Source organism: Stenotrophomonas sp. S41 (assembly GCF_016624625.1).
In the GTDB taxonomy this organism is placed as follows: domain Bacteria; phylum Pseudomonadota; class Gammaproteobacteria; order Xanthomonadales; family Xanthomonadaceae; genus Stenotrophomonas.
The window spans coordinates 1-43,507 of record NZ_JACVTV010000025.1 but is presented as its reverse complement, the minus strand read 5'-3'; the positions used below and the strand labels follow the sequence as shown (position 1 = coordinate 43,507).

Here is a 43,507-nt window from a genome sequence, read left to right as displayed (position 1 = left end):
GCGCATCGCCGCCCACCACGGCCACCCCGTCCAGCACCACGCCCAGCGCCATCACCACCACCACCGCCACCGCCACCGGCTCCAGGTTGCCCAGCGGTGCTGCCGTCATTCGATGAGTCCTGTGCGCGCTGGCCGCAGGGCTTTTCAACGTGAATCATGGCGCGCCCGGTCATCATCATGATCCTGGTGGTGTAACTCACATTTCCTTTGAAGTAGTTGTTACGCCAAACGGCGGCACCAACAACCTTCTCCGCGGCTTCATCCAGCATCTTATTGAAGGCCGAGGCAAAAGGATCGCTGGCGCCTGCGGCGCGCTCTTTTGAGACGTTTTCAACTCTTGCTCCTTGCGTATGAAACGAACAACTACTCAGACGGTAGCGGTCGAGGATCGGGGATGAACTCGTTTCCGGTTTTTTCCCGATACATGGAATCCAGCGTTCTGCTGAGCTTCAGCGCTTCCGCTTCACCACGCATTCGCTGTTCAACTGTCAATGGAGTTCTGAACATCATTTCCCTGGCCAGTGCCAGTGATGTATCTCCTCTCATCTCGGCGACTCGCGCGATTGCGTAGCCGGTGGCTACATCACCTTGTGTGCTTCCAGCAAAGAACGACGCAGCAGACTGCAGCGCATAGAGGTTGCCCTCAGCGCCTTTGATCAACAGTCGATCCAAGGCTTCGCGCTCTGGCAACGCCCGCGTGTCCAACATGACTTGGGCAACGATGTCCCCAGCATTGGCCGCACTCCAAAGGATGCCGTCGGAGGCGCCGGTGAACGTCTCATGCTGTTCCTTGTTCGGGTATCCATGCCGATCCAGCCAGTGCTGCTCCTCCACGGTCGTGGCTCCCCATGGGTCATCGTCGAAGCCCATGCCTTGCCGTGTTGCGCGTGGCAAGGAAACACCTCCAGCTGCGGCAGGCTGATTCTTTTCGCCCTTCTGCCTATGTACTTCGTCAACCGGAATCATGGTGGTGCTTTTGTTGTCTTGGACGGCCCCCACGCTTGATCCATCTACTGCGCAGCCCGCCAAAAAGGCCGTAAGCACGCAGGTCAGCACCAGCAGGTGGCCGCTGCTGCCTGAACGTGTGAAACGATGGGTTTTATTAACTACCTGTTCCCGAAGTCCTATTAACCGCTCGTGGCGACGGAAACTGATGCATGACCCGGTCAGCGTCAAGCTCGTTGTGTAGTAGGGAATATCTGACGCAGGCTGACCCGCATTTCACCTAAGCTGAACTGCGATTCTGTGCGTCGATCAGTGGGAGCTACAGATTTCTGGGCGTTTGGACTTTGGTGGAATGCGTCAACGGCAGACGTTGGCATGTCTGGATGCCGGCGCCAGGAAGAACTCGAGCCATGGCGTAGTCACCAGCCGTGCAGGATGCTGCACGGCTGGCAGGCAGTTATCGAGTCGACTCATGCAGTTGCGCTACCGCGGCCGCACCCGTTCTGCCGCGTGCGTACCCAGTTCCAGGCAGGCCATCATCAGACCTTCCATCACGCGCGGGCCGACATCATGTTCCGGGCCGCCATGCTGGCGGCTGCGCTCTGCGGCCAGCATCACTTCATGCACGATGCGTAGCCCGGCAAGGGCGCAATCGGCATCGGCCAACTGGATGCGTCGGCCAATCGGCAGTTTTGGTTCGGGCCAGGGGTGGCCATCACTGCTGGCACCCGCGCCGATACGCTGCAGGTTGGCGATGAAACCGTGGGAATCAGGGACAGCGTCTTCGGTGTTGGCCGGGTCGTTGTGGCCGCTACCAGGGAAGGGGACGTGCTTTGCGTTCATGGCGTGTGCTCCGTACAGAGAGGACGGCAGCGCCACCGGAATAGGTGGCGGACGGTACGTGGCGGCAAAGACCGGAGTCAGCGATACCGGCGGGTGCAAGCACCCCCACGCACCGCCCGCCATGGAACGCGGACGGATTGCCAACCGGCGCCGCTCAAAACGACGCCGGTTGGCAAGCGTAAATCGCTGTCACTCGGGCTTTGCCGACCCGGCCACCCTTTTTCGGTAGCAATCCATCTAGTGCACATGCCTGCGCGCAGCACCAAGGGCATCCGCGACAGCCATCAAAACGCGGCGCAGTATTGCATACGCCGCAGACCGTGAAATCCGCTGTTTCTCCCGAATTTTTCTGGCGTTGAACTTCGCAGGCGCGAAGTCGCTGGTGCATCACGCCGCGCATCGAGCGGCGGTTCAATGGCGACAAGCCGAGCACCGAGGCAATCGTCTGCAGTCGTGAGCGCGGGGCGGCACATGCGCCTGTCACCAATACGCGGTAGACATGACGGCTGCCCATGTCCACCCGCAGGGAAGTCGATCATGCAGAGCAAGCTCCAGGTCACGCTGTACGGAACCCTTGGCGACAGCCCGGCACTGCAGTTGCCCGGGCTGGAAGGGCCGTCGGTCGCCATCCTGGAATCTACCCTGCGGCAGCTCGTCTCCGATCTCTACACCGCCCGCTCCCTACTCAACCCCGAGCAGCTGGACGAGGCACAGAAGGAACTGGACCGCGTGGTGGAGCGCTGGGTGGACATCCATGAAGGCCTGCTGCTGGATGTGGAAGTACACGGCAAGCGCTGAGGCGATCCCCGCCTGAACCGCATCCCCAGTTGCGGATGAAACATTTTGCACTGCGCAAAAGCTGTGCTATCAATACACCCCATGAACGCAGTCCACGCCAACTTTTATTGGTATTACTTTCCGAAGCCCACGGCGGAGGAAGGACTGCGCTCACCCTGAAGAAACCTTCAGACGCATTCCCGAAAGCCGCCAGCGAACCTGGCGGCTTTTTTCATGTCGCCACGCTGGGGACCCCCAACGTTCCGGAGAACCCCCGCAATGCCCCCGCACACCGACGACCTTCGCATCCGCACCATCGAACCGCTGACACCGCCCGCCCAGCTGCTGGCGATGCTGCCCTGTGACGATGAAGCCTCCGACACCGTCAGCGCCTCGCGCGCGGCCCTGCACGAGATCCTGCATGGCCGTGACGACCGCCTGGCCGTGGTGGTGGGCCCGTGCTCGATCCACGACCCGCACGCCGCCATCGAATACGCCCAGCGCCTGAAGCCCCTGCGCGATGCGCTGGCCGGCGAACTGGAAATCGTCATGCGCGTGTACTTCGAAAAGCCGCGCACCACGGTGGGCTGGAAGGGCCTGATCAACGATCCGGACCTGGATGGCAGCTTCAAGATCGACAAGGGCCTGCGCATTGCCCGCGGCCTGCTGCGCGACATCAACAAGCTGGGCCTGCCGGCCGGCGTCGAGTTCCTCGATGTGATCTCGCCGCAGTACATCGCCGATCTGGTTGCCTGGGGCGCCATTGGCGCGCGCACCACCGAAAGCCAGGTGCACCGCGAACTGGCCTCGGGCCTTTCCTGCCCGGTCGGCTTCAAGAACGGCACCGACGGCAACGTCAAGATCGCGGCCGATGCAGTGGGCGCAGCGTCCAACCCGCATCATTTCCTGTCGGTCACCAAGCAGGGTGGCACCGCCATCGTGTCGACCACCGGCAACCCGGATTGCCATGTGATCCTGCGCGGCGGCAAGCAGCCGAACTACGACGCGGCCAGCGTTGGCGAGGCCTGCCAGGCACTGGCCAAGGCCAAGCTGCCGACGCGCCTGATGATCGATGCCAGCCATGCCAACAGCCTCAAGAACCCTGATAACCAGCCGAAAGTGATCGAGGACATCGCCACCCAGCTGGAAGACGGCGAACAGCGCATCGTCGGCGTGATGGTGGAAAGCCATCTGGTCGGCGGCCGCCAGGAACTGGTGGAAGGCCAGCCGCTGGTCTACGGCCAGAGCATCACCGATGGCTGCATTGATTGGGACACCACCGTGGACGTGCTGGAGCGTCTGGCCGCTGCCGTGCGCGCCCGTCGTGAAGTAAAGGTGTCCGAAGCCGCTTGATCGCGGCACGTGTGTGGATGGCGGCCAGCGCCTGCGGGGGTGCGGCCGCGATCAGGGTCGGTCGGAGTTGGAGGCCGACCCGTCCGCACCGGCGATGCGCCTGGCGCTGCGTAAGTGCGACAGCGCCAGGTACATCGCCGGGGTGGTGTGAGACGTAGATCCACGCCATGCGTGGATGATTACCCGCCTGCCAATGACGGCTACGACCCGTCGGCGGCCCCATCAGCGCCGACAGCGCGCTCCCGGCTATCGATGATCCTGCGTCTGACAGGTCTCCATCGAAACCGTACTTCACTGATTCAACTGAACAATCTGCAGGCTGCAGGCGGGCCTCGCCCGTGCCCGGCGCTCTCTGCCGCAAACGGCCATTCCCCTTGTCCCGCCTACGCCTCACGGTTGTCCATCCGGAAGCCGCCGACCCAAGGCGGCGGGAGCGGAAGAGCGGTCATGGACTTGACGAAACTTATCACGGTGATAAATTGAAGCCGGTGCTGTGGAGGGTTGATCCAACACAGTTGCAGCGGCTCCACGATTCCGGGACGTCGCGCCGGGCGATCAGTGTCCGCGGGTCACCCTTGATTGATCTGTTGGTCTTGCAGCAATGCGTCCGCACAGGCGCGTTGCGGCCTGACGACGTGTGGGTAGCTACCCACAAAGCACAACGGGATCTCGAAAACCTGCGCTGGACATTGGGTGATCTTCTGGACTGTCTGTTGTGCCTGCAGGCGGAGGACTACAAGGGATCAGAGTGGTGCAAGGATCAGCTGGGCACCTGGCATCCGTGTGACGCCTACGCCGTCCGCTACGACGATGTGCGGAAGCGTCGGCTCCACCATTCGGACATCAACTACTACCTCAAATTTTCCATTGGCAAGGATGGAAGCCTGCGAGTCGTTCTTCTCAGTTGCCACCTGTAGCGCGCCATACGTCTGACCGGAGCACGCCATGAACAAAGCCAACCCTCGGATGTGTCCCGCCTGCCAGCAGGCGCACTTGGTCGCATCCACGCGCGAGCGTCACTTCACTCCGCGTGGAAATCCTGTTGTCGTCGAGCTGCTGGCGATGGAGTGTCCCGCATGCGGCGCAACGGTAACCAGTGCCGCACAGCAGATCGAGAACCTCAGGCGGCTTGCTGCCCGACGTGAGCATTACGGCGGCCTGTTGCTCGGCGAAGACGTCCTGGCATTCCGCCGCCGCTATGGATTGACCCAGCGCGCAGCGGCAACGCTGTTCGGAAAAGGCGCGATCGCATTCTCCCGCTACGAGAACGAGACGACCTATCCGGACGATGCCACCACGATGCTGCTGTCATTGGCCATCGAGAAGCCTGACGTCGTGCGCTGGCTGGCCGAGCGCACCGGCACGGCGGTCCCGCTGCTGGACAGGCCACAGGACGCTGCAGCCGCGTCCACCCGACGTGTGGCGCGCAGCCGTCGCGCCATGCCCGGCACGCCAGGTAGTCCAATCCGGTCAGCCCGCTGACCTGCCGTTCTGTAGTCGAGCCATGCTCGACTGACGCAGAAAGCAGCCGAGCATGGCTCGGCTCTACAGTAGATCCACGCCATGCGTGGATGAACCGCCCGCAATCACCGCCCCGCCCGAATCCTCGCCAACGCCAGATACATCGCCGGCGTCGTGTACAGCGTCAGCCATTGGCTGACCAGCAACCCGCCCACAATCGCGATGCCCAGCGGCTGCCGCAGCTCCCACCCTTCACCATTGGCCAGCATCAGCGGCAGCGTGCCCAGCAGCGCCGCCAGCGAGGTCATCAGGATCGGCCGCAGGCGAAGCCGTGCTGCGTCCATCACCGCGTCGTGTGCGCTCAAGCCACGCCGCTCGCCGGCCAGGGCGAAATCCACCAGCAGGATGGTGTTCTTCATCACCACGCCCACCAGCAGGAACAAGCCAAGCAGCGCGATCAGGTTCAGTTCGTTGCCGAACACCCACAGCGCCAGCAGCGCGCCGATGCCGGCCGAGGGCAGGGTGGACAGGATCACCAGCGGCTGCAGGAAGCTCTCGTAGAGGATGCCCAGCACCAGGTAGACCGCCAGCGTCGCGCCCAGCACCAGCCACAGCTGCCGCGCGCGCAGGCTGTCCAGGCCACCGGCTTCACCGGACAGCTTGGCCTGCACGGTGCGTGGCAGCATCAGCTTCGCCATCGCGGCGTTGATCGCCTGCGTGGCCTGTTCCAGGCCGACACCCGGCGCCAGTGCGAATTCGATCCAGATCGAGGCGAACTGTTCGCTGTGGTAGATGCGGTCCGGTGCCATGCCATAGCGCCAGCGGGCGATGGTCGACAGCGGAATGCGCTGGCCGCTGCCATCGATCACCTGCAGGCGCGCCAGCGTGCCCGGGTCCTGGGTGTGCTTCGGGTCCAGCTCCATCACCACGCGGTACTGGTTGAGGCTGTCGTACAGGGTGGCGACCTGGCGCTGGCTGAAGGAGTTGTTGAGCATGTTGGCCACGGTCTTCAGGTCCACGCCATGGCGCGCGGCGGCCTCGCGGTCGATGTCCAGCACCACCTGGCGCATGCCGGCCTCGCCCTGTGCTTCCACGTCCACCAGCTCGGGCAGGGCGCGCAGCGCGGCGCCGACCTTCGGTGCCCACTCGCGCAGCGGCGCCATGTCCGCCGACAGCAGCTGGAACTCGTACTGGCCGCTGCTGCCGCCGCCTTCCAGGCGGATGTCCTGGTCGACCCACAGGTACAGGTTGCCGCCGGGCAGCTTGGGCAGGCGCGCGCGCAGGCGATCGATCACCTCCTGGCTGGACACCTTGCGCTCGGCCAGCGGCTTCATCTTGATCATGATGAAGGCGTTGTTGACCCCGTTGCTGCCGCCGATATAGCCGATGATGTCCTCGATGGCCGGGTCGGACAGCAGCAGCTTGCGGTAGGCATTGATCTTCGGCTGCATGGCCTGGAACGAGAGACCATCGTCGCCACGGGCGAAGCCGCGCAGCTGTGCGGTGTCCTGCTTGGGCACCACGCCCTTGGGCACCTGCTGGAACAGCCAGGCGTTGAGCGCGATGACCGCCACGAACGCCAACAGTGGCCAGCGCAGGCGGCGCAGGCTGGCCTGCAGCGTGCGCAGGTAGGCCGCACGCACGCGCTCGAACAGCGCGTTGCTGCCACGCTGCCAGCGCGAGACGTGCTGCGCGTCATCGACGAACAGGCGCGCGCACAACATCGGCACCAGGCTCAGTGCAACGACCACCGACACGCTCATCGCCGCCACCAGGGTCAGCGAGAATTCGCGGAACAGGCGCTCGACGAAGTCATCCAGGAACAGGATGGAGACGAACACCACGGCCAGCGCTACGTTCATCGACAGCAGGGTGGCGCCCACTTCGGCTGCGCCGCGCACGGCGGCCTGCCAGCGGTCGGCGCCCAGTTCGCGATGGCGCGCGATGTTTTCCAGCACCACGATGGCATCGTCCACCACCAGCACCGCGGCCACGATCAGCGCCATCAGCGAAAGCGTGTTGAGCGAGAAGCCCATCAACGCAACCAGCGCCAGCGTGCCGAACAGCACCACCGGGATGGCCACGCTGGGCACCAGCGCCGCGCGCCAGTGGCCAAGGAAGCCGAGCACCACCAGCACCACCAGGGCGATGGCCAGCACCAGGGTCAGTTCGGCTTCGTGCAGGGTCGCGCGGATGACCGGCGAGCGATCCATCACCAGGCGCATGTCGACGCTGGGTGGCAGCAGCGCATGCAGCTGCGGCAGCTGCGCCTGGATGGCATCGACGGTGGCGATGATGTTCGCGCCGGGCTGGCGGCTGACGATCAGCAGCACCGCCGGGCGTTCGTTGTGGAAGCCGCTGGCATAGCGGTCTTCCACGCCATCGGCCACCACCGCCACATCGCCCAGGCGCAGCGTGCGGTCGTCGCTCACCTTCAGCGCCAGCTCGCGGTACTGCGCGGCCTGCCGCAGCTGCAGCGGCGCTTCCAGCTGCCACTGCTGGCGCTCATCCCCCACCGCACCCAACGGGCGCACCGCGTTGGCGCGGCTGATGACCTGGGCCACGTCTTCCAGTGCCAGGCCGGCGTGGTTCAGCGCATTCGGGTCCAGCGATACGCGCACGGCCGGCAGCGCACTGCCGCCCACCTGCACTTCGCCCACGCCCGGTACCTGCGACAGCTTCTGCGCCAGCACGGTGGAGGCCAGGTCGTACAGCTGGCCCGGCGGCAGCGTGTCCGAGGTCAGTGCCAGCGCCAGGATCGGCGCCTGCGAGGGGTTCACCTTGCGGTACTGCGGCATGCCCGGCATGCCGCTGGGCAGCTGCCCGCGTGCGAGATTGATCGCCGCCTGCACCTCGCGCGCGGCCTCGTCGATATCGCGGCCGAGTACGAACTTCAGCTCCACCGAGGTCTGGCCCTGGGTGCTGGCCGAATCGATGCGCGAGATGCCGGGCAGGCTGCCGAGCGCGCGCTCCAGTGGCGTGGCCACGGTGGCGGCCATCGACTCGGGCGAGGCACCGGGCAGACTGGCGCTCACTTCGATGGCCGGGTAGTCCACCTGTGGCAGCGGTGCCACCGGCAGCAGCCGCAGCGCCAGCAGGCCGGCCAGCACCAGCGCCACCGCCAGCAGGATCGTCGCTACCGGTCGCTGCACGCAGGCCTGGGCCAGGCGTGCGATGGGGCTCATGCGCGCGCCTCTTCAGACGTGGCGAGGGTGGCCGAGCGCCGGCGCTGCAGGCGGTCGAAGGCCAGGTAGATCACCGGCGTGGTGAACAGGGTCAGCACCTGGCTGACCAGCAGGCCACCGACCATCACCCAGCCCAGCGGCTGCCGCAGTTCCGCGCCCGAACCACTGGCCAGCATCAGCGGCACCGCGCCGAACAACGCGGCCAGCGTGGTCATCAGGATCGGACGGAAGCGCAGCAGCGCCGCCTGGTGGATCGCCTCGCGCGGGGTCATGCCTCGCGTGCGCTGCGCGTCCAGCGCGAAGTCGATCATCATGATCGCGTTCTTCTTCACCAGGCCGATCAGCAGCACGATGCCGATCACCGCGATCAGGTCGAGGCTGCGCCCGCTCACCCACAGCGCGGCCAGCGCGCCCACGGTGGCCGAGGGCAGGGTGGAGAGGATGGTGATCGGGTGCACGAAGCTCTCGTAGAGCACGCCCAGCACGATGTACATCACCACCACTGCGGCCAGGATCAGCCACAGCGTGGACGACAGCGAACTGCTGAACGCCGCCGCCGCACCCTGCAGGCGCAGTTCGATGCTCTCGGGCAGTGCGATCTGCGTGCGCGCCGCTTCCACGGCGGCGGTGGCTTCGCCCAGCGATGCCCCCGGTGTCAGGTTGAACGACAGCGTGGCCGCCGGGAACTGGCCGACATGGTTGCGCAGCAGCGCGGCCGGCCCCAGGTCCACCCGCGCCACGGCGCCCAGCGGCACGGTCTGCCCGTCGCTGTTGCGCACGCGCAGGCCGCTGATGGCATCAGGCCCGGGCTGGCGCGACGGATCGGCTTCCAGCACCACGCGGTACTGGCTGGCCTGGGTGAAGATGGTGGAGATCTGCCGCTGCCCGTAGGCGTCGTAGAGCGCATCGGCCACGGCTTCAACGCTGACATTCAGGCGTGCGGCGGCATCGCGGTCGATGTTCACCCGCGCCTGCCGGCCCTGCATCTGCAGGTCGCTGGCCGCATCACGCAGGGCCGGCTGCTGGCGCAGCGCCTGCAGCAGCTTCGGTGTCCAGGTTTCCAGCGTCTGCTGTTCCGGCGTGGTCAGGGTGAACTGGTACTGGTTGCGGCTGATGCGGTCTTCGATGCCCAGCTCCTGCACTGGCTGCAGGTACAGGGTGATGCCGGGAATCTTCGACACACGCTGCTGCAGCCGTTCCATCACCACGGCGGCGCCGTCGCGGTCGCCATGCGGCTTCAGTTCGATCAGCAGGCGGCCGGTGTTGAGCGTGGCGTTGTTGCCGTCCACGCCGATATAGGACGACACGCTGGCCACCGCCTCGTCGGCTTCGATGGCCGCCGCCAGCGCCTGCTGGCGCTCGCGCATGGCCTGGAACGAGATCGCCTGCGGGGCCTCGCTGATGCCCTGCACCAGGCCGGCATCCTGCACCGGGAAGAAGCCCTTGGGCACGGCGAAGTACAGCGCCACGGTCAGCGCCAGCGTGGCGACGGTGGCCAGCAGCATCAGCGGCTGGCGCTGCAGCACCCACTGCAGCTGGCGGTCGTAGACGGCGATGATGCGGTCGAAGACATCTTGTTTCGGGGTCAGATCCCCTTGGGGCTCTGACCCCTTCGCATGCGGCTTGAGGAAGCGCGCACACAGCATCGGCGTCAGGGTAAGCGACACCAGCAGCGAGATACCGATGGCTACCGCCAATGTCACCGCGAACTCATGGAACAGCGCGCCCACCAGGTCGGCCATGAACAGCAGCGGGATCAGCACCGCGATCAGCGAAACAGTGAGCGAGACCAGGGTGAAGCCGATCTCGGCCGCGCCCTTCAGCGCCGCCTCGCGTGGGCTTTCGCCTTCTTCCAGGTGGCGGGCGATGTTCTCCAGCATCACGATGGCATCGTCCACCACGAAGCCGGTGGCGATGGTCAGCGCCATCAGCGTGAGGTTGTTGAGCGAGTAGCCGGCCAGCAGCATCACCGCGAAGGTACCGATCAGCGACAGCGGCACCGCCACGCTGGGAATGAGCGTGGCCGGCAGGTTGCGCAGGAACACCCAGGTGACCAGCACCACCAGGCCGATGGCCAGCACCAGTTCCTTCTGCACGCCGCGCACGGAGGCGCGGATCGATTCGGTGCGATCGCTCAGCACGTTCATCTGCACGCCGGCCGGCAGCGTGGCCTGCAGCTGCGGCAGCAGCGTGCGCACCTGCTCGACCACGGCGATCACGTTCGCGCCGGGCTGGCGCTGGATGTTCACCAGCACCGCTGGCGTGGTGCCGCTCCAGGCGGCCAGCTGGCGGTTCTCGGCGCCATCGGTGATGGTCGCCACGTCGCCCAGGCGCAGCGGCGCGCCCTCGCGCCAGGCCAGCACCAGCGCGCGGTACTCATCGACGCTGCGCATCTGGTCGTTGGCATCGAGCATCACCGCGCGGATCGGGCCATCGAAACTGCCCTTGGGCAGGTTGACGTTGGCTGCGGCAATCGCGGTACGGATGTGGTCCATGCCCAGGTTGTTGGCGGCCAGCGCCGCCGGGTTCACCTGGATGCGCACGGCGGGCCGCTGGCCACCGGCCAGGCTGACCAGGCCGACGCCGGGCAGCTGTGCCAGGCGCTGGGCGATGCGCGTATCCACCAGGTCGTGCACCTGCGGCAGCGCCAGCGCCTGCGAGGTCACCGCCAGGGTGAGGATGGGCGTATCGGCCGGGTTGACCTTGCGGTACACCGGCGGCACCGGCAGATCGCCGGGCAGGAAGCTGCCAGCGGCGTTGATCGCCGCCTGCACGTCCTGCTCGGCCACGCCCAGCGACACGTCCAGGCCGAACTGCAGGGTGATGACCGAGGCACCGCCGGAACTGGTGGACGACAGCTGCTTCAGGCCGGGAATCTGCCCGAGCTGGCGTTCCAGCGGCGCGGTGATGGTGCGCGTGGTCAGTTCCGGGCTGGCGCCCGGGTACAGCGTGGTGATCTGGATGATCGGGTAATCGACCTGCGGCAGCGCCGCCACCGGCAGCAGGCGGTAGGCCAGCACGCCCGACAGCAGCAGCGCCACCATCAGCAGAGTGGTGGCGACCGGGCGCAGGATGAACGGGCGCGACAGGTTCATGCGCCGGCCTTGGCCGCCTTCGCTGCAGCAGCGGGCTGTTCGGCCACGATCTCCACGGCGGTGCCATCTTCCAGGCCGTCGATGCCCTCGATCACCACCTGGTCGCCGGCCTGCAGGCCGGAGCGCACGGCCACGCGGCCATCATCGGCCGGCCCCAGCACCACGGTGCGGCGCTGTGCCTTGTTGTCCTTGTCGACGATGTGCACGTAGTTGCCCTGGCTGCCGAACTGCACGGCGGCATCGGGAATCAGCAGCGCCGGGTGTTCGCCCAGCTGCAGGCGTACGTTGACGAACTGGTTCGGGAACAGGGCCAGGCCGGCGTTGTCGAACTGCGCGCGCAGTTTCAGCGTGCCGGTGGCGGTGTCGATGCGGTTGTCGACGCTGGACAGCGTGCCCTGCGCCAGCGCCTTGCTTTCACTGCGGTCCCAGGCTTCCACCGGCAGGCCGGCTTGGGCCTGCACGGCATCCAGCAGGGCAGGCAGTTCAGGTTCGGGCACGGTGAACAGCACGCTGATCGGCGCGGTCTGCGCCAACGTCACCAGGCCTTCGGTATCGCTGGCGTGCACCAGGTTGCCGACATCGAGGCGGCGCAGGCCGACGCGGCCGCTGACCGGCGCGGTGATGCGGGTGTACTGCAGCTGCAGGCGCGCTTCGTCCACCGAGGCCTGGTCGCTGATGCGGCGGCCCTGCAGCTGCCGCACCTTGCTCTGCTGGTCGCTCAGCTCCTGCCCGGACACGTAGTTCTGCTTCTGCAGTTCGCGGTAGCGCTGCAGCTGGCGCTCGGCATTCTCGAGTTCCGCCAGGTTCTGCTGCTGGGTGCCCTGCGCCTGCGCCAGCTTCACTTCATAGGGGCGCGGGTCGATCTGCGCGAGCAGGTCGCCGGCCTTCACCTGCTGGCCTTCCTGGAAGTGCAGGCGCAGCAGCTCGCCATCGACGCGGCTGCGCACCACCACGCTGTGCAGCGGGGTGACGGTGCCGACGGCCTTCAGGCGCAGCTGCAGGGGTTCTGCACTGGCACGGGCCACGCGCACCGGCACGGTCTTGCCCGGGCCGGCGGCCGCGGTTGCTTCGGCGCGCGGCCATGCCCACCAGGCCACCAGGCCGGCCACGATGATGACGACGAAAATCGCCCACCAGCGGCGGGAACGGGGCGGGGTGCTACGGGACGGCTCAACAGCGGACATGGGGCATCCTGCGCCCTGCGCACGCGCAGGGACATGTACGCCCGGTCGCGCATCACGCGCAGCGGGCAACGGGGGAGGGGAGTGTCTGGCGGGACCGCGACGCGGTGTGGCTGGATGCCGTCGCGCGGGCGACGGGGCGTCAATGGTAGCCAATCAGCCCGGCGATTGCCGCATGACCAAGGTCATGCCTGACCGCTCTTGTAGGGTCGAGCCATGCTCGACTGCTTCTGCCAGGAACAGTCGAGCATGGCTCGACTCTACAAAGAGCGATCAATGCACTTCGTCGTGGTACACGAACTTGGGCATTTCCCAGCGGTAATGGATCGCCAGCAGGCGCAGCGCGAAGCCACCGCCCAGGCAGCACAGGATCGCCGTGGCATCGGCCACACCCCAGCGCAGCAGCAACAGATATACCGCGCCGGTCAGCAGCGAGATGATCGCGTACAGCTCCTTCTGGAAGATCAGCGGCACCTCGTTGCAGAGGATGTCGCGCAGCACGCCGCCGAAGGCACCGGTGAGCATGCCGGCGATCAGCACGATGGGCATGGCATGGCCGGCCTCGCGTGCGATCGAGCAGCCGATCAGGGTGAAGGCGATCAGGCCCAGGCCATCGAGCACCAGGAAGGTGCGGCGGAAATGGTGCATCCAGCGCGCCACCCAGGTGGCGATCAGCGCCGCGCACACGGTGAAGCCCAGGTACTCGGGGTGCTTCACCCAGCCCAGCGGGTAATGGCCGAGCAGGATGTCGCGCAGCGAACCGCCGCCGAGGGCGGTGACGCAGGCGATCATGACCACGCCGAACAGGTCCATGCGGCGGCGGCCGGCGGACAGCGCACCGGTCATGGCTTCGGCGGAAATGGCAACGAGATAGATGATGGACAGCAGCATGGGACAGGCTCCGGGCGCGGTGGGGCCGGCCATGCGCGTATACCGCCACTGCCTGCGCAATGACGGGATGACGATGACCGGTGCCGCTCCCGCTGTCCTTTTGCCTGAGAGTTCAGCGGGATGAACCGCGTGCCCCTTCGGCGGATCGTGCCGGGCGTGCCCGGTGACCTCTCTCCAGCTCGGCGAGTCGAATGCATGGTTGGTGGGATTCCAGCCCACCGGCCTGAGCGATCATGGGAGCCTGCGCCTTCGGCGGGCGCCAGCGCGGCGCCTCTCTCCTGCATTCGGGCGGCAGTATATCCGCTGCAGTGCAGCACGCCATAATCCCCCCATGGCCCGTCCCTCCGCCCCGTGGTTCCTGTACCTGCTCGAATGCCGGGACGGCAGCTATTACGCCGGCATCAGCACCGACGTAGCCGCCCGTTTCGCCGCCCATCTGGCCGGCAAGGGCGCCCGCTACACCCGGGCCCGGCCGCCGCTGCGCATCCTCGCCGTGCGCGAGTACCCGGACCGCTCGTCTGCTTCCCGCGCCGAATGGCAGCTCAAGCAGCAGCCGCGCGAACGCAAGCTGGCCTGGCTGCAGGCCCCGGCCGAGGCCGTCCTGTAGATCCACGCCACGCGTGGATGGGGGACGCCGCCCATGCCATGATCGCCGCGCGCCCAGAGCTGGAGACCCGGATGTCCACGCTTGCCCTGTTGTTTGCTGTTGCCGGTGCGACGAGCCCGGCCGCCGACCCGGCCACCCTCGCGGCCATCGAGGCCACCTGCCATGACTACGTCGATGGCCAGCTGGAAGCCGACCCGCAGCGCGTCGCGCGGTCCCTGCATCCGGACCTGGCCAAACGCGCGGTGCTGGGCGATACGCCTGACGAGCGTCTGGGCCTGCGCCGGATGTCGAAGGACGAACTGGTGGCACTGACGAAGCAGGGGGCATTGAAGATGCCGAAGGCGCAATGGGACCGCCGCTGCACGGTGCTGGACGTGACCGGCAATGCCGCCTCGGTGCGGCTGGAAACGCCGTGGTTCGTCGACTACTTCCACATGGGCCGTTTCGACCAGCGCTGGGTCATCGTCAATGCGCTGTGGTACCCGAAACCGAAGGCGCCGTAGAGCGATGCGTGCTGCCGGCAAAGCATGGATCTCCGTCGTCGTATTGGTCGCCGCCATCGCGCTGCTGCCCGGCCTGCTCTACCTGCTCGGGCTGGCCTGGCTGGATGGTTGGCCGCAGCCGGCAGACCGTGCGCCCAGCGGCGTGGCGGCATGCAGCGGTGAACCGCGCGCGGGCTACCAGCAGATGAACCCCTGGGGCTTCGTCGTGCAGCTCTTCGACGAGGATGCGAGGAAAGCGAACGTGCCCGTGGTCGAGCAGGAGGCCTACTGGGTTGCCCGCCGCCACCTGATGCGGCAGCCGCGCCACGGCATGCTGCGCTGGCAGTTGAGCAGCACGGCGCTCACGATCTGGATCATCCGGCATTGGAGTGCCGGGCAGATTGCCGACACCGCGAGGAAAGAAGACTTCTGCCACGTGTGGCCGCGCCCGCCGGGCCCCGGCGGCCCGGTGAACCGGTAGATCCACGCCATGCGAGGAGGATGTTGGGAGGCGGGGTCAGAGCCCTTCATGCCCGGGGTCAGATCCCTTTCCGCAGGAAAGGGCTCTGACCCCAGCGTAGTGCAGGCCATTACCTCGGCCGGCGATCTTCCTGGTCATCACCAAAAATGATGCGCGCGCTGCGCTGGTAGCTCCAGTACGCCACCGCCCAGTTCAGCAGCACCACCACGCGGTTGCGGAAACCGATCAGGAAGAACACGTGCGCGGCCAGCCAGAACCACCAGGCCAGCACGCCGGACAGCTGCAGCCTGCCCAGGTGCACGATGGCAGCCATGCGGCCGATGGTGGCCAGGTTGCCGTAGTCGGCGTACTTGAACGGCCCCGGTGTCGGCTTGCCATGCAGGCGCGCGCGGATGACATCGGCCACGTACTTGCCCATCTGCTTGGCGGCGGGTGCCACGCCGGGCACCGGCTTGCCGTTGGCCTGGTTCACTGCAGCCAGGTCACCAGCGACGAACAGTTCGGGGTGCCCGGGCAGGGTCAGGTCGGGCTGCACCTGCACGCGGCCGGCGCGGTCCAGTGGTACGTCCAGCGTGCGCGCCAGCGGCGAGGCGGCCACGCCGGCGGCCCAGACCACGGTGCGTGCGGGCACGAACTGTTCGCCCAGCTTGAAGCCGAGGCTGTCGATGTCGCTCACCGGGGTGCCGGTCAGCACTTCCACGCCCAGCTTCTCCAGCTGCCGGCGTGCCTTCAGCGACAGCACCTCGGGGAACGAAGACAGCACGCGCGGGCCGGCCTCGACCAGGCGCACCTTGGCGCTGGCCGGATCGATGTGGCGGAACTCGTTATGCAGGGTGTGGCGGGCGATCTCGGCCAGGGTGCCAGCCAGTTCGACGCCGGTGGGGCCGCCGCCGACCACCGCGAAGCTGAGCCATGCGGCCTTCTTCGCCGGGTCCGGTTCGGCCTCGGCGCGCTCGAATGCCAGCAGCAGTTTGCGGCGCAGGGCGATGGCATCGTCCAGCGTTTTCAGGCCCGGCGCATCGCCGGCCCACTGGTCGTTGCCGAAGTAGGCGTGGGTGGCGCCGGTGGCCAGCAGCAGGCTGTCGTAGCCCAGGGTGCTGCCGTCGGCCAGCTGCACCTGGCGGGTGGCCTTGTCGATGGCGACGACCTCGCCCAGGCGTACTTCCACGTTGCGCTGGTGGCCAAGGATGTGGCGCAGCGGCGCGGCGATATCGGGGGCGGACAGGCCGGCGGTGGCGACCTGGTACAGCAGGGGTTGGAACAGGTGGTGGTTGCGGCGGTCGAGCAGGGTGATCCTGATCTTTTCGCGGGCCAGGGCCCGGGTGGCCCAGAGGCCCGCAAAACCGCCGCCGATGATGACCAGGTGGGGGACTGGTTCGCGGCTCATCGACGTACTCCAGAGGGGGATGGATGTCGCCCTGCATCATCGCACGTCACATGGCTGCCAGTGGCCATGGGTGATACTCCGCTCAGCCTGCAGCCCACCGAGGAAACCATGTCCGAACCGGAAAAGCGCATCGCCCTGCTGATCGACGCCGACAATGCGCCGGCCTCGAAGATCGACGAAGTCCTGGCCGAGGTCGCCCGCTACGGCGTGGCCAACGTGCGCCGTGCCTACGGCAACTGGAAAAGCCCGCGCCTGAAGGGCTGGGAATCGGTGCTGCACGAGTACGCCATCCGCCCGATCCAGCAGTTCGCCTACAGCAAGGGCAAGAACGCCTCGGACATGGCCATGGTCATCGATGCGATGGACCTGCTGTACGCGCGCAACCTCGATGGTTTCGCCATCGTCTCCAGCGATGCCGACTTCACCCCGATGGTGATGCGCCTGCTGACCGATGGGGTGAAGGTGTATGGCTTCGGCGAGAAGAAGACGCCCGAGCCCTTCGTCAACGCCTGCTCCAAGTTCACCTACCTGGAAGCCCTGGGCCAGACCCACGCCAGCGTGCCCGACGTCGAGGCCGAGGCCGGGCAGGCGCCCAGCGGGCAGGTGGCCAGTGATGAAGTGCGCCCGCGCAAGAACAGCGCGGAACTGCGCAATGACACGCGCCTGGTGAAGATGCTGCGGCGTGCGGTATCGGCCGCCGAGGGCGAAGATGGCTGGTCACACCTGGGCCCGGTCGGCAGCCAGATCGGCAACCAGGCCTCGTTCGACCCGCGCAACTATGGCTACGGCAAGCTCAGCGACCTGCTGGCGGCCATCGGCCTGTTCGAGCTGAAGAAGGACGGCAAATCGTCCTACGTGCGCGCGCTGCCGAAGAAGAACCGTTGATGCCACGCGCATCGCGTTTGATGGGCGTATCGTAGCGTTTCCGCGCCACCGTGGCGCACCGCTGCAGGCAGGGAAATCCGCAATGTTGAAGATCTGGGGCCGCCGCAATTCCAGCAATGTCCGCAAGGTGCTGTGGTGCGCCGAAGAAATCGGGCTGCCGTACGAATCCATCGAAGTGGGCGGCAGCCATGGCGGCACGCAGTCGGCCGAATACGTGGCGATGAATCCCAACAGCCTGGTGCCGGTGATCGAAGACCACGGCCTGCCGCTGTGGGAATCGAACACCATCGTGCGCTACCTGAGCGCGCGCTATTCGCTGGGCACGCTGTACGCCGAAGATGCGATGGAACGTGCGCAGGCCGAGAAGTGGATGGACTGGAGCACCTCGCGGATGGCTGCGCTGTACTCCGAACTGATCTGGGGCATCATGCGCACCGCGCCGGCCGACCGCGACGAAGCACGCATCAACGCCGCCATCGTGCGCGCCGGTGATTACCTGAAGATGGCCGATGAGACGCTGGCCAGGCAGCCGTGGCTGTCGGGCGAGAAGTTCGCCATGGGCGACATTCCGCTGGGTTCGTTGATCTATGCCTGGTTCGAACTGCCGATCCAGCGTCCCGATCTGCCGAACGTGGCCGACTGGTATGCCCGCCTGCGCGAGCGCCCGGCGTACCAGCGCGGCGTGATGTCGCCGCTGACGTAAGTGATGGCGACCGGGGTCAGAGCCCACCCTTGGGGTGGGATCCGACCCCGATAGCCAAGGGGTCGGATCCCTCTCGCAGAGAGGGCTCTGACCCAGGGCAGGCCTCAATACAGATCCGTCGGATCCACATCCAGCGACCAGCGCACCTTGCGTGCCTCCGGCAGCGCGTACAGCTGCGGCACCAGCTGGGCCAGCACGCCATGCAGCGGCGGCCGCTGCAGCGCGGACAGCAGCAGCTGCGTGCGCTGGTAACCGGCGCGACGCGGCATCGGCGCCGGCATCGGCCCATAGGCCTCCACCACGTTCTGCTCGCCCAGCAGCTGCCGCGCGGCCAGCAGGAACGCGTTGGCATGTTCCAGCTGCTGCGCTTCGGCACGCATCAGCGCCAGGTGCGCGAACGGCGGGAAGCCGGCGGCCTGGCGCTGGTTCAATTCGGCCTGCGCGAACGGGTGGTAGCCGCCGCTGACCAGGGTTTCCAGCAACGGGTGCCCCGGGTGGTGGGTCTGCAGCCAGACCTCGCCAGGATCGCGCGCGCGACCGGCGCGGCCGGCCACCTGGATCAGCTGCTGGGCCAGCTTCTCGCTGGCGCGGAAGTCGGCCGAGAACAGGCCTTCGTCGATGCCGACCACCACCACCAGGGTCAGCTTGGGCAGGTCGTGGCCCTTGGCCAGGATCTGCGTGCCGACCAGGATGCCGGGCTGGTCGCCCAGCTTCGCCAGCTGCTGTTCCAGCGCATCGCGGCGCGAGGTGGTGCCGCGGTCGATGCGCACCACCGGGTAATCGGCGAAGGCGCTGACCAGGTGCTCTTCCAGGCGCTCGGTGCCGATGCCCTGCGGCTGCAACGCGAGGCTGCCGCAGGCCGGGCAGGCCAGGGGCGCCGGCTGCCGCGCACCGCAGTGGTGGCACTGCAGGCGACGGCCACCGCCATGCACGGTCATCGGCGCATCGCAGCGCTGGCATGGCGCGGTCCAGCCGCAATCGTGGCAGAGCAGTACCGGCGCGTAGCCACGGCGGTTCTTGAACACCAGCACCTGCTGGCCACGCTGCAGGTGTTCGCCGATACCGGCCAGCACATCGGCGGACAGGCCATCGTGCAGCGGCCGCTTGCGCACATCGAGGATGCGCACGCGGGGCGGCCGCGCATCACCGGCGCGCTGCTTCAGGCGCAGGTGGGTGTAGCGGCCGGCATAGGCGTTGTGCAGGGTTTCCAGCGACGGCGTGGCGCTGCCCAGCAGCACCGGGATGCCCAGTGCCTTGGCCCGCACCAGGGCGAAATCGCGGGCGTGGTAACGGATGCCGTCCTGCTGCTTGTAGCTGCCGTCGTGTTCCTCGTCGACGATCAGCAGGCCGGCCTGCGGCAGCGGGGTGAACACCGCCGACCGGGTGCCGACGATCACCCGCGCTTCGCCGCGCGAGGCCGCGGCCCAGACGCGCGCGCGTTCGTTGTCGTTCAAGCCCGAATGCAGCGCATGCACCGCGATGCCGAGGCGGCCACGGAAGCGCGCCAGGGTCTGCGGGGTCAGGCCGATTTCAGGCACCAGCACCAGCGCCTGTTTCCCCTGCGCCAGGCAGTGGATGATCGCCTGCAGGTAGACCTCGGTCTTGCCGCTGCCGGTCACCCCGTCCAGCAGGAAGGCATGGAAACCGTCGGCTGCGGTGATCGCGGCCACGGCCTCGGCCTGTTCCGGGTTGAGGGTGGGGCCGGGCAGGGGCTGCGCATGTTGCGGTGCCACGCTCAGGGCCACGCGCTCGGCCAGCTCGCGCTTGGCCAGGCTGCGTGCGGCGGTGCGCCAGTCCTCCATGCGCGCGCCCAGCACGTCTTCGTCGACCACGGCCTCGCCCAGCAGTTCGGCCAGTTGCCGCGGGCGGGTGCCGGCGCGCAGCTTTTCGCGCTGGGCCTGGCCGGCGGCGGTCAGCTGCCAGCCCCAGTGATGGGTGTCGGGCAGGGCCTCGCCGTGCCGCAGCGGGCCGGGCAGGGCGGTGTTCACCACTTCGCCCAACGGTGAATGGGTGTAGCGGGCCAGCCACTGCAGGCTCTGCCACAGCTCGCCCTGCAGCAGCGGCTGCGGATCGCACCAGGCCAGCGCCTGGCGCAGGCCCTGGCCGTCGTCCACCTGGCCGTGGCCGGCCACCATCCCCACCAGCTCGCGGTTGCCGAACGGCACCTTCAGGCGGCAGCCGACCGGCACGGCCGGGCCCGGACCTTCCGGGGGCAGGTAGTCGAACAGGCGCGGCAGCGGGACGGGCAGGGCGACCTGCAGGGTCGGGATGGGGTCGAGCATCGGGGCAGTGTAACGGGCGGGGCGGGGGCCGATGGCAGAGGCGATCACGTCGCCCGCGCCTGCCGCGCAATCATAAATGTCACCTAAATATCGGTGGCTATTAGAGATTCAGTCTTATCCACATCTTCTGTGGATAACGTTGTGCGTTACCGGTCGACGGGGGCGTGTGAGGCCGATGGCGACGGCTTTACACTCGGGTTGGTCAAAAAATAGCCATACTTAAAAAACCAATAAAATCAATTGCTTGATTGTGAAACATTGCTGAAACAAGGTGAATCCGCGGCTTCACAACGATTCGGCCGGGGACCGCATTGATGCTGTGCACAACCTGCAGCACGAAGTGCCCGTGGGCGCAAGTCCTGCCGGCCGTCGATGGGCTGCCGCTATCATGCCCGCAGACCTTTGGAGTAACCGATGACGGCTGTGCCCGCCCCTGTTTCCTCGACCGCGGCCGGCGCGCTGTCGGCGTTCCTGCGTGGCGTCGAACGCCGCGCGCTGGTGGTTGCCGAGCTGCAGTGCGGTGACCCCGCCCGCGCCGAGCAGACCCTGGTCGCGGTGATGCGCGCTTTCTCCGCCGTGGCCAGCGACCTGCCGATGGCGCAGTGGCCGACCCGTTTCTGGACCCTGCTGGGCCAGCGCCAGGCGCTGCGCGAGCCGGCCGCCGGGCAGTGGCCGCCGCCGCTGGCCGCCCTGGGTGACATGCCGCCGCTGCCGCGCTTGGCCCTGCTGCTGCGGGTCGGTGGCAGCCTGGATGAAGGCATCGCCACCCGTGTGCTGGATATCGATGAAGACGGCTACCAGCAGCTGCTGGCCGCCGCCTGCCCGCGCGACGCCCACGGCCAGCCCGACGCCGCGGCGTGGCGCGGCCTGGCCGAGCAGGTGCAGCTGCGCATCCGCGATCTGCCGGCCAAGCGCCTGCAGCAGCTGCAGCAGCCTTCGGCACCGGCCGCGAACAACCAGCCTCCTACTGCCAGCTGGCGCACGCCGGAGCGCGACGAGCGCAGCGCGCCCAAGCGCCGCCGCCCCAGCAGCGGCGCGCCCCGCTGGCGTGGTCCGGTCATCCTGCTGGTGACGGTGGCGGTACTGCTGGCGGCCGCCCTGGGCTGGCGCTACTGGCAGCACCACGCGACCGCCAGCGATGCGCCGCTGCCGGAGGGCGTGGTCGCCGAGTCCGGCCCGGTCACCGTTGAATCCCTGCCGGCCAGCGAGGTGCAGCCGACCGCTGCCGCCGATGGCCACGCGGCCGAGGACGCCGCCATGCTGGCCGACCGCGACTATCCGCTGGCCGCCGACGCCGACCTGTATGCGTGGAGCGCCGCGGGCGGCCCGCTGCCGGTGGATGAATCCGAACCCAAACCGACCCGCCCCGAGCCGGTCGGTGCCGCGCTGGAAACCGCTGCTGCCGATGAATAAATTCCTGCTTGCCAGCGTGCTGCTGGCCCTGCCGTTGTCGCTGGCCGCCGCGCCGCCCTCGCTGGAAGTACCGCTGCCGCCGGCAGCGCCCGGTGCAACGCCGGCGCCGGTGGCCGATACGGGTTCGCCCGTTGCCTTTGCCCAGCTCAGCCCGGAGCAGCAGCGCCAGCGTCGTGCCGACTATGCGTCGTTGAAGGCGCTGCCGGAGGGCGAGCGCGAGCGCATCCGCCAGGCGGCCGCCCGCTTTGCCGCGCTGCCGGCCGAGCAGCAGCAGCGCCTGCGCGAGCAGTTCCAGGCCCAGGACCAGTCCTTCCGCGACGGCTGGCGGCTGGGCCCGCAGCTGGGCATGCAGTTCCCCAAGCTGCACGGCCTGTTCGGTCTGGTGCCGCCGGAGCAGCGCGAGGCCGCACTGGCCGCGCTGCGCCAGCTCAGCCCCGCGCAGTTGACGCAATTGACGCTGGTGGCCCAGCGCACCCCGCCACAGGAACGCGATGCCGTGCGCAGCGCCTTCCTCGCCGTGCCGGCCGCCGAACGCGACGCCTGGCTCAAGCGCCAGGCCGGCCAGTAGAGTCGACCGTTGGTCGACTTCCGCGCACAGCGCGGTGAATTCCCGAGGGTGTACGCGAAGAGCAGTCGACCAACGGTCGACGCTACCCAGCGGGCGGTACCGTTTGGCCGTAAAATAGCCGGCCGCAACCCGGTGCCTGTGCCCTTCGCGCGCAACCGTAGTTGGCGTCCTGTACTTCCATGTCTACCGCAACCTCCACGCCGCGCTTCCGCAAGGAAGTGGGCGCGACCGGTCTGCTCGCCCTGCCGTTGGTGCTGGGCCATGTATCCACCGGTCTGATCTCCTTCGTCGATAACGTCATTGCCGGCCACCACGCCACTGCCACGCTGGCTGCGGTGACCATCGGTACGGCCCTGCTGTGGCTGCCGATGCTGATCCCGATCGGCACCCTGATCTCGCTCACCGCCTCGGTGTCGCAGCTGCACGGCGCCGGCCGCGAGCGCGAGATCGGCCCGCTGTTCCGCCAGGCGCTGTGGCTGGCGCTGGGCCTGGGCCTGATCATGTTCACCTTCCTCACCGTGGTGCCGCCGCTGCTGCCGGCCTTCGGCATCGCCCCGGACATCGTGCCGGGGGCCACCGCTTTCCTGCATGCGGTGCGCTGGGGTGGCCCGGCGTTGACCCTGTACTTCTGCATGCGCTACCTCAGCGAGGGCATGCACTGGACGCTGCCGACCATGCTGCTCGGCTTCGGTGGCCTGCTGGTGCTGGCGCCGATGGGCTACGTGCTGGCCAACGGCAAGCTCGGCTTCCCGGAAATGGGCGCCGAAGGCCTGGGCATCGCCTCGGCGGTGATGATGTGGCTGCAGGCCATCGCCTTCGCCACCTACCTGTGGTTCACCAAGCGCTTCGCCCACCTGCAGCTGTTCTCGCACTTCGAGGGCCCGCGCCCGGCGGCGATCTGGGACCTGCTGCGCACCGGCCTGCCGATCGGCATCACCGTGCTGATGGAGGGCGGCCTGTTCATTGTCACCGCGCTGCTGATCGGCCGCCTCGGTGCCAACGAAGCAGCTGCGCACCAGATCGCGATCAACGTGGCGCAGCTGTGCTTCATGATCCCGATGGGCGTGGCCGAGGCCACCACCGTGCGCGTGGGCCATGCGGTCGGCCGCGGCGATGGCTTCGGCGTGCGCCGCGCGGCGTGGGCCGGCTACGCGATCATCATGGGCACGCAGACGCTGTCGGCGGCGGTGCTGCTGTTCGGCCACGACGCCATCGTCGGCGTCTACACCAACGACCTGGCCGTGGCCGGCCTTGCCTCGACCCTGCTGCTGTACGCGGCCACGTTCCAGTTCCCCGATGGCATCCAGGTGCTGTCAGCCGGCGCGCTGCGCGGGCTGAAGGACACGCGCGTGCCGATGTTCATCGCCATGTTCGCGTACTGGGGCCTGGGCATGCCGCTCGGTGCCGGGCTCGGCCTGGGCCTGGGCATGGGCCCGCAGGGCATGTGGATCGGCCTGATCGTCGGCCTGACCGCCGCCGCCATCCTGATGGGCTGGCGCCTGCGTCGCAGCAGCCTGCGCATCGGTCAATCGGCCCTGGAATGACCGTCGTGCCCGTCACGCCAGACCGTGACGGGCGAACCCCTGACTTGTGTCCGATGCCGCCTTACACGGCACCGGCTATGCTGTTACCACGGCAAGAAGCCATCCGGAGCGCTCCATGAACCAACCCGTGCCCCCGCTGCCCCCGGCGCATCGCAATCCCATCGCCGGTTTCTTCATCGGGCTGTGGGACGTGATGAATTTCACCCGCAGGCTGATCCTCAACCTGGTGTTCTTCGGCCTGCTGCTGTTCGTGGTGGTGATGTTCATCGTCGCTGCGGGCATGAGTGCCGGCGCCAGCAAATCCCTGCAGGACCGCACCACGCTGGTCATCGCGCCGGAAGGCCGTCTGGTCGAGCAGTACAGCGCTGATCCGGTCAGCCGCGCGCTGGCCAAGGCGGTCGGCGACAACGGTGCCGAGGAAGTGCAGCTGCGCGACCTGCTGCGCGTGATCGAATCGGCCAAGGCCGACAAGAAGATCGAACGCGTGGTGCTGGAGCTGGACAAGCTGCAGCCGTCCGGCTTCGCCTCGCTGCGTGAAGTGGCCGGTGCGCTGCAGGACCTGCGCGCCTCGGGCAAGCAGATCGTGGCCTTCAGCCAGAGCATGGGCCAGTCGCAGTACCTGCTGGCCGCGCAGGCCGACGAGGTCTACCTGGACCCGATGGGGTCGGTGGTGCTCGAGGGCCTGGGCCGTTACCGCCAGTACTTCCGCACCGGCCTGCAGGACAAGCTGGGCGTGGACGTGCACCTGTTCAAGGTGGGCGAGTACAAGTCCGCCGCCGAACCGTACGTGCTGGATGCGGCCTCGCCGGCGTCCAAGGAAGCCGACCTGTTCTGGATGAACGACGTGTGGCAGCGCTACCTGGGTGACATCGCCAAGGCGCGCCGCCTCGATCCGGCACAGCTGGCTGCGGGCATCGATACGCTGCCCGAAGGCGTGGCCGCGGCCGGCGGTGACCTGGCCAAGTTCGCCCTGCAGCAGAAGCTGGTGACCGCGCTGAAGACCCGCGAGGAATTCGAGGATCTGATGATCGAGCGCGGCGTGGCCGACGAAGACGCTGATGGCGGCTTCCGCAACATCGATTTCGCCTCGTACATGGGTCAGCTCGACGCGCGCCGCAACCCGGTGGACAACCGTCCGCAGGTGGCCGTGGTGGTGGCCTCCGGCGAGATCAGCGGCGGCGACCTGCCGGCCGGTCGCATCGGTGGCGAGTCGACTTCGGCCCTGCTGCGCGCCGCGCGCGACGACGACCAGGTCAAGGCCGTGGTCCTGCGCGTGGATTCGCCGGGCGGTGAAGTGTTCGCCTCCGAGCAGATCCGCCGCGAAGTGGTGGCCCTGCAGGCCGCCGGCAAGCCGGTGGTGGTGTCGATGGGCGACCTGGCCGCCTCCGGTGGTTACTGGATCAGCATGAACGCCGATCGCATCTATGCCGATCCGTCGACCATCACCGGTTCGATCGGCATCTTCGGCATGATCCCCAACTTCAGCCGCGCGCTGGACAAGTTCGGCGTGCACACCGATGGCGTGGGCACGACCCGCTTCGCCGGTGCCTTCGACGTCACCCGCCCGATGGACCCGGCCGTGGGCCAGGTCATCCAGTCGGTGATCAACAAGGGCTATGCCGACTTCACCGGTCGCGTCGCCGAGGCCCGCAGGAAGCCGGTCGAAGCCATCGACGAAGTGGCCCGTGGCCGCGTCTGGAGCGGTGCGCAGGCCAAGGAACGCGGCCTGGTCGACGCCTTCGGCGGCATGAAGGACGCCGTGGCCGACGCCGCCAGCCGTGCCAAGCTGGGCAATGACGAGAAGTACCGCGTGCGCTACATCGAGAAGCCCGCCACTCCGTTCGCGCAGTTCATCAGTGGGTTCGCCGGCAGCCATGCCGGTGCCTGGATGCTGGCCGATTCGGGTGTCGCGCGGATGATGCTGGCGCGCACGATGCCGGAAGTGGACACCCAGCTGCGCTTCGTCGAGAACGCCGCGCGCGAGAAGGGCAACGGTGCACCGGTGAAGGCACTGGCGTACTGCTTCTGCGGTTTCTGACCGGCACTTGCTGGTAATGAAAACGCCCGGCTCCGGCCGGGCGTTTTTTTATTGGTAGCGCCGGGCCATGCCCGGCGGATTCTGGAGGCCGCGCTCCGCGCTCGCCGGGCATGGCCCGGCGCTACCTCTCATCCGCTATTGCGTTGCTTCAGCCTCGGCCTTGCGCTCGCGCTCGGCACCGGCGTCCACGGTCTTCTGCACGTCCTTGGCGCGGTCCAGCGGCTGGTTGATGGCCTTGGCCAGCGCCTGCGGCTCCGGCGGCTTCTCGGGGTTGGGCGGGGCCGGCTTCTGGCAACCGGCCAGCAGTGCGACCGACAGGCAGACGGGAATCAGCAGACGCATCGTGGTGCTCCGGGGCGGGTGATGCGGCAGTGTCGCACTGTCGGCAACGCCCTGCTGTGACGCGTATCCTTGCGGCATCGAAATACAGCGGGCGCGGCCCCGGAGAACTCATGACCCAGCAACGGTGGCGCCTTGACGGGCAGACGGCCCTGATCACCGGTGCCAGCGCCGGCATCGGCCTGGCGATCGCACACGAACTGGCCGGTTTCGGCGCCGACCTGATGATCGTCGGCCGCGATATCGACATGCTGGAAACCGCGCGCGACGAACTGCTGGACGTGCATCCGCAGATGCAGGTTCATGCGCTGGCCGCCGATGTCTCCGATGACGAAGACCGCCGCCAGATCCTGGACTGGGTGGAGGACCACAGCGATGGCCTGCACATCCTGGTCAACAACGCCGGCGGCAACGTCACCAAGGCGGCGACCGAGTATTCCGAGGACGAGTGGCGCCAGATCTTCGAGACCAACCTGTTCTCGGCCTTCGAGCTGTCGCGCTACGCGCATCCGCTGCTGGCCCGGCACGCCTCCTCGTCCATCGTCAACGTCGGCAGCGTTTCGGGCCTGACCCATGTGCGCAGCGGCGTGGTGTACGGCATGACCAAGGCGGCGATGCACCAGATGACCCGCAACCTGGCAGTGGAATGGGCCGAGGACGGCATCCGGGTGAACGCGGTGGCGCCGTGGTACATCCGCACCCGGCGCACGTCCGGCCCGTTGTCCGATGCCGACTACTACGAAGAAGTGATCGCACGTACGCCGATGCGCCGCATCGGCGAGCCTGAAGAAGTGGCCGCAGCGGTGGGCTTCCTGTGCCTGCCGGCGTCGAGCTACGTTACCGGTGAGTGCATCGCGGTCGACGGCGGCTTCCTGCGCTACGGGTTCTGACCCTGACCCGGGGTCGGATCCCTTTCCGCAGGAAAGGGCTCTGACCCCATCAACGCCGGGTGGCAGCGCCTACTCCGGCACCCGGCAATCACTCTCAGTCAGCACCGCCTGCAGGCGCTCGCGCTCGGCACGGGCGGCATTGCGGTTTTCCTCCGAGGCAAAGCGCTCGCGACCGCGGGCATTGCGGAAGCGCTGTTGCCAGCTGCCACAGCGCTGCGCCTCGGCCACTTCGCTGCAACGGTCGCCGACCACTTCGCAGCTGGCCGCATTGACCGGCGTGGCACCGCCCAGGCCGCTGACGTTCATCAGCTCGCAGCGGCCCGGCGCGGCTTCGTACTCGTGCAGGTACTGGCCGCCCTGCGAGTCCTGGCACTGGAAGATCGGCGGCAGCGGCGGCTTGGGCGGTGCGTTCTCGTCGACCGCGGCATCACCGGGGCGGGGCAGCAGGGCGCTGTCGAGGATGGCATCGCCGCCCTCGCGCTCGACCATGTAGGCCTCGCTGATGATGCGCTCCTGGCCCGCGCGCGGCGGTGTGGGAGCGACGGGCGCTTCCGTGGCGGGCGCTGCAGGCGCGGGGTCGGCGGCGACCGCCGCTGGCGTGGGAGCGGCCGCGGGGGCTGCAGCCGGCGTCGACGGCGCGGAGCCGGGCAGCTTCACGATCTCCTGCTTCATGCCGGCCGAACAGGGCATGCGCTGCACGGTGGGAACATCGCTGCTGCCGGTGCAGCGGTAGATCACCATCTCCTCGGCCGCGGCAGCGCCGGGCAGCAGGCACAGCGCCAGCCAGATCAGTTTCTTCATGCCAGCAGCCTACAGCAGCGGCCGCCGCCTGGTAGATGCCAACCTTGGTTGACGCACGCGATGGCCGGTGCCCCGGTAGATGCCAACCTTGGTTGGCGCTGGCAGACAGCGGTGCCCACCAAGGTGGGCATCTACCAGGGCAGGAGCAGAGCGCCCACCAAGGTGGGCATCCACCAAAGCGCAGCGCTCAGCCGCCGCTGCAGTCCTGCGACAGGCGCGCGTCGATGCCGCGCTGCTCGTTGCTGATCGCGGTGCGTTCGCTCTGCAGCGCGCTGTTGTAGCGGCGGTCCAGCTCCCAGCGGCGGTCGCGCAGGCGCGAGCAGACTTCGCGCGGCGGCAGCAGGCTGCAGGCGTCGCGCACCAGCACGTTGCCGCCGGGCACGTTGACCCCGTAGCCGAGCGGCGGCCGGTGCACCGGGATGCCGCCGGCCCCCGGCGGAGGCCCGATGCCGATGGCGCCGCCTCCCGGTCCCGGCGGACGCGGGCGCGGTCCGCCATGGGGGCCCGGTCCGTACCAGACCGTGGTCCATACCGGCACCCAGCGCGGATTACCCTCGTTGTTGTCGCTGGTATAGCGGCTGCCGTCGTCGCGCACGCACTCGTACATCGGCTGCGGCGGCTGGATGTAGACGTGGCGGACCTCGCGCACGCCCATGTCCGGCGTCGCTGCGGGTGTCGGCGGCGGGGTATCGGTACTGACCGCACGCGGCGGCGGGTCGCGCGGGCGCTGCAGGTCGCGCACTTCCTGGCGGCCGCTGCTGCAGGGCTTGTCCTGCAGCGCAACGGCGCCGTTGCTGCCAACGCAGCGGTAGACCCGCACGTCATCGGCAGCGAAAGCCACCACGGGCATCGACAGAGCCAGGCAGAGGGCAGGGCGCAGCAGGTTCATGGCTGCAGCCTGCGCGAATTGCCGCGGCACTGCAATCGGCGCATCAGGAGCGCAGGATGCTGCCGCTGAGCGCGTCGCGGATGGGCGTCGGCTGGGCCAGGCCGCCGGTCTGGCCATCGAGGATGCCGTCGAGCAGTCGCAGCAGACGCGGGTCCAGTTCTTCGCGACTGCGCGCCGGCGGTTCACCGGCCAGGTTGGCACTGGTGGACACCAGCGGGCCGCCCCAGGCGCGGCACAGCGCCGCCACCAGCGGGTGGGCGCTGATGCGCACGGCGATGCCGCTGTGTTCACCGGTCACCCACGGGCGCGCACGGGGGCCGGCCGGCAGGATCCAGGTGTTGGCGCCGGGCCAGCTGGCCAGCACCGCGCGCTGGCGGGCGTCGGGCAGCGCGTCCAGGCGCACCCAGCCTTCCAGCTGCGGCAGGTCGGCGGCGACCAGGATCATGCCCTTCTCGACCGGGCGCTGCTTCAGGCGCAGGACCATGTGCACCGCCGCCTCATGGGCAGGGTCGCAGCCCAGGCCCCAGACAGCTTCGGTCGGGTAGGCGATCACGCCCCCCGCGCGCAGCGTGGCAACAGCAGTATCGAGGGTGAGTTCTTTCATGGGGAAGGCCGGCCCGACGTGGGGCTTCATTATCCCCCCGCGGCGTGCAGAACGGGTGGTGGGCCCCGACGGTGGGCGCGGACGGTACGGTGGGTGGGGGCCCGGGGGGGGCCCCCCCCCCCCCCAAAAACCGGGGGGCGGGGGCCCGCCCCCGCGGGGGGGGGGGGGGGGGGGGGGGGGGGGGGCCCGGGGGCCCCCCCCCACCCCGGCAGATCATCCACGCATGGCGTGGATCTACTTGGCGGCCTTCTTGACGGCCTTTTTCACTGCTTTCTTCGCCGCCTTCTTGGCCGGCGCCTTCTTCGCAGCAGCCTTCTTCGCAGCAGCCTTCTTCGGCGCGGCTTCCTTCTTCACCGCCGCCTTCTTGGCCGGGGCCTTCTTCGCGGCGGCCTTCTTGGCGCCAAAGCCCTTGCGCACCGGCTTGCCGGTTTCTTCCATCAGCTGCTGCACTTCAGCCAGGGTCAGCGATGCCGGCTCGCGATCCTTGGGGATCTTGCCGTTCATCTTGCCGTCGCTGATGTACGGGCCGAAGCGGCCGTTCAGCACCTGGATGTCGCTGCCCTCGAACTCCTTGATGATCCGGTTGCGCGCGATCTCTTCCTTCTCTTCGATCAGGAAGACGGCGCGGGCCAGGTCGATGGTGTACGGGTCGTCTTCCTTCTTCAGCGAGGCGTAGGTGCTGCCGCGCTTGGCGAACGGGCCGAAACGACCGATGCCGACGCTGACGTCCTCATCCTTGTCCTGGCCCAGTGCGCGCGGCATCAGGAACAATTCCAGCGCGTCTTCCAGCGAGATGGTGTGCATCGACTGGCCGGGGCGCAGCGAAGCGAACTTCGGCTTCTCCTCGGCGTCCTCGGCGGTGCTGCCGATGGCCGCGTACGGCCCGAAACGGCCCAGGCGCACGCTGACCGGCTTGCCGGTCTTGGGGTCGGTACCCAGTTCGCGGGCACCGCTGGCCTCGGCGCGGTCGACCGATTCCTTCTTGTCTTCCACCAGCTCCTTGAACGGTTCCCAGAAGCGGGCCATCAGCGGGATCCACTCTTCCTCGCCGCGCGAGACGGCATCGAGCTCGTCTTCCAGCTTGGCGGTGAAGTCGTAGTCCACGTACTGGGTGAAGTGGCTGGACAGGAACTTGGACACCGCACGGCCGACGTCGGACGGACGGAAGCTGCGGCCTTCCATTTCCACGTACTTGCGGAACAGCAGGGTCTGGATGATCGAGGCGTAGGTCGAGGGACGGCCGATGCCGTACTCTTCCAGCGCCTTCACCAGCGCCGCTTCGGTGAAGCGCGGCGGCGGCTGGGTGAAATGCTGTTCGGCCAGGATGCGTTCCAGCGGAATGCGGTCGCCAGGCTTCATCGCCGGCAGCTTGCGGCCTTCGTCCTCGTCCTCGGCGCTCTTGTTGTCCTTGCCTTCCTCGTACACGGCCAGGAAGCCGGGCACCACCACGGTGGTACCGCTGGCGCGGAACACGTGTTCGCTGCCGGCCGACAGGTCGACGCTGACGGTGTTGAGGGTGGCCGGGATCATCTGGCAGGCGACGGCGCGCTTCCAGATCAGCTCGTACAGTCGGCGCTCGTCGTCGGTGAGGAAGCGCGACACCTGGGCCGGGGTCCGCAGGGCCGAGGTCGGGCGCACGGCTTCGTGGGCTTCCTGGGCGTTCTTGGACTTGGTCTGGTAGGTGTTGGGCTGGTCCGGCAGCGAGGCGATGCCGTAATCGCGGGCGATCACGTCGCGGATCTCGGCCAGCGCGTCCTGCGACAGGTTCACCGAGTCGGTACGCATGTACGAGATCAGGCCGACGGTGCCTTCGTCGCCGATGTTCACGCCTTCATACAGCTTCTGCGCCACCTGCATGGTCTTGCGGGTGGTGAAGCCGAGCTTGCGCGAGGCTTCCTGCTGCAGGGTGGAGGTGGTGAACGGCGGCGCCGGGCGGCGCTTGCGCTCCTTGCTGGCCACGTCGGTGACGTGCAGCGAACCCTGCGCGGCCTGCTGGATGCGCAGGCGGGCTGCCTCGGCGGTGTCGCCGTCGATGACGGTGAACTGCTCGAACTTCTGCCCGTCCAGCTTGATCAGCTTGGCGTTGAAATGCTGGCTGGGGTGCGCGCACTCGGCAGCGATGGACCAGTATTCGCGGGCGATGAAGGCTTCGATCTCTTCCTCGCGCTCGACGATCATGCGCAGCGCCGGGCTCTGCACGCGGCCGGCGGACAGGCCGCGCTGCACCTTGCGCCACAGCACCGGCGACAGGTTGAAACCGACCAGGTAGTCCAGCGCGCGGCGCGCCTGCTGGGCGTCCACCAGGTCGCTGGCGATGGCGCGCGGCTGGTTGATGGCTTCCTTGATGGCGCGCGGGGTGATCTCGGTGAACACCACGCGCTGCATCGGCTTGTCCTTGACCAGCCCACGCTCCTTCAGGATCTCGGCGATATGCCAGCTGATCGCTTCACCCTCGCGATCCGGGTCGGTCGCCAGCAGGATGTCGTCGGCGCCCTTGGCGGCCTTGGCGATGGCATCGACGTGCTTCTCGTTCTTGTCGATGACGTCGTAATGCATGGCGAACCCGTTGTCCGGGTCGACCGCGCCTTCCTTCGGGATCAGGTCGCGCACATGCCCATACGAGGCCAGGACGGTGTAGTCCTTGCCGAGGTATTTGTTGATCGTCTTGGCCTTGGCCGGCGATTCGACGATGAGCAGGTGCTTGGGCATGTCGGGAAAGGTCTGTGGGCGGACCGGGGGAAGGGGCCGCTAGGGTGGAGCAAACGGCCGCATTAGTGAAGCGGCCACGGGCAAATCCATAAACTGAACGCCCGGTAGTGTGCCGGGCGTTCAGGTTTCCTTATTAGAGGAATCACGCCCGGAGGGCCCCTGTCAAGGGGCGGGGCGTGATGACGGCCGCCTGCCGGCGCCGTCGGCCAGGCTCAGCTGGCCATGTTGGCGATCACGCCCACTGCGATGATCGAGATGATCACGCCGCCCAGGACCATCAGGCCGCCGATGACCAGCATCACGACGGTGACCGTGCCCAGCTCGCGCCGCTGCAGGTGCGGCTGGTCGGTGAAGGCCCAGCGGTCGACCACGACGGTGTCGGAGACCATGTCGTGCAGGGCCTGCTTGCGGTCGGTGAACGCCGCCATCAGGTAGCCGATGCACAGGATGATGCTGCTCAGGATCGTGGCGAAGTAACGACCGATGCTGCGGCCCAGGGTCAGGCGCTCACCGTTGCCGCGCACGACCTTGATGCCGACGGCCATCTTGCCCGGCGTGGCGCCGCCGGCCGAGGCGTGGAACCAGGCGTAGTACACCATCGAGATGGCCAGGCCGGCCAGGCCGCTGACCAGCTGCGCGGCCACGCCCGTGGCCGTATCGCCACCGCCTGCCGCGCCCATGCCGAGGCCGATGCCCACGCCGAGGACCATGCCGATGATCCAGCTGGGGATCAGCAGGATGAAATAGTCGATCAGGTAGGCCGCGAAGCGCTTCCAGAAGCCCGCATAGACCACCTCGCCGCCCTGCACGGCCTGGCTGTAGTCGCCGCTGGCCGCGCCCGGGGCGCTGTAGGGCGAGCTGCTGAGTGCGCCGGTGCCCGGCAGGGGGGCGGTGCCGTTGTCGATGGCGGCATAGTCGCCGCGCAGATCGAAGCCGCCCGCGGCGCTGCTGTCGCTGGCCTCGGCCAGGGTCTGCAGGCCCAGTTCATCCACCACCTGGCGCAGGGCGGCCCACTGGCCCATGCCCTCGCGCCACACCAGCGTGTCCAGGGTCAGCTGCCCGCGCTGGAAGCGCTGGCGGATCTCGGTGGCCGGGAACGGTCCCTGGCGTTGTTGTCCTTCGGCGAAATACCACTCAGTCATTGCGTTCCCCTGTTGGGTCATCCTTGGATTTCAGGCTGCCTGCGCGGCCGGCGGCTCAACCGCGGCACTGCACGGGCAGGTATTTGTTGTCGCTTTCGCCGGTGCATTCCCAGCGGCCGCTCTCGCGGTCGTATTCCTGCCACAGCAGGTCGCCGTCGATCGTCTTGCCGGGGACGGCCAGGGTGGCTTCGATACCGCAATGGCCGTTGTTGAAGCGGCCGATGTGCACGGCAGACAGCCCCTGGCTGGCGAAGCTGCCCGCTTCGGGGAAGCCGGCGTCGTTGGCGCCCGGGCAGCGGCCCTGGTCGTCGGCGAAACGCTGGACCTGTTCCTTCAGCGGCTGCAGGGCGGTAATCGCACCGGCGACCTTGGATTTGATCACGTAGTCGTTGTAGGCGGGCAGGGCGATCGCGGCCAGGATGGCCAGGATCGGCACCAGGACCAGCAGGGCGACGCCGCCGATGATGGCGGTCAGCGCGCAGCCGGACAGGCCCTTCTTCGGCGGCGGCAACGCGGTGCTGGCGCTGGCGTGGTAAGGCGCTTCCGGCGGCAGGATGGGCGGTTGCGGGGCCGCCGGCGCTGGCGGCGCGCTGGCCGGTGCATCGACGGCCGGCACGATCAGGCCCAGTTCGTCGACGACGCTGCGCAGGGGCTGCCATTGCGGCAGCCCGTCGCGCCAGACCAGGGTGTCCAGGGTGATTTCGTTGCTGCGGAAAAGCTCGATCAACTGCTCCGCCGGCAACGGGCCTTGCTGGCGGTTGCCTTGGGCGTGAAACCACTCACTCACGGGGACGCTCCTGAATGCGCTTGGTCCCCAAGTGTACGGTCAGTGAAGGGGTTCTGGCTCGTCCATGAACATCTGCGTTTCCATCCAGGCATACGCCGCCTCGGCGCCGGGCTGGTTGAACAGCACCATCAGCACGACCCACTTCAGGTCGTCCAGGTCCAGTTCGTCCTGGTCCAGGGCCATGGCACGGTCCAGCACCAGCTCGCGCTGGTCGGCATCGAGGATGCCGTGCTGTTCCAGATAGAGCAGGAAACCGCGGCATTCCACGTCCAGCTTGTCCAGCTCGGGGCCGTGGAAAATGCGCACGGGACCGTCGACCCGGGCCTGCGCCACGCTCGGCCGCTGGGCAGCCAGCGCATCGAGCCAGTCGAAGGCCTTGTTGATCTCGGTAGGGCTGAAACCGGCCTGGATCAGGCCATTCTGCAGCGAGTCGCGGTCACGGATCAGGTCCGCATCTTCGCTGAAATAGTGTTCAAACAGGTACAACAGTACGTCAAGAATGCTCTCTTTCATTGCCCCTCGGCCTGCGTCGCGCGACGCTGTGGAGGTGAAGAAACTAGGGAGTTCGACAGTAGCGGCCGTGTACGCACACCACGATTCCCGCCAGTTCCATGGCCAGCAGCATGGAGGACACCTCAGGCGCCGTCAATCCACAACGCGTGATCAATGAATCCATACCGCTTGGGTTGTGGTCCAGTGCCCGCCACAAGCTCTGGTAGTCAGGGTCGTTCGCCCACCGGTCCGGCAGGTCTGCCGGCGATGCCTGTTCAGTGGGGGTGGCAAGGCGGCTTTGCAAGCCGGGCAGTTGCTGGCGCAGGGCAGGGGCCAGCAGCTCCAGTACATCTTCGGGCCGTTCGACCAGGGCCACGCCCTCGCGGATCAGCCGATGGCAGCCGGCCGCACGCGGGTTCAGCACCGAACCGGGCACCGCGCCGACCTCGCGCCCGGCCTCGGCGGCCAGGCGGGCGGTGATCAGGGCGCCGGAGCGCTGGGCCGCCTCGATGACCACCGTGGCCAGGGAAAGCCCGGCCACCAGCCGGTTGCGCGCCGGGAACTGCCCCGCCCGCGCCGGGGTGCCCGGCGGGTATTCGCTCAGCACGACGCCTTCGGCGGCGATGCGGGCCTGCAGGCGGGCATTGCCGGGCGGATAGGCCTGGTCCGGGCCGGTACCGATGACCGCCACCGTGCGCCCGCCCGCATCCAATGCGGCGGTATGGGCGGCGGCATCGATGCCGGCGGCCAGCCCGCTGGTCACCGCCAGGCCGGCCTCGACGAAGCAGGTGGCGAAGCGCGCCGCCAGTGCGCGCCCGGTGGGGGTTGGCGAGCGGCTGCCGACCACCGCCACCGCCGGGTGCCAGGCCAGGCTGGCGTCGCCGAACACGAACAGTGCCAGCGGCGGCTGCGGGATGTCCTGCAGCAACGGCGGAAAGGCCGGATCGGTGCAGCCCAGCAGCTGCTGGCCGGGGTGCTGCAGCCAGCGCAGGGTGGTGGCCAGCGTTGCGGGATCGGGCTGCTGCAGGGCGGCGCATTGTTCAGCGGAACAGCCGTGCGCGCGCCAGCCGGCCACGCCCAAGGCGAGCGCGGCGGAGGCATCGCCGCTGGCCAGCAGCAGGGCGCGGCGGGGCGCCAGCGGTCCACCGGCCAGGACCAGGCGGGCGAGGGCATCGAGGGCAAAGGCGGGGCGGGGCATCGCCCGACTATCGGCTACGGACGACGACGGCGCCCTAGGGCGCCGTCGCGTTCTGCTGTCAGGGGAGTCCGCCTCCGGCAACCGCCTGCGGTGCGGTGCCGCCCGGCTGGAACCGGCGGGGTAGAGTCGACCGTTGGTCGACTACCGCGGACGGATCGAAGCGCAGTCGACCAACGGTCGACTCTACTTCGCGTCCGGGTGCTGGGCGCTGTAACCCACGTTCACCGGCTTCACGCCCTGCATCACCAGCGCGTAGCTGACGTTGTCGAAGGTGCGGAACACCATCGCGTGGGCGGCGTATTCGTCCGGCAGGCTGACCCGGCCCGCACCGGTGGACGGCGAATCGTCCATGCGCGAGGAGTTCGGGTACTTCATGCGGTGGGCGACATGGCTGCCCTGGCGCCACAGCGAGAACACCGTGCCGTTGTCCACGCCCTGGCTGCGGCCGGCGGAGATGGCGATGACGTCGCGCGGGCCGCCGGCATTGAACATGTCGGCAACGGCCAGCACGCGCACATCCAGGCCTTCCAGGCTGGCGGCGGGCACATGCGGGAAGAACTGCAGGTCGTACGGCTGGGCCTCCACCGGCACCAGGCGGTCACCGGCACGCACTTCACGGCCGTCGCCGTTGGCGTCCAGCATCAGCGTGGAGGCTTCGGTCTTGCCGCCGGCCACCTGGGTGATGGTGCCGAGGCCGACCTGGGCCAGCTCATAGCCCAGCACGCCGCGGCGATGGTTGGGCGCGTTGTAGGCCTTCCACAGGTTGCCGCTGCCTGGGGTGACGTCGCCGTTGGCGGTCAGGTCCTCGGTCGGCTTGGGCTGGCCGTAGCGCACGGTCGGGCGGACCACGGCCCAGCGCTGGCCGACCTGGGCATCGGCCAGACGGACATAGGCGGCCTGGCCACTGGTGGCGCGCAGGCGGTTCCCTTCCAGGCCGACCACGTAGGGCAGCTGGTCGATGCTGTCGACCACGCTCAGCTGCTTCAGGAAGGGTTCGACCTCCGAGAGCGGCACGCCGGTCACCGGGGCTTCCGTGCGCGGGCCGGGCTGGGCCGTCACGCGGTCCAGGTAGGCCAGGCTGAGCACGTCACCCGGGTAGATGAGATGCGGGTTGGCGATCTGCGGGTTGGCCTGCCAGATCTCCGGCCACAGCCAGGGCTTCTGCAGGAACCGGCCTGCAATGTCCCACAGAGTGTCCCCTTTGCGGACCACGTAGGTGTCCGGGTGCCCGCCATTCACTTCAACGGCGGTAGCATAGGCAGCCACGGTCAGCATCGCCGCAGCGACGACCGTACGAAAACGAAGCAACATAGGTGCGAAGCCCTGATTCCCCAACAGGTTCGCGCACTATAGTCCAGAAACCGGGGCGCAAGGCAAGCGTTGCAGATAGAATCTGCGACGTATGCCGGCGTATCCCCGGCCCCAACCCGGAAACAGCCATGGCCCTGCTCCCCATTCTTGAGTTCCCCGATCCGCGCCTGCGTACCAAGGCTGCGTTGATCGACGCCGCCGAGGTGACCACCCCGGCCTTCCAGACCCTGCTCGACGACATGTTCCAGACCATGTACGACGCCCCCGGCATCGGCCTGGCCGCCAGCCAGGTGGACGTGCACAAGCGCTTCATGGTCATCGACGTGAGCGAAGAGAAGAACGAGCCGCGTGTGTTCATCAACCCGGAGATCGTCGCCAAGGACGGGGGCCAGGTGTACCAGGAAGGCTGCCTGTCGGTGCCCGGCATCTTCGCCGACGTGACCCGCGCCGACTCCATCACGGTCAAGTTTCTGGACCGCCAGGGGCAGCCGCAGGAGCTCACCACCGACGGCCTGCTGGCGGTGTGCGTGCAGCACGAGATGGACCACCTGGACGGCAAGCTGTTCATTGACTACCTGTCGCCGCTGAAGCGCGAAATGGTCCGCAAGAAGCTGGCCAAGCAGCGCAAGCACGTGGCCTGACCGCCATCGCGGGCCGCCCTTCGCGGCGGCCCCTGCCTGCGCGTCCCGCGCGGGCTGTACGGCGCCGGCCGACGGCGCCGTTGTTCTTTCTGCACGCATCCAACCTGCAAGTGGGGTAGCCATGAGGATTGTCTTTGCCGGTACGCCGGAATTCGCGGTGTCGTCGCTGCGCGCGGCCGCGCGCCATCACGAGGTCGTGGCCGTCTACACCCAGCCGGACCGCCCGGCCGGCCGTGGCCGTGGCCTGGCACCGTCGCCGGTCAAACTCGAAGCGGTTGCCCGTGGCATCCCGGTCTACCAGCCGGAAACCCTGAAGGACCCGGCCGCCCAGCAGCAGCTGCGCGACCTGCAGCCGGACTTGATGGTGGTGGTGGCCTATGGCCTGATCCTGCCCAGGGCGGTGCTGACCATCCCGACCCACGGCTGCTGGAACGTGCACGCCTCGCTGCTGCCGCGCTGGCGCGGCGCCGCGCCGATCCAGCGCGCGATCCAGGCCGGCGATGCCACCACCGGCGTGTGCCTGATGCAGATGGAAGCAGGCCTGGATACCGGCCCGGTGCTGCTGCACCAGGAGCTGGCCATTACCGACACCGCCACCGGTGGCGACCTGCATGACGCGCTGGCCGCGCTGGGCGCGCAGGTGCTGTCCGATGGCCTGGGCCTGCTGCGCGCGGGCATCAAGCCGATCGCGCGGCCGCAACCGGAACAGGGCGTGACCTACGCGCACAAGCTGGACAAGGCCGAAGCGAAGCTGGACTGGGCGCAGGACGCGCAGGCGCTGGCGCGCACCGTGCGTGCGTTCAACCCCTGGCCGATCGCCGAAGCGCAGCTGGCCGGCGAGCGCGTGCGCATCCATGGCGCGGTGGCGCTGGACCTGGCCCACGGCCAGGCCCCGGGCACCGTGCTGGCCGCCGGCCGCGAAGGCATCGACATTGCCTGCGGGCAGGGCGCCCTGCGCCTGCGCGTCCTGCAGCGCGAGGGCGGCAAGGCGATCACCGCCGCCGACTACCTCAATGCGCGTCGCGACCTGCGCGTGGGAGCGTAATCCGGTGTCGAAGCAGAACGATTTCTCCATTGCCAAGGCCGCGCCGGGCGCCGCCACCCGCATGCTGGCCGCACGCGTGCTGGCCCAGGTGTTCACCCGTGGCCGTTCGCTGAAGGCCGAACTGGCCTGGGCCCTGCCCAAGCTGGCCGATACCCGCGACCGCGCGCTGCTGGAAGCCCTGTGCTTCGCCGTGCTGCGCCGTCGCAGCACCTATGACGCCGCGCTGCAGGCGTGGATGCAGAAGCCGCTGTCGGCGCGTGATGCCGACCTGCGCACCCTGCTGATGGTTGGTTTCGCGCAGCTGGACGTGCTGGAGCTGCCCGCCCATGCCGCGTTGTCGGCCACTGTCGACGCGGCGCGCGCGTTGGGCCGCGAGCGCCAGGCCGGCCTGGTCAACGCCATCCTGCGCCGTGCGCAGCGCGAGGGGTTCCCGGAACAACCCGCGCGCGACGCGTTCCCGGCCTGGCTGGCCGAGGCGGTCGAGCGCGACTGGCCGCAGCAGGCCGAGGCGATCTTCAGCGCCAGCCTGCAGCCGGCACCGCTGTGGCTGCGTGCCAACCGCCAGCTTGGCGGCCGCGACAAGGCGCTGGCCGCGCTGGCGGAGGCCGGCATCGCTGCCGAGCCCAGCCCGCTCAGCGCCGATGCGCTGCGCCTGGCCGAGCCCAGCCCGGTGAACCAGCTGCCGGGCTTTGCCGACGGCGCGTTGTCGGTGCAGGACCTGTCGGCGCAGTGTGCGGCCGATGCCCTGGCGCCGCCGGCCGGCGCACGGGTGCTGGATGCCTGTGCCGCCCCCGGTGGCAAGTCGGCGCACCTGCTGGAGCGCGACCCGAGCCTGCGCCTGCTGGCGCTGGACATCGATGCGCGGCGCCTGGCCCGGGCCAAGGACACCTACGCCCGTACCGGCGTGGGCGAACACGTGCAGACCCTGGTGGCCGACGCCAGCGATACCGCAGCCTGGTGGGATGGCACCCCGTTCGACGCCATCCTGCTGGATGCCCCGTGCTCGGCCACCGGCGTCATCCGCCGCCAGCCGGACGTGATGTTCCACCGCCGTGCCGAGGACATCGAGGCGCTGGTGGGGGTGCAGGCGCGCCTGCTGGAAGCCTGCTGGGCGATGCTGCGCCCCGGTGGCGTGCTGCTGTATGCGACCTGCTCGATCCTGCGCGCCGAGAACGTCGACCAGGTGCGGGCCTTCCTGAAGTGGCATCCGGACGCCCAGGCGGCACCGCTGGGTGACGCTTTCGGCGTGGACTGCGAGGGCATCGCCCGCCAGCGCCTGCCCGGTGAAGACGATGCTGACGGTTTCTTCTACGCGCGTCTGCTAAAAACAGCCTGACCCCGTCGCTGTCCGAGTTCCCATGCTGAAAACCCGCGCGTCACGCGAGACGTGGTTGTTCGTAGTGATGGCCTTCCTGGTGCTGGGTGCGGGGCTCGGACTGCGCGATCCCTGGCCGTCGGACGAGCCGCGTTTCGCCCTGGTCGCCAAGCAGATGGTGGACAGCGGCCAGTGGCTGTTCCCGCATCGGGGGCTGGAGCTGTATTCGGACAAGCCGCCCATGCTGATGTGGTGGCAGGCCACCCTGTACAGCGTGATCGGCAACTGGCGGGTGGCCTTCCTGCTGCCTTCGCTGATCGCCGCGCTGGGCACCCTGTGGTGCGTGGTCGACCTGGGCCGGCGGCTGTGGACGCGCCGGGTCGGCCTGTACGCCGGCTGGGCGCTGCTGTTCGCGCTGCAGTTCACCTTCCAGGCCAAGAAGGCGCAGATCGACCCGCTGGTGGTGCTGTTCGTCACCCTGGCCAACTACGGTCTGCTGCGCCACCTGCTGCTGGGGCCGGCCTGGCGCTGGTGGTGGGCCGGCTGGTTCTTCGCCGGCATCGGGGTCATCACCAAGGGCGTGGGCGTGCTCGCGCTGCTGATCATCCTGCCGGCGGCGATCGCCTCGGCGCTGCACTGGCCGCGGGTGCGCCTGCATGCGCGTGACCTGCGTTTCTGGCTGGCGCCGCTGGCCTTCGTACTGGCCGTCGCGCTGTGGCTGGTGCCGATGGTGATGACCGCGCTGGCGACGAAATCGGGCGAGTACCAGGCCTACCTCGACGACATCCTGTTCCGGCAGACGGCCAAGCGCTACGTGCAGTCGTGGGACCACCACCAGCCGTGGTGGTACTTCCTGGGCACGATGCCGTCGATGTGGATCCCGGCGTTCCTGGCCCTGCCGTGGGCGATCCCGGCCTGGCGCCGGCGACTGCGGCGGCGTGATCCGCGCTACCTGCTGCCGCTGGCCTGGTGGCTGCTGATCGTGCTGTTCTTCTCCCTTCCGCACGGCAAGCGCGATGTCTACATCCTGCCGTCGCTGCCGATGTTCTGCCTGGCCCTGGCGCCGCTGATGCCGGGCCTGCTGCGCCGCCGCGACGTGCAGTGGGTGCTGGGTGGCTTCACCCTGCTGCTGTCGCTGGGGACGCTTGCCGCCGGTGCGTCGGCGCTGCTCGGCAACCCCGGTTTCGAAGTACGGCTGGTGCTGGAGCGCGGGCTGGAGCCGGGGGCGGTGGTGGCGATGGCCTGGGCGGTCCTGGCCATGGGCGCCGCGGGCGTGGCCGGCCTGCTGCTGTTCGGCCCGGCGCGGCGCCATCTGGCGCTGGTCTCGATGCTGACCGTGGTGTGGGTGCTGTACAGCCTGGTCGGCTACCCGGTGTTGAACGATTCCAGTTCGGCCCGCGGCCTGATGCGCTCGGTCGATGCGCGCCTGGGGGCCGATGCCGAGCTGGGCCTGGTGGCCTGGAAGGAGCAGAACCTGCTGATGGCGAGGCGCCCGGCGGCGACCTTCGGCTTCAACGTGCCCTGGCATCAGCAGCTGCAGGCCGGGGTGCAGTGGCAGCAGCTGTCGCCGCAGCGGCGCTGGCTGCTGGCCCACGAGGACGCGCTGCTGGGCTGCGTGGACCGCAATGGTGCGGTGTTGGCCGGTGTCGCCAACCGTCGCCGTTGGTGGTTGGTGCCGGCATCGGCGGTACACGGACCCTGCGTGCCCAGCGAAGCCGAACTGAAACGTGAACGGCGGTTGCAGAGAAACGAGCAATAACGTGGCCGCTGGCTTGTCCAGACTGCCCAAGCGTGCACAAAGGCAGTAAAACATCAGGCGGGCGGCCTGCCACAGGGCCGCCGTTTTCTTCCGCATGACCGCAGCGATCATTCCCGACGTGCCAGCTTCACCGGACAACCTGAGCCTCGCCCGCGCCGAACCGCTGCCCGCGCCTGCCGGCGGTCGCCTTGGCGCCGCGCACTGGATCGCGCAGATCGGCCTGTTCTGCATGCCGGCACTGGTATTGACCGTACCGGTGAACCTGTTGCCGTATGCGCTGACCCTGCTGCTCAGCACCCTGCTGGCGCCGGAGCTGCTGTGGCGCGCGCGGGGCATGGGCGGCACGCCGGTGCGCGCGCTGACCTGGCTGATGCTGGCGGCGGTGGCGCTGGGCCTGGTCTCGGTGGTGCTGTTCGAGCAGGGCCTGCGCGACGTCGACAACCGTTCGCGGTTCCTGGTCATCCCGTGGATCGCACTGTGGGTCTGCGCGCTGCGCCCGGACCTGCGCTGGCTCTGGCGGGGCGCGCTGGCGGGCCTGCTGGGCAGCTTCGTGCTGTCGCTGCTGCAGGTGCTGCAGGGCGCATCGCGCGCCGAACTGACCACCAATGCCATCGTGCTGGCCGACATCGTGGTCATGCTGATGGTGCTGCTGGTGTTCTGCCGCCCGTCGCGACGCTGGTCGCTGGTCATCGTCGGCATGGCCGCCGGCTGCGGCACCATCGTGCTGACCGGCAGCCGTGGCGTGTTCGCCGCCCTGCTGGCGCTGCTGGTGGTGCTGGCGCTGAGCCTGCGCTGGCGGACCGGCGTGGCCCGGCTGTCGGTGCTGGCCGGCATGCTGGCCATCGGTGCCACCCTGCTGCTGTCGGTGCCCGAACTGCGCCACCAGGTGCGCCTGACCGAACTGCACAGCGACGTGCAGAAGCTGGAACAGGGCGACGTCGATTCCTCCGCCGGTGCGCGTGTCGAGCGCCTGCAGGTGGCCTGGCAGACCTTCCTCGATCATCCGCTGACCGGTGTTGGTATCGGCCACTTCGACAGCGCCATGCAGCGCGTGCCGGTGTGCCGCGACGATCCCGCCGAAGTGCGCTGCCACCTCGGCCATGCGCACAACGACATGGCCGAATGGGCCGCCACCCAGGGCCTGCCGGGCCTGTTGATGCTGATTGCCGTGTACGGCGTGCCGCTGTGGGTGTTCGTCTACCTGCACCGGCGCAGCGGCCGCGTCACCTTCCGCGGGCCGGCGGCGGCGGGGGTGATGATCGTGATCGCCTACGTGCTGTGCGGGTTGACCCAGTCGATGTTCGCCCACCAGATGACGGCCAGCTTCTACGTGACCATCGTCGGGTTGCTGACCGGCCTGTCACTGCTGGAAGGCGCCCGCCATCGGGCGAAGGCCTGACACCTGGCCGCCGGGCATGGCCCGGCGCGACCGGGAGGGCGGGCCCCCCAGGGGGTGGGCTCGGG

37 protein-coding genes and 2 riboswitches are annotated in these 43,507 nt (G+C 68.4%); of the genes, 19 read left to right on the top strand and 18 right to left on the bottom strand.

Translation table 11 applies throughout. The features are described 5' to 3' along the window. Positions 1 to 363 precede the first annotated feature (363 nt). Both IAE56_RS21115 and IAE56_RS07885 read right to left on the bottom strand, forming a co-directional pair. On the bottom strand, positions 364 to 1,176 hold the full coding sequence (locus IAE56_RS21115) for a hypothetical protein (RefSeq protein ID WP_234455958.1): 813 nt from the start codon (positions 1,174 to 1,176) through the stop codon (positions 364 to 366). A gap of 252 nt (positions 1,177 to 1,428) precedes the next feature. After that, complete coding sequence (locus tag IAE56_RS07885) at positions 1,429 to 1,788, bottom strand: hypothetical protein (protein ID WP_200752136.1); 360 nt, start codon at positions 1,786 to 1,788, stop codon at positions 1,429 to 1,431. Positions 1,789 to 2,325: 537 nt separating this feature from the next. Between IAE56_RS07885 and IAE56_RS07880 the strand changes: the two genes are divergently transcribed. The 4 genes from IAE56_RS07880 to IAE56_RS07865 all read left to right on the top strand — a co-directional run bounded on the left by IAE56_RS07880 (position 2,326) and on the right by IAE56_RS07865 (position 5,400). After that, positions 2,326 to 2,586, top strand: a complete 261-nt coding sequence (locus tag IAE56_RS07880; protein ID WP_108770152.1) for a hypothetical protein — start codon at positions 2,326 to 2,328, stop codon at positions 2,584 to 2,586. A gap of 258 nt (positions 2,587 to 2,844) precedes the next feature. Then, positions 2,845 to 3,918, top strand: coding sequence for a 3-deoxy-7-phosphoheptulonate synthase (locus IAE56_RS07875; RefSeq protein ID WP_200752135.1), 1,074 nt, complete (start codon positions 2,845 to 2,847; stop codon positions 3,916 to 3,918). A 479-nt stretch (positions 3,919 to 4,397) separates the two neighbouring features. Further along, positions 4,398 to 4,835, top strand: a complete 438-nt coding sequence (locus IAE56_RS07870; RefSeq protein ID WP_200752134.1) for a hypothetical protein — start codon at positions 4,398 to 4,400, stop codon at positions 4,833 to 4,835. Between the two features lie 28 nt (positions 4,836 to 4,863). Beyond that, positions 4,864 to 5,400 (top strand): type II TA system antitoxin MqsA family protein, encoded by a 537-nt coding sequence (locus IAE56_RS07865; RefSeq protein WP_200752133.1) that lies wholly within the window; start codon positions 4,864 to 4,866, stop codon positions 5,398 to 5,400. Positions 5,401 to 5,504: 104 nt separating this feature from the next. On the opposite strand, the gene IAE56_RS07860 is transcribed toward IAE56_RS07865, so the two are convergent. The 4 genes from IAE56_RS07860 to IAE56_RS07845 form a co-directional block, all read right to left on the bottom strand. Next, entirely contained in the window at positions 5,505 to 8,564 is a 3,060-nt protein-coding gene (locus IAE56_RS07860) for an efflux RND transporter permease subunit (RefSeq protein WP_200752132.1), read from the bottom strand. After that, positions 8,561 to 11,659 (bottom strand): multidrug efflux RND transporter permease subunit, encoded by a 3,099-nt coding sequence (locus tag IAE56_RS07855; RefSeq protein WP_200752131.1) that lies wholly within the window; start codon positions 11,657 to 11,659, stop codon positions 8,561 to 8,563. Before IAE56_RS07855 ends, IAE56_RS07860 begins: the two co-directional genes overlap by 4 nt. Beyond that, positions 11,656 to 12,843: an MdtA/MuxA family multidrug efflux RND transporter periplasmic adaptor subunit gene (locus tag IAE56_RS07850; RefSeq protein ID WP_200752130.1), complete on the bottom strand. Its 1,188-nt coding sequence runs from the start codon at positions 12,841 to 12,843 to the stop codon at positions 11,656 to 11,658. Before IAE56_RS07850 ends, IAE56_RS07855 begins: the two co-directional genes overlap by 4 nt. 270 nt (positions 12,844 to 13,113) lie before the next feature. Beyond that, entirely contained in the window at positions 13,114 to 13,731 is a 618-nt protein-coding gene (locus tag IAE56_RS07845) for a trimeric intracellular cation channel family protein (RefSeq protein WP_079223669.1), read from the bottom strand. A gap of 82 nt (positions 13,732 to 13,813) precedes the next feature. Beyond that, positions 13,814 to 13,919, bottom strand: a riboswitch (glycine riboswitch). Positions 13,920 to 13,932: 13 nt separating this feature from the next. After that, positions 13,933 to 14,022, bottom strand: a riboswitch (glycine riboswitch). A gap of 40 nt (positions 14,023 to 14,062) precedes the next feature. Between IAE56_RS07845 and IAE56_RS07840 the strand changes: the two genes are divergently transcribed. From IAE56_RS07840 to IAE56_RS07830, 3 genes are all read left to right on the top strand, one after another. After that, positions 14,063 to 14,338, top strand: a complete 276-nt coding sequence (locus IAE56_RS07840; RefSeq protein WP_200752129.1) for a GIY-YIG nuclease family protein — start codon at positions 14,063 to 14,065, stop codon at positions 14,336 to 14,338. A gap of 71 nt (positions 14,339 to 14,409) precedes the next feature. Beyond that, on the top strand, positions 14,410 to 14,841 hold the full coding sequence (locus tag IAE56_RS07835) for a nuclear transport factor 2 family protein (protein WP_200752128.1): 432 nt from the start codon (positions 14,410 to 14,412) through the stop codon (positions 14,839 to 14,841). 4 nt (positions 14,842 to 14,845) lie between these two features. Beyond that, positions 14,846 to 15,301 (top strand): hypothetical protein, encoded by a 456-nt coding sequence (locus IAE56_RS07830; RefSeq protein ID WP_200752127.1) that lies wholly within the window; start codon positions 14,846 to 14,848, stop codon positions 15,299 to 15,301. 109 nt (positions 15,302 to 15,410) lie between these two features. Here IAE56_RS07830 and IAE56_RS07825 read toward each other — a convergent pair whose 3' ends face one another. Then, a complete protein-coding gene (locus IAE56_RS07825) occupies positions 15,411 to 16,688 on the bottom strand; it encodes an NAD(P)/FAD-dependent oxidoreductase (protein ID WP_200752126.1) in 1,278 nt (425 codons plus the stop codon). Positions 16,689 to 16,796: 108 nt separating this feature from the next. Between IAE56_RS07825 and IAE56_RS07820 the strand changes: the two genes are divergently transcribed. After that, on the top strand, positions 16,797 to 17,573 hold the full coding sequence (locus IAE56_RS07820; RefSeq protein ID WP_108770762.1) for an NYN domain-containing protein: 777 nt from the start codon (positions 16,797 to 16,799) through the stop codon (positions 17,571 to 17,573). 82 nt (positions 17,574 to 17,655) lie between these two features. Continuing rightward, complete coding sequence (locus tag IAE56_RS07815) at positions 17,656 to 18,276, top strand: glutathione S-transferase (RefSeq protein ID WP_200752125.1); 621 nt, start codon at positions 17,656 to 17,658, stop codon at positions 18,274 to 18,276. 104 nt (positions 18,277 to 18,380) lie between these two features. On the opposite strand, the gene IAE56_RS07810 is transcribed toward IAE56_RS07815, so the two are convergent. Beyond that, positions 18,381 to 20,558, bottom strand: coding sequence for a primosomal protein N' (locus tag IAE56_RS07810; protein ID WP_200752124.1), 2,178 nt, complete (start codon positions 20,556 to 20,558; stop codon positions 18,381 to 18,383). A gap of 414 nt (positions 20,559 to 20,972) precedes the next feature. On the opposite strand from IAE56_RS07810, the gene IAE56_RS07805 reads away from it, so the two are divergent. From IAE56_RS07805 to sppA, 4 genes are all read left to right on the top strand, one after another. Next, complete coding sequence (locus tag IAE56_RS07805; protein WP_200752123.1) at positions 20,973 to 21,971, top strand: hypothetical protein; 999 nt, start codon at positions 20,973 to 20,975, stop codon at positions 21,969 to 21,971. After that, positions 21,964 to 22,539 (top strand): DUF3106 domain-containing protein, encoded by a 576-nt coding sequence (locus IAE56_RS07800; protein WP_200752122.1) that lies wholly within the window; start codon positions 21,964 to 21,966, stop codon positions 22,537 to 22,539. Before IAE56_RS07805 ends, IAE56_RS07800 begins: the two co-directional genes overlap by 8 nt. 179 nt (positions 22,540 to 22,718) lie before the next feature. Next, positions 22,719 to 24,083, top strand: coding sequence for an MATE family efflux transporter (locus tag IAE56_RS07795; RefSeq protein ID WP_108770140.1), 1,365 nt, complete (start codon positions 22,719 to 22,721; stop codon positions 24,081 to 24,083). Between the two features lie 115 nt (positions 24,084 to 24,198). Next, positions 24,199 to 26,121 carry a signal peptide peptidase SppA gene (gene sppA, locus IAE56_RS07790; protein WP_200752121.1) on the top strand — a complete coding sequence of 641 codons (1,923 nt, stop codon included), beginning with the start codon at positions 24,199 to 24,201 and terminating at the stop codon, positions 26,119 to 26,121. A gap of 135 nt (positions 26,122 to 26,256) precedes the next feature. On the opposite strand, the gene IAE56_RS07785 is transcribed toward sppA, so the two are convergent. After that, positions 26,257 to 26,463, bottom strand: a complete 207-nt coding sequence (locus IAE56_RS07785; protein WP_200752120.1) for a hypothetical protein — start codon at positions 26,461 to 26,463, stop codon at positions 26,257 to 26,259. A 110-nt stretch (positions 26,464 to 26,573) separates the two neighbouring features. Between IAE56_RS07785 and IAE56_RS07780 the strand changes: the two genes are divergently transcribed. Next, entirely contained in the window at positions 26,574 to 27,350 is a 777-nt protein-coding gene (locus IAE56_RS07780) for an SDR family oxidoreductase (RefSeq protein ID WP_164073917.1), read from the top strand. Positions 27,351 to 27,419: 69 nt separating this feature from the next. Here IAE56_RS07780 and IAE56_RS07775 read toward each other — a convergent pair whose 3' ends face one another. The 9 genes from IAE56_RS07775 to IAE56_RS07735 form a co-directional block, all read right to left on the bottom strand. Continuing rightward, positions 27,420 to 28,151 carry a hypothetical protein gene (locus tag IAE56_RS07775; protein ID WP_200752119.1) on the bottom strand — a complete coding sequence of 244 codons (732 nt, stop codon included), beginning with the start codon at positions 28,149 to 28,151 and terminating at the stop codon, positions 27,420 to 27,422. Between the two features lie 187 nt (positions 28,152 to 28,338). Further along, complete coding sequence (locus IAE56_RS07770) at positions 28,339 to 29,040, bottom strand: DUF4124 domain-containing protein (RefSeq protein ID WP_200752118.1); 702 nt, start codon at positions 29,038 to 29,040, stop codon at positions 28,339 to 28,341. 43 nt (positions 29,041 to 29,083) lie between these two features. Further along, the gene (locus IAE56_RS07765; RefSeq protein ID WP_108770134.1) at positions 29,084 to 29,674 is read right to left on the bottom strand and encodes a Sua5/YciO/YrdC/YwlC family protein; all 591 of its coding nucleotides are present in this window, start codon (positions 29,672 to 29,674) and stop codon (positions 29,084 to 29,086) included. Positions 29,675 to 29,878: 204 nt separating this feature from the next. Next, complete coding sequence (locus IAE56_RS07760) at positions 29,879 to 32,353, bottom strand: DNA topoisomerase I (RefSeq protein WP_200752117.1); 2,475 nt, start codon at positions 32,351 to 32,353, stop codon at positions 29,879 to 29,881. A gap of 212 nt (positions 32,354 to 32,565) precedes the next feature. After that, positions 32,566 to 33,495: an RDD family protein gene (locus tag IAE56_RS07755; protein WP_200752116.1), complete on the bottom strand. Its 930-nt coding sequence runs from the start codon at positions 33,493 to 33,495 to the stop codon at positions 32,566 to 32,568. 55 nt (positions 33,496 to 33,550) lie between these two features. Then, positions 33,551 to 34,282, bottom strand: coding sequence for a GYF domain-containing protein (locus IAE56_RS07750; protein WP_200752115.1), 732 nt, complete (start codon positions 34,280 to 34,282; stop codon positions 33,551 to 33,553). 39 nt (positions 34,283 to 34,321) lie between these two features. Continuing rightward, entirely contained in the window at positions 34,322 to 34,795 is a 474-nt protein-coding gene (locus IAE56_RS07745; protein ID WP_108770130.1) for a DUF494 family protein, read from the bottom strand. 43 nt (positions 34,796 to 34,838) lie between these two features. Continuing rightward, the gene (gene dprA, locus IAE56_RS07740; RefSeq protein ID WP_200752114.1) at positions 34,839 to 35,972 is read right to left on the bottom strand and encodes a DNA-processing protein DprA; all 1,134 of its coding nucleotides are present in this window, start codon (positions 35,970 to 35,972) and stop codon (positions 34,839 to 34,841) included. 183 nt (positions 35,973 to 36,155) lie between these two features. Next, a complete protein-coding gene (locus tag IAE56_RS07735; RefSeq protein ID WP_200752113.1) occupies positions 36,156 to 37,283 on the bottom strand; it encodes a LysM peptidoglycan-binding domain-containing protein in 1,128 nt (375 codons plus the stop codon). Positions 37,284 to 37,411: 128 nt separating this feature from the next. Here IAE56_RS07735 and def point away from each other — a divergent pair, with 128 nt between their 5' ends. The 5 genes from def to IAE56_RS07710 all read left to right on the top strand — a co-directional run bounded on the left by def (position 37,412) and on the right by IAE56_RS07710 (position 43,442). Continuing rightward, the gene (gene def, locus IAE56_RS07730) at positions 37,412 to 37,924 is read left to right on the top strand and encodes a peptide deformylase (protein WP_108770127.1); all 513 of its coding nucleotides are present in this window, start codon (positions 37,412 to 37,414) and stop codon (positions 37,922 to 37,924) included. Positions 37,925 to 38,045: 121 nt separating this feature from the next. Continuing rightward, positions 38,046 to 38,969, top strand: a complete 924-nt coding sequence (gene fmt / locus IAE56_RS07725; protein ID WP_200752112.1) for a methionyl-tRNA formyltransferase — start codon at positions 38,046 to 38,048, stop codon at positions 38,967 to 38,969. A gap of 4 nt (positions 38,970 to 38,973) precedes the next feature. Beyond that, a complete protein-coding gene (gene rsmB, locus IAE56_RS07720; RefSeq protein ID WP_200752111.1) occupies positions 38,974 to 40,305 on the top strand; it encodes a 16S rRNA (cytosine(967)-C(5))-methyltransferase RsmB in 1,332 nt (443 codons plus the stop codon). 22 nt (positions 40,306 to 40,327) lie between these two features. Continuing rightward, positions 40,328 to 42,043 (top strand): glycosyltransferase family 39 protein, encoded by a 1,716-nt coding sequence (locus tag IAE56_RS07715; protein WP_200752110.1) that lies wholly within the window; start codon positions 40,328 to 40,330, stop codon positions 42,041 to 42,043. Positions 42,044 to 42,137: 94 nt separating this feature from the next. Beyond that, a complete protein-coding gene (locus IAE56_RS07710) occupies positions 42,138 to 43,442 on the top strand; it encodes an O-antigen ligase (RefSeq protein WP_200752109.1) in 1,305 nt (434 codons plus the stop codon). Positions 43,443 to 43,507 lie beyond the last annotated feature (65 nt).

Coding starts and splice junctions, on each gene's coding strand:
- IAE56_RS07885 (WP_200752136.1), bottom strand. CDS start 1,788: ATGAACGCAAAGCACGTCCCCTTCCCTGGTAGCGGCCACAACGACCCG.
- IAE56_RS07880 (WP_108770152.1), top strand. CDS start 2,326: ATGCAGAGCAAGCTCCAGGTCACGCTGTACGGAACCCTTGGCGACAGC.
- IAE56_RS07875 (WP_200752135.1), top strand. CDS start 2,845: ATGCCCCCGCACACCGACGACCTTCGCATCCGCACCATCGAACCGCTG.
- IAE56_RS07865 (WP_200752133.1), top strand. CDS start 4,864: ATGAACAAAGCCAACCCTCGGATGTGTCCCGCCTGCCAGCAGGCGCAC.
- IAE56_RS07860 (WP_200752132.1), bottom strand. CDS start 8,564: ATGAGCCCCATCGCACGCCTGGCCCAGGCCTGCGTGCAGCGACCGGTA.
- IAE56_RS07855 (WP_200752131.1), bottom strand. CDS start 11,659: ATGAACCTGTCGCGCCCGTTCATCCTGCGCCCGGTCGCCACCACTCTG.
- IAE56_RS07850 (WP_200752130.1), bottom strand. CDS start 12,843: ATGTCCGCTGTTGAGCCGTCCCGTAGCACCCCGCCCCGTTCCCGCCGC.
- IAE56_RS07845 (WP_079223669.1), bottom strand. CDS start 13,731: ATGCTGCTGTCCATCATCTATCTCGTTGCCATTTCCGCCGAAGCCATG.
- IAE56_RS07840 (WP_200752129.1), top strand. CDS start 14,063: ATGGCCCGTCCCTCCGCCCCGTGGTTCCTGTACCTGCTCGAATGCCGG.
- IAE56_RS07835 (WP_200752128.1), top strand. CDS start 14,410: ATGTCCACGCTTGCCCTGTTGTTTGCTGTTGCCGGTGCGACGAGCCCG.
- IAE56_RS07830 (WP_200752127.1), top strand. CDS start 14,846: ATGCGTGCTGCCGGCAAAGCATGGATCTCCGTCGTCGTATTGGTCGCC.
- IAE56_RS07825 (WP_200752126.1), bottom strand. CDS start 16,688: ATGAGCCGCGAACCAGTCCCCCACCTGGTCATCATCGGCGGCGGTTTT.
- IAE56_RS07820 (WP_108770762.1), top strand. CDS start 16,797: ATGTCCGAACCGGAAAAGCGCATCGCCCTGCTGATCGACGCCGACAAT.
- IAE56_RS07815 (WP_200752125.1), top strand. CDS start 17,656: ATGTTGAAGATCTGGGGCCGCCGCAATTCCAGCAATGTCCGCAAGGTG.
- IAE56_RS07810 (WP_200752124.1), bottom strand. CDS start 20,558: ATGCTCGACCCCATCCCGACCCTGCAGGTCGCCCTGCCCGTCCCGCTG.
- IAE56_RS07805 (WP_200752123.1), top strand. CDS start 20,973: ATGACGGCTGTGCCCGCCCCTGTTTCCTCGACCGCGGCCGGCGCGCTG.
- IAE56_RS07800 (WP_200752122.1), top strand. CDS start 21,964: ATGAATAAATTCCTGCTTGCCAGCGTGCTGCTGGCCCTGCCGTTGTCG.
- IAE56_RS07795 (WP_108770140.1), top strand. CDS start 22,719: ATGTCTACCGCAACCTCCACGCCGCGCTTCCGCAAGGAAGTGGGCGCG.
- sppA (WP_200752121.1), top strand. CDS start 24,199: ATGAACCAACCCGTGCCCCCGCTGCCCCCGGCGCATCGCAATCCCATC.
- IAE56_RS07785 (WP_200752120.1), bottom strand. CDS start 26,463: ATGCGTCTGCTGATTCCCGTCTGCCTGTCGGTCGCACTGCTGGCCGGT.
- IAE56_RS07780 (WP_164073917.1), top strand. CDS start 26,574: ATGACCCAGCAACGGTGGCGCCTTGACGGGCAGACGGCCCTGATCACC.
- IAE56_RS07775 (WP_200752119.1), bottom strand. CDS start 28,151: ATGAAGAAACTGATCTGGCTGGCGCTGTGCCTGCTGCCCGGCGCTGCC.
- IAE56_RS07770 (WP_200752118.1), bottom strand. CDS start 29,040: ATGAACCTGCTGCGCCCTGCCCTCTGCCTGGCTCTGTCGATGCCCGTG.
- IAE56_RS07765 (WP_108770134.1), bottom strand. CDS start 29,674: ATGAAGCCCCACGTCGGGCCGGCCTTCCCCATGAAAGAACTCACCCTC.
- IAE56_RS07760 (WP_200752117.1), bottom strand. CDS start 32,353: ATGCCCAAGCACCTGCTCATCGTCGAATCGCCGGCCAAGGCCAAGACG.
- IAE56_RS07755 (WP_200752116.1), bottom strand. CDS start 33,495: ATGACTGAGTGGTATTTCGCCGAAGGACAACAACGCCAGGGACCGTTC.
- IAE56_RS07745 (WP_108770130.1), bottom strand. CDS start 34,795: ATGAAAGAGAGCATTCTTGACGTACTGTTGTACCTGTTTGAACACTAT.
- dprA (WP_200752114.1), bottom strand. CDS start 35,972: ATGCCCCGCCCCGCCTTTGCCCTCGATGCCCTCGCCCGCCTGGTCCTG.
- IAE56_RS07735 (WP_200752113.1), bottom strand. CDS start 37,283: ATGTTGCTTCGTTTTCGTACGGTCGTCGCTGCGGCGATGCTGACCGTG.
- def (WP_108770127.1), top strand. CDS start 37,412: ATGGCCCTGCTCCCCATTCTTGAGTTCCCCGATCCGCGCCTGCGTACC.
- fmt (WP_200752112.1), top strand. CDS start 38,046: ATGAGGATTGTCTTTGCCGGTACGCCGGAATTCGCGGTGTCGTCGCTG.
- IAE56_RS07715 (WP_200752110.1), top strand. CDS start 40,328: ATGCTGAAAACCCGCGCGTCACGCGAGACGTGGTTGTTCGTAGTGATG.
- IAE56_RS07710 (WP_200752109.1), top strand. CDS start 42,138: ATGACCGCAGCGATCATTCCCGACGTGCCAGCTTCACCGGACAACCTG.